Genomic DNA, 50,766 nt, shown 5'->3' on the forward strand with positions numbered 1-50,766 from the left:
CCAGCAGGAGATCCTGAAAGCGTTTTAGTTTCATCCTCAGTGATAGAAGCCGTAGACGTTGTATTGTCAGCAACTACGTCACAAACAGGGGTTACAGTAAATGTAACATCATCAGTTGTTGCAGCACAATCACCATCAGCAGCAATCGTATAACGAATTACGACAGTAGTTTCAGTATTGATATCATCAGGTGTATAAGTTGAACCAGAGATTGACCCACCACCAGAAATGATTGACCAAGTACCACCAGCAGGCGAACCTGAAAGCGTTTTAGTTTCATCTTCAGTTATAGAAGCAGTTGAAGTTGTATTGTCAGCAACTACATCACACACAGGAGTTACTGTAAAAGTAACATCGTCTGAAGTGGCAGCACAGGTATCATCCTCAGCAATTGTATAACGAATTACGACAGTAGTATCTGTATTGATATCATCAGGTGTATATGTTGAACCAGAGATTGAACCACTACCAGAAACGATCGACCAAGTTCCTCCAGCAGGAGTACCTGAAAGCGTTTTTGTTTCATCTTCCGTGATTGAAACGGTTGAAGTTGTATTGTCAGCAACTTCACAATTTTGATTTATAGTGATATTATAATTGTTTGTAATTATTGTGCCACAACTATTTTCAGAATCAATAGTTAAAACATCTGTACCGTAAAATCCTGAATTAGGTGTATAGGTTAACGTTCTTAAGTAATTATTGATTGTTCTTTCATTACCTGTAATTAATAAATCACCAGGACCATTTACTGTTACGTCATTTCTTGTTCCACTTACTCTGATAATTACATTTAATGTACCATTACTTACTCTTAGTCTTACAGAAATTAAATCATCTCCAGAAACACTAGTAGTATTAAGATTTAGTTGTGTGTCTTCTGTTGTAGTTAAATTTGATGTTACAGAATTAATTGGATCATCACAAACTGGAGTTACAGTAAACGTAACATCCTCAGAAGTAGCAGCACAATCACCATCCGCAGCAATTGTATAACGAATTACGACAGTAGTATCTGTATTGATATCATCAGGCGTATAAGTTGAACGAGAGATTGAACCACCACCAGAGATGATTGACCAAGTTCCCCCAGCAGGAGACCCTGATAAAGTTTTAGTTTCATCCTCAGTGATTGAAGCCGTAGACGTTGTATTGTCAGCAACTACATCACAAACAGGAGTTACCGTAAAAGTAACATCATCAGAAGTCGCAGCACAGTCACCATCAGCAGCAATTGTATAACGAATTACGACAGTAGTATCTGTATTGATATCATTAGGTGTATAAGTTGATCCAGCGATTGAACCACCACCAGAAACAATAGACCAGGTTCCACCAGCAGGCGAAGCTGTTAATGTTTTGGTTTGATTTTCTGTAATGCTTGCTCCAGAAGTAGTATTGTTAATTGTTATTTCAGCTGGTTCAGATATTGTTAAATCTGCTCCTAAATCTATAGGGTAATCATTATCACCCCATTTAGCCCAAACATCATAGGTTCCTGGCGCTAAGTTAGAATAAGTCACACTTCCTTCATTATCACCTAATTTAGCTTGGTAAGTATTTCCACCATCTAAACTAAATACAATGTTAGTTCTAGAAGTATTATCCTCAAAAGTAATTGTTATTGTACCATCATCTAAACCATAACATGTAGCATCTGTTTTAGTTGCTGTTGCTGTAGGTAATGCTTCTACTGTAAATGTTACATCATCAGTAGTTGCAGCACAGTCTCCATCTGCAGCAATTGTGTATCTAATTTTAACTGTTTCATTAGAGATGATATCATCAGGAGTATATGTATTGCCAGAGATTGAACCACCACCAGAAACAATAGACCAAGTTCCTCCAGCAGGAGCACCCGTTAAAGTTTTGGTATCTAATTCGCTAATTGTTGCACTTGAAGTAGTGTTATCAGCAACCACATCACACACAGGAGTTACCGTAAACGTAACATCATCAGTTGTAGCAGCACAATCACCATCCGCAGCAATTGTATAACGAATTACGACAGTTGTATCAGTGTTGATATCATCAGGTGTATAAGTTGAACCAGAGATTGACCCACCACCAGAAACGATTGACCAAGTACCACCAGCAGGAGATCCTGAAAGCGTTTTAGTTTCATCCTCAGTGATTGAAGCTGTTGAAGTTGTATTATCAGCAACTACATCACAAACTGGAGTTACAGAAAAAGTAACAATGTCTGAAGTTTCTGCACAAGATCCATCAGCAGGAATAGTATATTTAATTTTAACAGTAGTATTGGTATTGATATCTGCAGGTGTATAAGTGTTTCCTGAGATAGATCCACCACCAGAAAAGATAGACCAAGTACCACCAACAGGAGATCCTGTTAATGTTTTTGTTTCATTTTCTGTGATAGAAGCAGTTGCTGTTGTATTATCTGCTACATCACAAGAGGCTTCAGTACAATTAATTAAAGCTGGAGAAAAATTAGCAGAATGTACTTCACCACCTGCATGGTTAAATGATAAACCAATTACTTGACCTTCTAAATTAGATTGGTTTACTGTTTTGTTAATGTTAGCGAAAGGTGCTAAAACTGAACCTACAATTGTTGAACTACCAACAATGTTAAGAGTTGTAGTGTTGTAAAAATTGTAGATAACGTAAGGTGCGTTTTGTTGACCAACACCAGATTGGTTCCAAACATCCCAATTGAAAGTACCAGGAGCATTTACATTTACTACTAAAATTTTAGTTGCACTTGGTGCAGTATTGTAAGTAAAAACATCTACATTGTTTAAATCTGTACCTGTAACATTTAAATAGTTAACACCACCTTGTAAATTAATTTTTACTTGATTAGGTAAAGAAGTATTAGAAATAGATTGTCCGTTTGGATTTGTTAATTGTGCGTTATTTGCATTTTGAGATAATGTAGTTGCGTTAGTTTCTAATGTTTGAAACGCAGTAACAAAGTCTATTAAGTTGCTTTCAAAAACAGGATTATTTGCTTCAGAAACATTTAAGTTATTTGCATTTGTTTGTAGTTGTATTCTAGGTGAAGAATTATAGTTAGAACTAGGTGTAATTCTTATGTTAGAATATGCATTGTTTTGATCTTTATACCAAACAGTAGATCCTTGATTGTTACCAATCTTAACATAACTGTTTTGGTTAACCTGTAAAGAATTACCAGATTGGTAATTAATTTTACCTCCAACTAATAAACCAATAGGTGTGTTGTTTACTTGAAAAGTACCAGCATCATTAGTTGCAACTTGGTAGTTACCTAATAAGGTTAAGTCTCCTCCAGTAGCTACACTTCCTTCAGTTTCGTTAGTTTGTAAACTTAAACTGTTTAATGTAAAGACATTAAAATCTAATGCAGGTGCAGTAGGACTTGTTCTATCACAATTTAAACTTGTAACAGTAAATGTTACATCATCAGTAGTTTCGGTACAAGAACCATCAGCAGCAATTGTATATCTTAAAGTTACATTTGTATTTGCATTTACATCGTCTGGAGTATAAGTTGTGCCATTAATAACACCACCTCCAGAAACGATAGACCAAGTACCACCAGCAGGTGAACCTGATAATGTTTTAGTTTCGCTTTCTGTAATTGAGGCAGTTGTAGTTGTATTATCAGCTACATCACAAGTAACACAAACAATTACTTCTACAGCATCTAAATCATAATCAGTATGGTTTATATTGCCTTTGTCAAAAGCTAAATATCTAAAATTAGAATTAGCTGTTACTCTTGTATTTATAAAGCTGTTAGAACTTGTTTGAGGTGAATTTGGATGATTTGTAAAACCTGAATTTGCAGATGTAGATTCCGATAAATCTATATAAGCAAGTCCACTTTGACTATTTCTTACACGCCATGTAATATTGTATACGGTTCCTGCAGAAAATACCTGCCCAAAGTCTAAGATTAATTGTTCATCACTACTGTAAATTTCAGCATAATTACCATCAGGTGCACCTTCAGCATTTCTTTCATTTGTAACGTTGTTAGTTTCACTTTGAAATTCGGCATAAAAACTTTGGCAACTTTGTCCTGAATCAGGTGTTGTAATTGTATAATCTGTAAAGCAACCATCAATATTTGTAAAAACTCTAACAATATAAGTTGCTCCATTTGATAATGCATTATTTAAGATTGTTGTAGGAAGCGAACTAGGAATTTCAATAGCAGTAGCAATTGTGGTAGGACCATTGTAGTTGACGGCATTTGCTGAACTTATTCCATAAAATTTTCCTCTATTATTAGCATCAATAATGATTTCACCATTATTACCATAAGTTGGTGTATTTACACTTGTAGTAATTGAAGGTGAAGATGCACAGCAATTTGAAGATGTATTTTGATTTAATAAGATTTCAGGCTGTAAACTGCCATCTTCTGGAATCAACCAAAAAACATTAGATTTCTGTAAACTTCCATTTAAGACCCAATTCTTTAAATTTGTTGCATAATAGGTATTCCCATTTTTACCTGTCCAGCTATAATTATAGTCTGAAACGTTTAGATTATTGGTCCAACCCCAAACTACAATTTGTATTGCTTTGTAAAAATTAGAGGTCAAAAGATTTGGTAAAGAATTTGGTGCGTAATTAGGGTGCTCTATAATAGACATTGTACGTTGCACTCTATCTCTGATTGTGGATGCAGACAAGTTTGGGTTATTAAAACTTATGTCATTTGCTGGGTTTAATGTTGTATTATACACATCACCTGCATCAGGAGCAGCATCACCAAGACTTAAACAAAACGATGGTACTCCACTATTGTTAATCGTAGATCTAGAAATACCATAACTAGAGCCTTCTGTTATTAAAACAGAGGTCTCAGGAGAGCAAATATTACTTTGGCTGGCTGAAGAGTATGAATTAATTACAGAAAAATCTTCAACACTTGTTTTAGTTTTAGATTTTGACATTATACCACTAGACTGACGTATGCTTTGTTTACTGTCGTAATTTAGAGTGGTTTGAGCATACAGCACAGAATAACCGAAAAAAGAAATTAAAATAAAAGGTAATATTCGGTTTTTGCTTAATTGTAATAAAAGCCCTTTTACGATATTTAAAAATGAAAAAGTTTTCAAATTTAAGCTTTTATTGTTGTTAGTTCCATTGATCATAGTGGAAAAGTGTTGTAATTAGAGGTTGTTTATGATTGTCTAAAATATTTACTTATCAATTCTTTTCAAAAAATAAGTACCTAATGATTATGATTTAATGACTCGTTTTTATTTAATTAACTTTTTAGTGATAGAATGCTTTGATAGCCGTATTTGTTCCTGTTTTAATTTGTTCAGAATGCATAAACTCTACTTATTAAAAAGTTTAACAATAACATTAATTACTAGTAAAATTATTTTTTTTGACGTTTCAAGGGGGGTATTTTCGACAAAAAACAATTTACATACGTTCAAATACTATTTTGTTTCTTTATGAAAAAAAGTAGTATAGTATTTACTATTATATAAGAATGGGGAGGGTATAAAATTTAGACAGATGTAAATTTTTATTATCTGTATAATGTTTTGTAATTAAAAAGTGTTGTAATACAGTGTTTTAATGAGTTGTTTTGTTTGTGTTACAGTCTTAATAATTAAATATTTTTTAGGATTTGTTGATTTTTAGGGATTTTGCGGGGCAAATATAGATATAATTGTACAAACTTTTATAAATTAAATACATATTTTTGATATGTTTATCAATGAGTTGTATTTTAATTAAAAATGATTTTTTTTGTTGGTGTAGTCAAAAAAAACAAATATTTAATAAGACGCTACATTTTTTTGAAGTTATCTGTCTTTAATTAAAGATAATCCAATAAAAGTGATCAAACCATTTAAAATTAACAAAGCAAAGCCAAAATCGAAATTAAAATATTTTAAGCATAAAAAGTTGATCAAAAAAGTAATAAAAGGTGATAAAATACAAATTATTGGAACAAATTTATCGATAACTTTTAGTTTTGTAAATAGGCCAAATGCGTATAATCCTAAAAGTGGGCCATATGTATAATTGGCAAACGTAAATATTTTAGCAATTACACTTTCATCAGCAATAAAATATTTAAATATCAAAATGGTAGCAATTAAAACAAAAGAAAAAATAATATGTATTTTTTTTCGTGATTTTTCTTGCTCTATTTCATTCTTTTTTTTGTCGATTTCTAAAATATCAATACTAAAAGAAGTGGTTAGTGAAGTTAATGCAGAATCTGCGCTAGAATAAGCAGCAGCAATTAATCCTAATAAAAAGAAAATAGCAGTTGCTAAGCCTAAAGAACCTTCAGTTGCAATTATTGGAAACAGTTGATCTTTATGAGCGTCAATTCCGTTTTTTTGCGCATAATCTGTTAAAAGTACGCCTAAAGCTAAAAAGAAAAAGTTTACAATTACCAAAACAATAGTAAACCAAAACATGTTTTTTTGAGCATCTTTTAAGCTTCTACAGGTTAAGTTTTTTTGCATCATATCTTGGTCTAAACCAGTCATAACAATGGCTACAAAAGCACCTGCTAAAAAGCGTTTCCAGAAATAATCGCCAGTTTTTACATCATCAAAAAAGAAAGTTTTAGAAAGTTCATTGTCAATAACATAAGAAAAAATATTACTGATTTGCATTTCATCAGAAATGGTGTAAATACAAACGCCAACCGAAATTAACATAAATAAAGTTTGTAACGTATCTGTCCAAACAATAGTTTTTATTCCGCCTTTAAAGGTGTATAACCAAATCAATAAAATAGTGATAGTTACAGTTACCCAAAAAGGAATTCCATAAGCATCGAACAATAAAAGTTGAAGTACGTTTGCTACTAAAAACAGACGAAAAGCAGCACCAATTGTTCTCGATAATAAGAAAAAAGAGGCGCCTGTTTTGTAAGAATATTTGCCAAATCTATCTTCTAAGTAAGTGTAAATTGATGTTAAATTAAGTCGATAATAAAGTGGTAATAATACTAGACCAATTACTGCATAACCAATCACATAACCCAACACCATTTGCATATAACTCATGCTTTGCGCTTCTACCCAACCAGGAACCGAAATAAATGTAACTCCAGAAAGCGAAGCACCAATCATACCAAAAGCTACCAAATACCAAGGAGATGAGTTGTTTGCTTTAAAAAATGTTTTGTTATTGGCAGATTTTCCTGTAAGATAAGATATGAGAATCAGTACAGTAAAATATCCAACGATTAATAAAATGATATGAAGTGGTTGCATTAGTAAATTACAAATTTCGAATTGTGAGATACGAATATAATCTATTTAAAAAATAATGCAATAATTTATATTTCGTAATTGTTAATTCCTAATTTTGCAATATGGATTTTTCATCAAAAATTTTAGAAAACGCAGTGAATGAAGTTTCACGATTACCAGGTATAGGTAAGCGTACAGCTTTGCGTTTGGTCTTGCATTTGTTAAAACAACCAGCAGAAAATACAAAATATTTATCTGAGGCTTTGTTGCATTTAAGAAATGATGTAAAAACCTGCGAAAAATGTCATAATATTTCTGATACTGTTTTGTGTGATATTTGTCAAAATCCGAAAAGAAATCCTGAAATTGTTTGTGTGGTAGAAGATATTAGAGATGTAATGGCTATTGAAAGTACTGCGCAATTTAAAGGTTTGTATCATGTTTTAGGAGGAAAGATATCACCAATAGAAGGTATTGGTCCTCAAAATTTACAAATTGAGTCTTTAGTAAAAAAAGTAGAACAAGGAGAAATTAAAGAGCTTATTTTTGCATTAAGCTCAACTATGGAAGGTGATACTACCAATTTTTACATCTACAAACAATTGCAAAAATTTGATATTACAACATCTACAATTGCAAGAGGTATTGCTGTTGGAGATGAGTTAGAATATGCAGATGAAGTTACTTTGGGTAGAAGTATCATCAACAGAATCCCTTTTGAGCAAAGTATCAGTAGTTAGTGCTTATTAACCTTAAACTTTTATGGTTAAAATAGGTTTCAATGCTTTTTTAGATAAAGATTTGGTAACACTAGGTGTAAATAAATGAGACAATCCACTTCTGCCATGTGTGCTCAAAGCAATTAAATCTACATTAAAATCTTTAGAAAAGTTTAAAATTCCTTTTTCTATAGAAACATCATTATATGTATGAATAGTGTATTTGGGTAAATTAAATTCTTTAATAAAATCATTCACTTTTTTAGTAGCTTCTTGTGAGCTTTCAAAACGTGAAGGTGTATTTACTTTTAATAAATGAATTTCACTTTTAAAGTGATTTGCAAAATCAAGAAACTTTTTAAATACTTCTTTTTTGTCTTCATTTTTAAAACTAGAGGCAAAAACCAAGTTCTGTAATCTAAATTTTTTATTGTCTTTTTTTACAACAATAACAGGTGTTTTAGAGGTTCTTACCACTTTTTCGGTGTTAGAGCCAATTAATATTTCTTCAAAATTAGAATGCCCTTTAGAACCCATTACAATTAGATCTGCGTTTATTTTATCAGCATAGTTTAAAATACCTTCATGCGGATGTTGAAAACGGATAGCATGATGAATTTCTGTTTTTTTATGAAAGTAAAGTTCTTTAAATTCTAACATTCGTTCTTTAACTTTTCTTAAATACAACATGCTTTCAGGAATGCTAAAATTTGTTCCAGCACCCATATCTACAATTCCAGTTGGCAATTCTATCATGTGTAAAAGGTATACTTCGCTTTTCGATTTTTTGGCAATTCTGTCAGCCATCTTACAAGCAAATTCAGATTTTTTAGAAAAATCTATAGGTACAAGTATTTTTTTCATAGTGATGTGGGTTAGGTTATAATTCACAATTTTAAATTTACAAAAATAATTGGATATGATTCACTTTGTTTAATGGTAAACAATTTGTATATTTGCACCGATTTTAACAATAAATGGTGAATGAAGGGGACTTAAAGTCCCCTCTTTTTATACTCAAAATCAATATTTTTTTGATAATTTTATAGACTCTAAAAATGAATCAAACCAAAGTAAAAGATTTAGTAGAAGAAGCTTTAGCGTTAAATGAATCATTATTTTTGATAGATTTATCCATATCAACAAATAATAAAATTCAAGTTACTGTTGATGGTGATCATGGTGTTCCTCTAAGTGAGTGCATTAGAATTAGTAGAAATGTAGAGCATAATTTAGATAGAGAAGAAGAAGATTTTTCTTTAGAAGTTACAACTCCAGATATTTCCCATCCTCTAAAAGAGAAAAGACAATACAAAAAAAACATCAACAGAATACTAAAAGTAAAAACTGCGGATGACGAGTTAGAAGGCACACTAGCAGAAGCCGATGACGAAAAAATAGTGCTTAATTGGAAAACAAGAGAGCCAAAACCCGTAGGTAAGGGAAAAGTTACTGTACAAAAAACAGTAACTTTAGCATATAAAGATATTAAAGAAGCAAAAGTGAAGATTGTATTTTAAGTAAAGATGTAATGGAAAATATAGCATTAATTGATTCGTTTTCAGAATTTAAAGATAATAAAAGCATAGACAGAGTAACATTAATGTCTATTTTAGAAGAAGTATTTAGAGCTGCTTTAAAACGTAAGTTTGGTTCTGATGATAATTTTGATATCATCATTAACCCAGACAAAGGAGATTTAGAAATTTGGAGAAATAGAGTTGTAGTTGCAGATGGTTTTTCTGAAGATGATAACGAAGAAATTGAATTGAGCGAGGCAAGAAAAATTGAGCCAGATTTTGAAATTGGTGAAGATGTTTCTGAAGAGGTAAAACTTATTGATTTAGGTAGAAGAGCAATTTTAGCATTACGTCAAAACTTAATTTCAAAAATTTACGAGCACGATAGTACAAACATCTTTAAGCAATTTAAAGATTTAGAAGGCGATTTGTATAGTGCAGAAGTGCACCACATTCGTCATAATGCAATTATTTTGTTAGATGATGATGGAAACGAAATTGTTTTACCAAAAAGCGAACAAATTCGTTCAGACTTTTTTAGAAAAGGAGATTCTGTACGAGGTGTTATAAAATCAGTAGAGTTAAGAGGTAACAAACCTGCAATTATACTGTCTAGAACAGCACCAGCCTTTTTAAATAAATTATTCGAACAAGAAATTCCTGAAGTTTTTGATGGTTTAATTACTGTAGAAGGAGTGGCAAGAATACCTGGAGAAAAAGCAAAAGTGGCTGTAGACTCTTATGATGACAGAATTGATCCTGTAGGAGCTTGTGTAGGTGTTAAAGGTTCTAGAATTCATGGAATTGTACGTGAGTTAGGTAACGAAAACATAGATGTTATCAACTATACCAAAAACGAACAATTATTTATTTCTAGAGCATTGAGTCCTGCAAAAGTAACCTCAATGGAAATAACCATGTACGAAGAAGAAAAAAATGGTAAAAAAGGAAGAGTAAGCGTTTTATTAAGACCAGAAGAAGTATCAAAAGCAATTGGTAGAGGTGGTGTTAATATTCGTTTGGCAAGTGAGTTAACAGGCTACGAAATTGATGTTAAACGCGAAGGTTTAGAAGAAGAAGACGTAGAGTTAACAGAATTTGCAGATGAAATTGAAGATTGGGTTATTAGTGAGTTTACTAAAATTGGTTTAGATACTGCCAGAAGCGTACTTGAAACAAGTGTTGCAGAATTGGTAAAAAGAACCGATTTAGAAGAAGAAACCATTATAGACGTTCAAAGAGTTCTAAAAGAAGAATTCGAAGAATAATATAGTAAAGAAGTAAAGTAAAAATTATATTTTTACAATTATAAAGTTAAAAAGAATATATGTCTGTAGGCAAAACAATAAGGCTTAACAAAGTTCTAAGAGAATTAAACATTTCTTTGGATAGAGCAGTAGAATATTTAGCAAAAAATGGTCATGAAATAGAAGCAAGGCCAACCACTAAAATTTCTGATGAAATCTATTCAGTACTTCAAGACGGCTTTGAAACTGACGCAAATAAAAAAGCGGCATCTAAAGAAGTTGGTGAAGAAAAACGAAAAGAAAAAGAGGCTATTCGTTTAGAATTAGAAGCTAAATTAGAAAAGAAAAGAGCAGAAGAAGCAAAGAAAGAAGAAGTCCTTAAGGCCAAAGCAGATAAATTAGCATTTAAAACTGTTGGTAAAATAGATATTGGCAAAGCAGGTAAAAAAACTGTAGAGCCAATAGAGCCTAAAGAAGAACCAAAAGTTGCAGAAGAACCTGTTGTTGATAAACCTAAAGTTGAAGAATCTAAGGTAACACCAACACCAGAGGTTGAAGCTAAAGAGGTGCCCGAACAAACAGAGCCAGAACTTAAACAAGAAGCCCAGCCTGTTGTTGAAACAACAAAAGCTGTAAAAGAAGAAAAGCCTCCTGTTAAAAAAACAGTATCAGCTATAGAAAAAGTAGCTTCTAAGGTAGATTCTAAAAAAGAAAATAAAAACGATAGCCCTAAAGCAGAAGCAAAAACTGAAGAGGTAACTCCAGAAAATGCTGAAGCTATCAAAACACAATACAAAAAGTTAGACGGTCCTAACTTTACAGGTAAAAAAATTGATCTTAAACAATTTGAAAGACCTAAAAAGAAAAAGCCAGAAGCTAAGAAACCTTCAACATCAGACGCAAAGAAAAAGCGTAAACGTATTAGTAAGCCAGCAAACCCAAGGTCTGGTAACAACAATAACAGAGGAGCAAGTAATAGAGGTGGTCAAGGTAATAATAGACCAGGGTTTAGAGGCAGAGGAAATCAAAGAACTCCTATTAAAAAAGAAGAGCCAACAGAGGCTGAAATCCAAAAACAGGTTAGAGAAACTCTTGAAAAATTACAAGGAAAATCTTCTAAAGGTAAGGGAGCAAAGTATCGTAGAAATAAAAGAGATGCTCATAAAGAGCAAACAGAAGCAGAATTAGAAGCACAAGCATTAGACAATAAAGTTCTAAAAGTAACTGAATTTGTTACAGTAAGTGAGGTTGCAACAATGATGGATGTGCCTGTAACTCAAATTATTTCTTCTTGTATGATGTTAGGAATGATGGTGACGATGAATCAGCGTTTAGACGCAGAAACATTAGTTATTGTTGCAGAAGAGTTCAATTATAAAGTAGAGTTTGTTGGTGCTGAAGTAGAAGAATCAATTGAAGAAGTAGAAGACAATCCCGAAGATTTAGAATTAAGAGCACCAATTATTACTGTAATGGGGCACGTAGATCATGGTAAAACTTCTTTACTAGATTATATTAGAAAAGCAAATATTGTTGATGGAGAAAGTGGAGGAATTACGCAACATATTGGAGCGTATTCTGTAAATGTTGGCGATCAAAAAATTGCATTTTTAGATACTCCAGGTCATGAGGCCTTTACAGCAATGCGTGCACGTGGAGCACAAGTTACAGATTTAGTAATTATTGTAGTTGCAGCAGACGATGATGTAATGCCACAAACTAAAGAGGCAATTTCTCACGCACAAGCAGCAGGTGTTCCAATTATTTTTGCAATTAATAAAATTGATAAGCCAAACGCGAATCCAGATAATGTTAAAACGCAACTTTCTTCAATGAATTTATTGATAGAAGAATGGGGTGGTAATATTCAATCTCAAGATATATCAGCAAAAACAGGTCAAGGAATTGATGAGCTTTTAGAAAAAGTTTTATTAGAAGCAGAAATTTTAGAATTAAAAGCAAACCCTGATAAAAATGCAGTAGGTACAGTTGTAGAAGCTCTTTTAGATAAAGGTAGAGGTTATGTAACTACAATTTTAGTACAAGCAGGTACACTTAAAATTGGAGATTATTTATTAGCGGGTAAACATAGTGGTAAAGTAAAAGCTATGTTCGATGATAAAGGAAAGAAATTAAAGAAAGCGGGGCCATCAACACCAGTATCAATCTTAGGTTTAGATGGTGCACCACAAGCAGGTGATAAATTTAATGTATTTGAAGACGAAAGAGAAGCAAAACAAATTGCCTCTAAACGATCGCAATTACAACGTGAGCAATCTGTAAGAACTCAGAAAACATTAACGTTAGATGAAATTGGACGTAGAATTGCTTTAGGAGACTTTAAAGAACTAAACATTATTCTTAAAGGAGATGTGGATGGTTCTGTAGAAGCCTTAACAGATTCTTTCCAGAAATTATCTACTGAAGAAATTCAAGTTAATATTTTACATAAAGGTGTTGGTGCCATTACAGAAAGTGATGTATTGTTAGCAACAGCATCAGACGCAATTATTGTTGGGTTTAATGTAAGACCACAAGGTAATGCAAGAGCAGTAGCAGATAGAGAAGAAGTAGATATTAGAACATACTCAATTATTTATGCAGCAATCAATGACTTAAAAGATGCCATGGAAGGAATGTTATCTCCTGAAATGAAAGAAGAAGTTACTGGTAATGTAGAAATTAGAGAAGTTTATAAAATATCTAAAGTTGGTAATATTGCAGGTTGTATGGTAATGTCTGGTAAAATTTACAGAGATTCTAAAATACGAATCATAAGAGATGGAATCGTTGTACACGATGGTGGTTTAACCTCTTTAAAACGATTTAAAGATGATGTAAAAGAAGTTGCTAAAGGATACGATTGTGGTATACAAATTAAAAACTATAATGATATTCAACAAGGCGATGTAATTGAAGCTTATAAAGAAGTAGCAGTTAAAAAGAAATTATAATAAGCCTTTATTATAAAGATAAAAACCTCCAAAACTTACTGAGTTTTGGAGTTTTTTTTTGATATTAAATTATTGAATGTTTTCTAAAAAAAAATACAATTCATTGTAGATATTGCCTGTAGAACTGCATTCATAAAATCTCTTATTCCTAGCATTACCACAGCTGTTCGAGCTTTATTTTTTTGGAGATCTTATCAATTAAGAAGATCAATCACCATATGAATTAATTGTTCTTGAAATTCAAGTTTATAGTCCTATAATTTATAAACGTAAGCAAGATATAATTTCTCTTGTATAAAAAGGGGATATTGGTTCGAAAATTCAATTGTTGTCATTTGGAACATTATTGAGATAAAAATAAATTTTATTGAAAATAGTTTGCAAAGCAAATACTCTAGCTGAGAAATCTCAAATTTAAATTAAGATTTTCTCATTTCAATTAAAATAACATTCGTTTCAAAGAGTAAAAATTGTAATATGTTAATAATTAGTGGTTTTTAAAGCTAAATTACGTTAAAATAGGAATTTTGTTTAGAAACAGTAGTGCTGGAGTTGAATTCAGCCTATAAGTAAATAAAGAATGTATAGTTAAAAATATAAACTTTCACTCATGATCAATAACAAAAAATTTATTTGAACTACAGTTGAGTAGGAGTAAGGTATTGTAAAATAAAAAAGACTTTATTTACGTTTGGCAAATTTTTTAAAGAAAAACTTAAAATAGTATCTTTGGTAAAAATACTTATTATGAGGATATTTATCTGCTTATTATTTCCTATTGTAATCTTGTTTTCTTGTCAAACAAAACAAAAACAGCCAGAAGTTGTTTTTACAAAGTATGATGAAACTGCTGAATTAGAAAAACAACAAAACCATCCTAAAAAAAGAATGCAGTTTAAACTTTTTCAGTCTAAAGTGTTAGATATGAACTCAGTTTTTGAACCGTTTCAGGAAGATTTGGCATATTTTTCAGAAGAAGAGTATCAATCTTTAAAACCACTAATTTTAGAACAAAATATTCCATCGCTCCAAAAAAGTATAAAAGAAGGCAAACTAACGTATGAAAAATTAACCTTGTTTTATTTATACAGAATACGAAAGTTTGAAAGTGATTCCACAAAATCTTTAAATTCAATAATCGCATTGAATCCAGAAGTGTTAAAAGAAGCAAGAGAAAGAGATAATAATAAAAATAATATATCAGAGTTTACAATATATGGTATGCCAATTTTATTGAAAGATAATATCAATACTACAGAAATGCCAACAACTGCAGGAGCATTGGCACTGCAAAGAAATTTTACTAAGAATGATGCTTTTGTTGTTCAGAAATTAAAAGAAAATGGTGCTTTAATTTTAGGAAAAGTTAATTTAAGCGAATGGGCTTATTTTTTCTGTTCGGGTTGTCCTTTAGGATATTCCGCTATTGGTGGGCAAACTTTAAATCCTTATGGAAGAGGAGAATTCGAAACAGGAGGAAGCTCAGCAGGTAGTGGTGTTACAGTTGCAGCAAATTTTGCAGTAGCTGCTGTGGGTACAGAAACTGCAGGTTCAATTACTTCACCATCAAGCCAGAATTCAGTTGTAGGTTTAAAACCAACTATTGGCGTGTTAAGTAGAACAGGAATTGTACCTATTTCATCAACACTAGATACTCCTGGCCCCATGACAAAATCAGTAATAGATAATGCTATTTTTATGGATGCCATGTTGGGTTATGATGAAAATGATAGCGCATCAAAAAAAATAAAGGAAACGTATTATAATGAGTTTAATTCTGATGTAAAAGGATTAAAACTTGGTGCTTTAAAAGCTTTATTATCGGATTCAATTTATGCTAAAAATATAGAAGTACTTAAAGAAGCAGGAGCAGAAATTATAGAAATCTCGCCACCAAAAATTGCGTTCAATAATTTTGTTACCTTATTAAATGTTGATATGAAGCACGATTTACCAAAATATTTATCAGAGCAAGCTGATAAATCAATCTATATAAAAGGTGTAAAAAATGTTATAGATTTTAATAAAAAAGATTCTTTATTAAGAGCTCCTTATGGACAACAGTTGTTTGAAGGTATTGTAAAAGATTCCACGACTTTAGAAGAATTAGAAATAGTAAAAAACAATTTAAAAACCGAAGGTAAAAAGTTTTTAGCTGCATTAGAAACCGAAAATTTAGATGCTATTTTGTCCATCAATAATTATCATTCGGGTATTGCTGCTGTTGCCAAATATCCAACATTAACAGTGCCTATGGGGTGTAAAAAAACAGGAGAACCAATTAGTTTAACCTTTGTTGGAAAACCACTCTCAGAGCGCAAATTGTTAGAAATTGGCTATGCTTTTGAACAACGAACAAAGGCAAGAAAAATACCTGAAAATTATAATTAATTGTAAACCGAATTTAAATTTTATCACCTAAAAACTTTTGAAATTTAGATGGATTTCCATCAGCATCACCAGTAATTAAGTAATAAATCATTCCTGCGTCAGAGATATCTGCTCGCTTTTCTTTGTGTTTTTTCATGCACTTCCAAATCCAAGCATAATCTGGATTTTTATGATTTTTTAGCCAATCCCAAACGCTCCAATCGTATAAAGAACTCCAACCTTCATTGGGGTTCCATTTTTTATTTTGGTCTTTAATACGTTTAAAGGTAATTTTATTTTCGCTCAAATCCAGAACATCATCAATGGTATGATGATTAGGCCTTCTTAAATGATTGTCATTATAACCGCTGTGTGATAGAATATACAGATGAGATAAAGATTTTTTTTTACCATCTTCAACCACTAGTTTAATAGCTTGATATAAAAACTCAGATGGTCCCATATTAATAAAATACAAAGGATCTTCCTGAGTAGATTTTTCAATTTTTTCTTTTAAATGTTTTAAGGCTTCTTGTTGATGAGTGCCAACATCAAAGAAAATGTTTTTATTGTAGTTCCATCTTTCAACAGCTCCTTCTACACCTTCTTTCATATAATTACGAACAGTAGTGTGTGGTGGAGAGGGCATAAAATTATTATAAGAATAATGCACCAATTGAGGTTGCAGTTTCATTTTGGCCAACATTGCAAGAGCAGCCGGAGTTGCTCCCCAATCGTCAGGATCTGCATAATTGTACTTTCCTTGATATTTTAAATCTGGTTGTGCGTTTCCATCTGCACTGCAAGCAATTCTATTTTTTTTGTAGTTAAAAGCTTGAGCATTTAGTATGTTAGGTAATGTAAAAGCAATAAAAATAAAAAAAAATAGTATTTTCATAATAAATATTTTTTATTCACAGATATGAAATTCAGAAAGTGTTTGAGATTTTTCTTTAGCTTCATCGTTAGTTATGCCAGATGATAAAACAATTTTATCTAATTGAAAGTACTGTGATCTTGAACAAATTTTTAAAGTGTATTCGCCAGCTTCTGGAAATTTAGCAGTTAACCAAGAACTAGATTTCGGATTATGAAGGTCTAAAGCACCACCATAAGTAAATTCTCCTTTTCCTCTGCTTACAAATTTTTCATAATGCGTTAAATTTAAACTTGCATTATTCACCCAAGCATATCCAATATTATCCTCTAAATAAATCCAAGCATCGTTAGATTTGTCACCTTCAGCATCATCAGGTTGTCTCATATACCATTTTACACGGTAGTTTGCAGCCGCATCAACTTTAAATTTTACAACAATTTCGTTCGCTAAATTTTGTGTTTGGTAGGTGTTCGGACCATAATATTCGATATATTTTCCACCAGATGCTTTTTCATCTTCTACAATTCTCCATTGCCCTTTCAACTCAAAACTTTCGGCTTCAATAATAAGTAAACCATCATTGTTTGCAATACTGCAAATTTCTTCAGCTACTTCTTCCTCAAGTTCTTCATTTACTTCTGTAGCATCATCACTACAAGAAATAAAAAATCCAAAAAATACAATTGCTGTGTAAAAAAAACGTTTCATAATTCAATAATTTGATATAGTACATCTAACCTGCTACAAGATGCAGGAAATTGGCTTAGACAAAGTTAATTGTTAAACACGTTTAAAGGTTTTTAAAGATGATATCAAATATTCTAAAATTTATTGCAAATGGTCTTTTTAATGTAAAACAGCTGTTTTTTTTAGTATTTTGATAAAACTAAGTCTGTTTTTAAATGCTACATATTTCAATTTTGTAAAACCAATGTACGGATATAATCAAATTATGATTAAGAAATAAAACAACAATTAATAATTTTTTTAAGACGTATATTTGCAGTCGATAAAACAGAATAGAATGCGTACAAAATCTATCAAAAAAAATAAAATTAATGTAGTAACCTTAGGTTGCTCAAAAAACATTTACGATAGCGAGGTGTTAATGGGGCAACTAAAAGCCAATGGTAAAAATGTAGTTCATGAAGACGAAAATGATGATGGAAATATTGTGGTTATCAATACCTGCGGATTTATAGGCAAGGCTAAGGAAGAATCTGTAGATACTATTCTGCATTATGCTCAAAGAAAGGATGCTGGAGAAATAGATAAAGTTTTTGTTTCAGGATGTTTGAGTGAGCGTTACAAACCAGATTTAGAAAAAGAAATTCCGAATGTAGACCAATATTTTGGTACACACGATTTACCTAATTTATTAAAAGTTCTAGAAGCAGACTATAAACACGAATTAATTGGTGAGCGTTTAACAACAACGCCAAAACATTATGCCTATTTAAAAATCGCAGAAGGTTGCGATAGGCCTTGCTCTTTTTGTGCAATACCTTTAATGCGTGGTAAACATAGATCTACACCAATAGAAGATATTGTTACAGAGGCAGAAAAATTAGCAGCAAATGGTATCAAAGAAATTATGCTGATTGCTCAAGATTTAACCTATTACGGATTAGATATTTATAAGAAAAGAGCTTTAGCACAATTGCTAGAAGCACTTGCAAAAGTAGAAGGAATAGAGTGGATTAGAATGCATTATGCGTTTCCTACAGGTTTTCCTATGGATGTTTTAGAGGTAATGAAACGTGAGCCAAAAGTGTGTAATTATTTAGACATTCCTTTACAACATATTAATTCTGAGTTGTTAAAATCGATGAAAAGAGGAACAACTCACGAAAAAACAACAGCATTAATCCATAAATTTAGAGAAGTTGTGCCAGAAATGGCAATTAGAACTACTTTAATTGTCGGTTATCCAGGAGAAACAGAAGAGATGTTTCAAGAATTAAAAGATTGGGTAGAAGAAATGCGTTTTGAACGTTTAGGTGCTTTTGAATATTCTCACGAAGAAAATACGGGCGCCTATGTTTTAGAGGATGATGTGCCTGATGATGTTAAGTTTAAGAGAGTTAACGAAATCATGGAAGTGCAATCTCAAATTTCATGGGAACTCAATCAACAAAAAATAGGGAAAACGTTTCGTTGTTTATTTGATAGAAAAGATGGAGCGTATTTCTACGGACGTACAGAATATGATTCACCAGATGTAGATAACGATGTTTTAGTAGATGCTAAAGAACATTACATAAAAATTGGTGAATTTGTAGATATTACTATTCATGATGCTGGAGATTATGATTTATACGGTACACCAACCAAAAAAGTAGCAAAACCTTTAAGCTTAAATCAGAAAAGAAAAGGGTAAAACCTTTTTTAATTAATAACCAAATGAGAAGGAGAAATTTCATAAAAAAAGCATCTTTTACAGGTGTAGGCTTGGTATCTACTTATTCATCTATATTAAGCCATAATGAATCTTTAGTATCAAAAAAACAGATTATAACTTCTGTTGAAATAGAAACACCCATAGTTATTGCAACTTGGAAAACCGATTTAGCAGTAGAAACTGCTGCTAAAGTTTTAGAAAAAGGAGGCAAGGCTTTAGATGCTGTAGAACAAGGATGTAGAATAGAGGAAGCTAATGAGAAAGGAAAATCTGTTGGCATAGGTGGTTTGCCAGATAGAGAAGGAGAGGTAACTTTAGATGCCTGCATTATGAATGAAAAAGGAGATTATGGAGCAGTTTTAGGTGTTAAAAATATTAAACATGTAATTTCTGTAGCTAGAAAAGTTATGGAAGAAACCCCACATGTTATGCTTGTAGGTGAAGGGGCTGAACAATTCGCAGTTTCTAAAGGTTTTGAAAGAGAAAATCTACTAACTGAAGCGTCTAAAAAAGCTTGGCAAAAATGGAAAAAAAAATCGGAATATAAACCGATTATAAATATAGAAAATCACGATACCATTGGTATGTTGGCTATTGATAAAAAAGGTGATATTTCTGGTGCTTGTACCACAAGTGGATTGGCGTTTAAAATGGCAGGAAGAGTAGGAGATTCTCCAATAATAGGAGGTGGACTTTTTGTTGATAATGAGGTTGGAGGTGCAGCTGCAACTGGTTTAGGAGAAGAAGTTTTAAAAACTGTAGGTAGCTTTTTAATTGTAGAGTTAATGCGCCAAGGAAAATCGCCACAAGAAGCTTGCGAAGAAGCTATTGCTAGAATTGTTAGTAAACCTAATAGTAATTATAAAAATTTTCAAGTGGGTTACATCGCTGTAAATAAACAGGGGGAAATTGGTGCGTATTCTATTCACAAACATTTTAGCTATAATTTGTATAAGAACAAACAAAATAAAAACATTCCATCAGATTTTTATAAAAAAGCCTAATTTATTCGGTTAAATTTCTTCCATAAAACTCACATTGCTCTAAGGTTTGTTTTACATCATCAAAAGTAGTTCTTGGGTTTATCAAACACATTCGCAAAACAATTTGCTTTTGTAAAACAGTTGTAACCAACATGGCTTCTTTAGCATTTATAATTTCTTGAGATATTTTTTGATTGAGTTGATCTAAATCTTTTTCTGATAGCTTTTTTACAATCGGGTTATATCTAAAATTAATAATTCCTAAAGTAGCAGGAGATACAATTTCCCAGTTGGCACTTTTTCTTAGAAAAGCTTCTGTTTTTTCTGCAAGTTGAATTGAGTAATCAATGGCTTCTCTAAAAGATTGTAAACCAAATGTTTTAATAGACATGTAGAATTTTAAGGCTCTAAATCGTCTTGTTAGTTGTATCCCATGGTCATAAAAATTTATCTCAGAAGTATTACCTTCAATGTCTCTTAAATATTCTGGTTTTTCTGTAAATGTAGCACTCAACCATTTGTGATTTCTTACCAACAAACAGCCCATCTCATAGGGTTGAAAAAACCATTTATGCGGATCTACAGTAATAGAATCTGCTTTTTGTATTCCTTTTAATAGTTGATGCCCATTTTTTGCCAAAATAGCAGCACCTCCATAAGCAGCATCAACATGAAACCAAATATTTTCTTCTTTACAAATCTTACTCATGGCTACTAAAGGGTCTACAGTTCCTGTATTGGTGGCACCAGCAGTTCCAATCAAGCAAAAAGGTTGCAAACCTTCTAATTTGTCTTTAGCAATAGCATTTTTTAATTTGTTTATAGAAACTTTAAACTCAATGTCTGTGGGTATAATTCGTATTTGCTCTTTACGAAAACCAATAGTTCTAATGGCTTTTATGTTTGATGAATGCGTTTGGTCAGAAAGGTAAATCACAGCTTTAGAGAAATCATCTCCACATTTTTGTCTTCTAGCTGTTACTAAAGCAGTTAAGTTAGCCATAGAACCACCACTTGTAAAAATTCCTCCTCCTTTTTTAGTTGGAAATTTAAATAATTTTAAAAGCCAATTTATAGTAACAATTTCTAATTCTGCAGCTGCTGGCGCATTAACCCATCCACCAGAAAAAATATTAAATCCGGTAGCCAAAGTATCTGACATTGCACTGATATAGTTGCTTGGTCCAGGAACAAAAGAATACGATTTAGGATGCGATAAAATATCTGTAGCTTCTAACACATTGTCAATTACAAAATCTAAAACTTCTGCACTGTCTTTGCCTTCTTCTGGAGCTTGCTCTAAAAATAAAGAATCCATTTCTTGTCTGCTTGCATTAAAAACGGGGTCTTTTTTATGTTGATTTTTAAAGTGATTTACAATAGTATCAACTACTTTGTAACCATAAGCTCTCATTTCTTCTTCAGAAAGCGTTAATGTTCGATTTGATTGCATAAATGCTTAAATTTTGAGTTACAAAAATACGATTTACCGGCTATATTTTTGGTGATAAACATCATCAAAAAACCCAAAACAATTCTGTTTTGGGCTTTTAAATGATTTATAGGCATTGCCTTCTATTTTTTTTGTCTTGCTTGTTGCTCTTGTGCTTGTTTCATAGCATCATCTATACGTTGTCTGAATTTGCTTTTCTTCTTTTCAGGACGTTTTTTGTTTTCTTCTATTTGAGCGTGAATTTTATCTTCATCAATTACATAATTTTTTATGACTAACATAATTGTGATGGTTAATAAGTTAGAAATAAAGTAATACAAACTCAATGAACTTGCATAGTTGTTAAAGAAAAATAACATCATAATAGGAGAGAAGTAAATCATATACTTCATCATTTTACTCATATCTGGCATGCCTTCTTGTGTTGGCGCTTGCATATTGGCTTGCTGACTTTGGTTCATTTTCATATAAAAGAAAATGGCTACAGAAGCCAAAATTGGAAATAAACTCACATGATCTCCATAAAAAGGAATAGAGAAAGGAAGATTAAAAATAATATCGTAAGAAGATAAATCTGGCGCCCATAAAAAGCTTTCTTGTCTTAACGCTAAATTTGTAGGGAAAAATTTAAATAATGCAAAGAATACTGGCATTTGTAATAAGGCTGGTATACAACCAGAAAGCATGCTAACACCAGCTTTTCGTTGAATTGCCATGGTTTCTTGCTGACGCTTCATCGCATTTTCTTTTCCAGGATATTTTTCATTTAATGCCGTTAATTCTGGACGAATTACTTTCATTTTTGCACTTGAAACATACGATTTGTATACCAATGGAGACATTATAATTCGTACAACAATGGTCATCAAAATAATAATCAATCCGTAGTTTGATAAAAATCCTTTTAACAAATTAAATACTGGGTAAAAAATAGTTCTGTTTAAGAAACCAAAAATACCCCAACCTAAATCTGCAATTTCGTCTAAATCTGTAGCTGCGTAAGGGTCACTGCTTAATAGATTATAATCACTTGGTCCATAAAACCATTTCATGTTATAATTTAACTCACCACCTGTTAAAGTCAACGGAGTTTTTAATTCGTATTTTTTTGTAAAAACAGTGTCAATTTTTTCGTCTTGAACTAAATCAGTAGAGGCAATTGTTGCATTATTAAATGGAGTATCTGTTAATAAGTTTGATGTAAAGAAATGTTGTTTGTACGCAACCCAATTTACATTATCAATTACTTCTGTATTTCCAGCACTTAAATCATCCACTTCACCATCAGTTTTATAGTAGAAGTCAGAATACATCGTGTTTTCTGTTTTGATGCTTTTTTCATTTCTGTACCCTTTTAAAGTCCAATCTAGATTAATTGGATTAGAGGAATTGATAACGCTACTTAAACCTTGAGAACGTATAGAAAAATCAACCAAATAATTGTCTGGTTTTATTTCGTATCGATATTCTAAAAACTGAGTATCAGATACTTTTAGCTTCATAGACAAAACCTGATTTTCTCCATTTTTAGTAAAAGTTGGCTCAAAAAATAAATCTTTGGTATTTAAAATTCTGTTGTCTGTAGTACCAAAATTGATGTTAAAAGAAGCATTATTATCCTTAATTAAATATAAAGGAAGGGAATCATAAGTTCTATAATTTTTTACCAGCGCTTTAACAATTTGTCCACCTTTATTGTCAATCGTTAACTTTACAAGACCATTTTCTATAGCAGTTGTTCCTTCAGAACCATTAATTGCACTTTGTGCAAAAGCACCTAATTTGTTGGTTAAAGCAACCTGTTTTAGAGAATCGTTTTTAAAAGTTGGTTTTACTTCGGCAGCTGAAGTTGTTTGGTTAGTATTAGCTTCAACTACTTGTTCTGTAGTCGTTTGTTCAGGTTCAATTTCGGGTTTGTTGGTGTTAAAATACCACAACATGATTCCTCCTAAAAGAATCATTCCAATAAAAGAATTGTAATCGAATTTTTTTTGTTCCATGTGTAAATTAAATGTCAATTTGTCATTAGCTCAAGAAAGCTTCTTGATAAAAACGCGACAAATGTAGTTAAAAACCCTTTTTTAATATGTTTTTAGAGTCTTAAATTTTATCCTTTTATGTAGTTCAAATCCTATTCCGTTTTCTGCTGAGCTTCTATCAGTCTTAAATAGATTAGTTGGTTTAAATATTTTAATACAGATAGGGTAGCTTTACAACATCAACCTTTTTATTTTTCAGAATATTTTAAAGCCGCTTTAATAAAACTCACAAATAAAGGATGTGGTTTTAAAACGGTACTTTTATATTCTGGGTGATATTGTACACCAACAAACCAAGGGTGTTTAGGAATTTCTACCACTTCTACCAATCCAGTTCTTGGGTTAACACCTGTAGCTTTCATTCCTTTTAGTTCAATTTGATCTTTATAATCGCTATTAAACTCGTATCTATGTCTGTGACGTTCGCTAATCATTTCTTGCTGATATGCATCATAGATTTTAGAATCTTTAGATAATTTACAGTTCCAAGCTCCTAAACGCATGGTACCTCCTTTGTCAGTAACATCTTCTTGACTTTCCATTAAGTTGATGACTGGGTTTTTACAATTCTTTTTCATTTCTGTAGAAAAAGCATCTACCAAACCAAGTACATTTTTAGCATATTCTATAACTGCCATTTGCATTCCTAAACAAATTCCGAAAAAAGGAATATTGTTTTCACGCGCATATTGTACCGCTTTTATTTTTCCATCAATTCCTCGATCTCCAAAACCTGGAGCAACTAAAATGCCGTCTACACCTTTCAATTTTTTCTCATAATTAGCAGGCGATAAATTTTCTGAATGTACCCAACGTACATTTACTTTAGTTTCGTTGGATGAACCAGCGTGGATAAAAGCTTCTGTAATCGATTTATAAGAATCTGGTAACTCTATATATTTACCAATTAAAGCAATTTCTATTTCTGATGTTGGGTTTTTGTGTTTTTGTAAAAAGTTGTTCCAAACTTTTAGTTCAGGTTTTTTATCCGAAGTTAATTTCAATTTCTTTAAAACTACTTCATCCAAACCTTCTTCTAGCATTAAATTAGGCACATCGTATATGGTTTCTGCATCTATAGATTGTATAACGTCTTCTTTTTTAACATTACAAAATAAAGCTAATTTACGTTTGATGTCATCAGAAATTTGATGTTCTGTTCTACACACCAATATATCAGGACTCACACCACTTTGCATTAAGCTTTTTACAGAATGTTGTGTAGGTTTTGTTTTCAATTCTCCAGCAGCAGCTAAAAATGGGATTAAGGTTAAGTGAATTACAATGGCATTATCTTCACCTTTTTCCCAAAGCATTTGTCTTACAGACTCTACATAAGGTAAAGATTCTATATCACCAACAGTTCCTCCAATTTCGGTAATAACAATATCATAATCGCCAGTTTCTCCTAAAATTTGAATTCGGTGTTTAATTTCATCAGTAATGTGCGGAATTACCTGTACCGTTTTTCCTAAGAATTCTCCTTTACGCTCTTTGTCTATTACAGATTGATAAATTCTACCTGTAGTAACATTATTGGCTTGGCTAGTTGGTATGTTTAAATAACGTTCATAATGCCCCAAATCTAAATCGGTTTCAGCACCATCATCAGTAACATAGCATTCGCCATGTTCATAAGGGTTTAACGTTCCAGGATCTATATTTATGTAAGGGTCTAGTTTTTGAATGGTTACAGAAAAACCTCTTTCTTGTAATAATTTAGCTAACGAAGCAGCTATAATTCCTTTTCCAAGTGAAGATGTTACGCCTCCTGTTACAAAAACGTATTTAGTATTGTGCATGGTTCTTTTAGGTTTGGGCAAAAGTAGTAACTCTTAAATTTATCACAAATAAAAAAGAGAAAAACATTCACAAAATTAGTATATTTACAAGAATAAAAAATATTTACATTTTTTTTTATTTTGTATTTGCTATATACAAAAACAGTTGTATATTTGCCCACGCTTTTAACGAGGTAATATCGTTAATAAAAAAATAATTAAGAAGATTTTTAAAAATACATATAATGCCAAAAAGAACGTACCAACCATCAAAAAGAAAGAGAAGAAACAAACACGGTTTCATGGAAAGAATGGCTTCTGCTAATGGTAGAAAAGTGTTGGCTCGTAGAAGAGCAAAAGGAAGAAAGAAAATTTCTGTTTCATCTGAAACTAGACATAAAAAATAAATGATTAACAATTTGTTAATATATTAGGTGTTACTTTTTAAGTAACACCTTTTTTTATACCTAAGCACTACTTATTTTTGTAACACTAATAAATACAATAACTTACAATGCCAAAAAGAAAAGACCTTAAATCCATTTTAATTATTGGTTCAGGACCTATTGTTATTGGTCAAGCCTGCGAATTTGATTATTCTGGATCACAATCTTTACGTTCTTTAAGAGAAGATGGAATCGAAACTATTCTAATCAACTCAAATCCTGCAACTATTATGACTGATCCATCAATGGCAGATCATGTGTACTTGTTGCCATTAACCACAAAATCAATTATTCAGATATTAAAAGAGCATCCACAAATTGATGCTGTTTTGCCAACAATGGGTGGGCAAACCGCTTTAAACCTTTGTATTGAAGCTGATGATAAAGGCATTTGGAAAGATTTTGGTGTAAAAATGATAGGTGTAGATATCAATGCCATTAATGTTACAGAAGATAGAGAGCAGTTTAGAGAATTGATGGGGAAAATTGGTGTACCAATGGCACCTCAAGAAACTGCAACATCATTTTTAAAAGGTAAAGAAATTGCACAAGAGTTTGGTTTTCCTTTGGTAATTCGTTCTTCTTATACTTTAGGAGGTGCTGGAGCCTCTATTGTTTATGACCCTAAAGATTTTGATGATTTATTAAGTAGAGGTTTAGAAGCATCACCAATTCATGAGGTGATGATTGATAAAGCCATGATGGGTTGGAAAGAATATGAATTGGAATTGCTACGCGATAAGAACGATAATGTTGTCATTATCTGTTCTATCGAAAATATGGATCCAATGGGAATCCATACAGGAGATTCTATTACAGTAGCTCCTGCAATGACACTTTCTGATAAAACATACCAAAAAATGCGTGATATGGCCATTCATATGATGCGTTCTATTGGAGATTTTGAAGGTGGATGTAATGTGCAATTTGCAGTTTCTCCAGACGAAAAAGAAGAAATTATTGCTATTGAAATTAATCCACGTGTATCGCGTTCATCAGCATTAGCGAGTAAAGCAACTGGTTATCCTATTGCAAAAGTGGCAACGAAATTAGCTATTGGGTATTCTTTAGATGAATTAGAAAACGGAATAACAAAATCTACTTCAGCTTTATTTGAGCCTACATTAGATTATGTAATTGTAAAAATACCACGTTGGAATTTCGATAAATTTGAAGGTTCAGACAGAACTTTAGGCTTGCAAATGAAAGCTGTTGGAGAGGTAATGGGTATTGGACGTTCTTTTCAAGAAGCATTGCACAAAGCAACACAATCTCTTGAAATTAAAAGAAATGGATTGGGTGCAGATGGTAAAGGGTATACGAATTACAATGAAATCATAGAAAAATTAACCAATGCAAGTTGGGATCGTGTTTTTGCTATTTATGATGCCATTGCTATGGGAATTCCTTTAAGTAAAATCTATGCGATTACTAAAATAGACATGTGGTATTTAAAGCAATATGAAGAGTTATTTCAATTGCAAAAAGAAATATCTACATACACTATAGATACGATTCAAAGAGATTTACTTTTAGAAGCCAAGCAAAAAGGTTATGGAGATAGACAAATAGCACACATGCTAGATTGTTTAGAAAGTGAAGTTTATGCTAAAAGAGACGAACTAAAAGTACAACGTGTTTTTAAATTAGTAGATACTTGTGCTGCCGAATTTAAAGCAAAAACACCTTACTATTATTCAACTTTCGAAAATGAGATTGAAACTGCTGATGGAGATATTGTAATTGCTAACGAAAGTATAGTTACAGATAAAAAGAAAATAATTGTTTTAGGTTCTGGACCAAATAGAATTGGACAAGGAATTGAGTTCGATTATTGTTGTGTGCATGGAGTCTTAGCAGCTGCAGAATGTGGTTACGAAACTATTATGATCAACTGTAATCCTGAAACTGTTTCTACAGATTTTGATACAGCTGATAAATTATACTTTGAACCTGTGTTTTGGGAGCATATTTATGATATCATCAGACACGAAAAACCAGAAGGTGTAATTGTACAATTAGGTGGACAAACTGCTTTAAAATTAGCAGAAAAGTTAACCAAATACGGAATTAAAATTATAGGAACTTCTTATGAAGCGTTAGACATTGCAGAAGATAGAGGACGTTTTTCTACTTTGTTAAAAGAAAACAATATTCCATATCCAGAGTTTGGTGTTGCTGAAACTGCTGATGAAGCTTTGGCATTAGCAGACGAATTGGATTTCCCAATTTTGGTAAGACCTTCTTATGTTTTAGGAGGCCAAGGAATGAAAATTGTAATCAACAAAGAAGAATTGGTAGAACATGTAGTAGATTTATTGCGTAAAATACCAAATAATAAATTATTATTAGACCATTATTTAGATGGTGCAATAGAAGCAGAAGCAGATGCAATTTGTGATGCTGATGGAAATGTGTACATCATCGGAATTATGGAACACATAGAACCTTGTGGAATTCACTCAGGAGATTCTAACGCTACTTTACCAGCCTTTAATTTAGGTGATTTGGTGATGCAACAAATTATAGATCATACACATACCATTGCAAGAGAATTAAAAACGGTTGGTTTAATTAACATACAATTTGCCATTAAAGACGATACGGTTTATATTATTGAAGCCAACCCAAGAGCTTCTAGAACAGTGCCTTTTATTGCAAAAGCTTACAAAGAACCGTATGTAAATTATGCCACCAAAGTAATGTTAGGAGAAAAGAAGGTAACAGACTTTAACTTTAATCCGCAATTAGAGGGTTATGCTATTAAGCAACCTGTGTTTTCTTTTAATAAGTTTCCAAATGTAGATAAGAAATTAGGACCAGAAATGAAATCTACAGGAGAAAGTATTTTATTTATTGATAGCTTAAAGGATGATGAATTTTACGATTTATATTCAAGACGAAAAATGTACTTGAATAAGTAGAATTTCTATTTAGAGATTAAAAAAACGAGGCTGTCTGAAAAATAGGTTTAGATGTCATTTTGAGCGAAGTCGAAAAATCTATGTATTTAATTATCAATAAATAAGATTTCTCCATTGCAGTCGAAATGACAAATTTTAATACTTTCAGACAGCCTCGTTTTTATTTTTTAAAAACTATCGACAAAGTTGTAATTAAGAACCTCAGCTTGATTGTTATATCCTAAGAAAATTATTTTAAGTCAAGGTATTGTCATTTCGACCTTGTGGAGAAATCTAAACTATTCCAATGAAAAATTTATAAATTTAGCTGTTTCTCTATTGTTTTAATCGGCATGACGTATAATTCAAATTAACAGTTTATTTTAATCGAACGCATCCTTAGAGAATCATATTAAAAACATAACCTGAAATTATAATACATAAGGTTACAACTGCAAAGAATATTGCAATTAATTTAAAAGTCATCACTTTCTTTAAAAGCATAGCTTCTGGTAACGACAACCCAATAACTCCCATCATAAATGCAATAGCAGTGCCTAAAGGAATTCCTTTAGTAACCAATACTTGTACAACAGGCAGTATACCAATTGCATTAGAATACATAGGTACAGCTAGAATTGTTGCAATTGGTACAGCAAAAAGATTGTCTTTTGCCATATATTTTTCAAAAAAAGCTTCAGGTATGTAACCGTGCATAAACCCTCCAATTACTATCCCAATCAAAACATAAGGGAGTACACCTTTTAGAATTTTTAAAATTTCTGTAAAAAGAATAGAAAATCTCTGTTTAATCGTTGGTTTTTCTAATTGAAATAATTCTTGTTCTCTTTGAGCATTTGCTAATATTTCTTTAACCCAAGGAGTGAGATAGGCTTCTAATTTTAAATTTTGAAGAATTATACCTGATATAGTTCCTAATAAAATGCCACTAATAACATAAATTATTGTGGTTTTTACACCAAAAAGACCAATAAAAAGTCCGATTGCAATTTCATTTACCAAAGGAGAAGTTATTAAAAACGAAAAAGTAACTCCCAAGGGGATGCCTCCTCTAACAAAACCGATAAAAAGAGGAACAGAAGAACAAGAACAAAAAGGTGTTACAACACCAAAACAACTAGCAATTACATATTCTAAACCATATAATTTATTTCTTGATAAATAATTCTTGACTTTTTCTACAGGAAAAAAACTATTTAAAATTCCCATAAAAAACATTACTATTAAAAGTAGTATTAGAATTTTTATGGTATCAAAAATGATAAAGTGCAATGCCTCAGTAAAATGTTCAGTTTCTTTTAGGTGTAAGATATCATAAACCAACCAATCTGCAATATTTTGTATCCAATCAAACATAGTTAATGTATTGTAAATCTTTTATGATGTTTTAATCGAAAAGATTTCCTCGACGATTTGCGTCGGAGTTTTCGATAAAATTGTCATCCCGAACTTGTTTCAGGATCTAGATACTATAATTTCGGTTTTTTTATCTAAAACTAAAAAATGAAACCAACAAAGTACCTCTTAGGTTTTGCCTCAAGGATAGTTAGTTTCGAGAAATTATTATATTTTATTCATTTAAAAGTGTAAAAACCTCACTTTTTAGAGGTACTCTACCTTTAATTACAATGGCATCGTTAATAACTAATGCTGGAGTAGACATTACGTTAAATTTCATAATTTCTACAATATCTTCTATTTTTTCAACTGTAGCTTCTATATTATTTTCAAAAATAACCTCATTTAGAATGTTTGTCATTTGTTTACATTTTGCACATCCAGTGCCTAATATTTTAATTGCTGTCATCGTATACATTTTTATAGAAACAAAGGTAAGATTGAGAATTGGTTAGTAATGTGACTTTTGTCACACACAGATTTTTAAAAGGATATACTGTTTTTTTTACAATGGGTATACATTAAAAATTAATGGAATTATTTTAATGGTACACTAATGATATAGATTTCTTATTTGATATTAAAACTAGGACCAGAAATGAAATCTACAGGAGAATGCATTTTATTTATAGATTCTTTAAAAGACGATGAATTTTACGATTTATATTCAAGGCGAAAAATGTACTTGAATAAGTAGAATTTCTATTTTGATATTTAAAAAGCCTCCAATTCTTTGTTTTGAATTGGGGGCTTTTTTTATGGATTTTTCTAACTTTTTTTGTTATGGTTTGTTACTGAATTTAGCAATTAAGTCAGTAGATGTTTTGGTTTCATTTCAAATTATTTTTTCAAAAACTTTTTGGTAAAAATATTTTTTTCATTGTCAACAATTTTTAATATGTAAATACCACTTTTTAAGTTAGCAATGTTAATTTTGAATGCATTGTTAACTTTCTGTATGTTTGATTTAAAAGTAACTTGGTTAACAGAATTAATTATTTTAATACTTATAGGGTAACTAATACTTTTTAAATCAATTTTTAGATAATCTAAAACTGGATTTGGGTATAATGAAATTTTTTCTTTTTTAAGTGTATTTGCTGATAATGTGGTTTGAATAAACCTTGTTAAAGTATAATTAGAGTAAACCCCTGATTGAGGAATTTGAGATTGTCCTGCTACTAATATTTTATCATCATAAAATATAATACTCATAGGGATATCATCTGTTTCAAAATTGTTAATATCACTTAAATTAAATTCGTAAATACCTGTAGTATTAAAATTTTTGTCTAAATTTCCATTTGAATGATACTTTTTAATGAATAGGTTTCTTTTTGGATATACATTTATTTGATCTCTATTCATACTTAATGTTGAAATACTAGAATCTGAGTGGACAAAATAGTCGTAAGTATCTCTATCGATTACCGTAATTTGTGAACTTAAGTCAGACAGATCTATTCTAAATAATGACGCATCATAATTAGAATTATATATATCGTTGTTTATATTAATTACATAAAATTTATTATCTATAAACTTTGCATAAAAATAAAAAGGATCATAAGTAGGCATAATATAGGATCCAGTATTGTTGAATGATTTATCAAAATTACCATTGGTATCTAATTTTAATAATGCAAGCTCTGAGTTTTCATTATTTATGTAATTTCTTCCAGTACAGGCAATAAAAAAACGATTATTCTCAATTTTCGAAATATTTAGGATACGTTCTGTTGCCATTGGAAATACATAAAGTTCTTTATTACCATTATTTTGAAAAGAAGTATCAATTGTTCCATCTGAATTAAACCTTGTTAAAAATAATTTTTGCCAAGGGTAAGTTTTTTTTATTCCTACTGCAATAATTTTATCATTTGAATCAATAACCATGTTATAAAAACTCTCATTTTCATTTATATGATGTGTCAAATAACCCTCATTACCAAAAGTTGTATCTAATACTCCATCATAAGTTGCTCTAAAAATTAATCCATCTTTAAAACTTGTAGTATTTTGGACTGCGCCCAAAAAATAGTAGAAATTATTTATTAATTTAACATTATTAAAAAATAAGTTTGGTATTTGAAACTCTCCATTTATTCCAAATGATTTATCAATAGTCCCATTTTTATTAAAACGAACTATTTTATTATTACCAATTCCAACAAATTTATGGTCGTTAAGTAAAATTGTTCTAGTTAGACTATTATTGTTAGTACTATTATAAGGATAATTTGTATTAACTATTCCTGAGTTTCCAAATGATTTATCCCGAATTATATTTTGGCTATATGTAAATACACTAGTACTTAAAAGAAACATTAAAAATAATATCTTTTTCATATGTAAAACTTCTGATTTATTTCATAAAGTAATTGAATATTTGAGAACTTATAAACAATTAAAGTTAATCAAAAAAGTTGAACAATGACAGTATTGTACAACTTTTTTGATTAATAAGTTTTGATTTGTATTTTATTTTTAGGCTTGTATTATGTTTTTCAATAATAAATTCTTGTTTTAAAATTCAATTTATTCTTTCAGTCATATCAATAAGCATTTAAAAAATGATACCTTTTAAAGAAATTATGCTCATTAATAAATAAACTACTACAATTTCCTCTTCTTAGTATGTAAAACAAAAGTAGCATTAAAACCAAAATGGAAATTACCATCCTTTGCATTAAAGTTGTTTGTAGTTTGTGTGATAAACGTATCTTCTACAAAGTTTCTGGCATTGGTCATTTGAAATTGGAGTAATAAATCGCCCATTTCCCAATTTACACCTACCATAAATGCATTATACGTGTCAACAGATTTTAAAGGATTGGCAACATAATAATATTCAGAAACAATAGCAGCGTGATTGCTTATTTTATGACGTCCGCCAAAAGCAACAGCAAACTGATTATTTGGATCTGTTGTAAGCAAATCATCTGCTCTATGTATAAAAGTAGGTGCTATTTGTAAAGAAATATCTGGATTAATTTTTCTAGCAATTAACACCTGACTTGTAAACGCATATTTAGTATCAGAATCTGTAATTTGATTGTAAATACCTCCGTTTGTATTTTCAACTTTTCTTTGAGAAATAGTTTGCAACAAAGTGATGCTTACAAAACTTTTTTTACTGTTTTGCGATTGTTTAAAAAGTTTGTATTTTAAAAATCCGTCTGTAATTTTATCATGATTGGTATAGCCTAACCCTAAAGTAAAATTATCTGAAAACGCATAATCTAAACCATAACGTGTACTTACAACATCCGCTAAAAAACGTTGCCCTTCAAAATTCGGAATGTTCCAGTATCTGTTATACAAAGAAAATTCTAAAGCGCCTTTTTTGCGAGTTTCTATAGAATGCCCTAAGCCAATTCTAGTAGTTTTAAAAGTGGCAATTTCATAAATGGTGTTGTCTGGAAATTCGTTATTTAATTTGTCTAATAAACTTTGCGCATTCAATTTTATACTCAATATAATAAATAGAAAAACAAGAAATTGAAAGTTGTTATTATTCTTCATAAGTCTGGTATTGAAATAAAAATTGAATAGAAATGGTTTTGGCAATATTACTGGCTAAAATTGGTGGAATTTTAATTTTAAAATCATTAACAAACACATCAAAATTACCAGATATGGTATAATTACCATCTTTATTTTCTATAGTTGCTTGAATATCTATTGCCTTGGTAATTCCATGAATATTTAATGTACCACGAACAATTTTAGTTTGTTCACCTTGCAAATTGGCATTAAAATCAACAATTTTACCTTCAAAACTGGCTTTTGGATAAAGGTCAGATTCGATATAACTTTCATTAAAGTGTTCGTACATTAAATCTTTTTTAAAAACAAAAGCGCGCATTAACATACTAATGGCTATTTCATTATTTTTAATATCTAAAATACTTAATACTTGATTGTTTTTAGCCTCAATATTTTCAACAGAAGTATAACTGAAAAAAGAAATTTGTCCTTGCCTAGCAATAAATAGATTTTGCGTAATATTAAAATTTGCAAAACAAAAAATCAATAAAATAAGTGGTAATAATTTATTCATTTTGTGGTAAGTCAATGGTACAGTTTAATAAAACAACATCTTTTAAAAAACCTTTACAAATACCTTTTATTGTAATGGGTTGATTTTTATGCAGTTGTTTTAGTTTGTTTTCTTGATTTTTGTTGATGTCACAAATTACACCAAAATTTTTAAATTCTGTATTTAAAATTATCGTAGTTCTATCATTTAAAAAAGTGATGTCTTTAATAGTGCCAGAAACTTGTATAATTTTTTCGGAGTACAAGTGGTTAGCTTCTTTTTCATTAGTAGTGTATTTATTTATCAAGCTATTTGCACCGATAATTAATGCAGCTTTTTCATTCTCTAAATTTCGATTAGACATAGGAGATGAGCTATTCCAAACAAAATATCCAAAGAAAATTAGGGATAAGAAAATTATAATTATAAAAAACTTGTTTTGAGTTTTCATGCAATCAAAGAAAGTAAAAAGAGTTATGTTAAGAAAAAAATAGTTAATGAAAAAGAAAAAAATAAGCTTAAGAGGAAATTTTTGTAGTTAAAAAGAAAAGAATAGTAGTATATTTCCGAATCGTAATTTTTGTATGAAAAAAGACAAACTCTATTTTTTAACCTTTTTTTCTATAGCTGCTATTTTTACATTGGCAGCTTTGTTTGCGTCACCATATTTTATAAGTATGAGTGCAAATCAATTGATAGAAGTACAAGTAGAATCTAGCAAAAGAGAGGCAGATGAAATTGCAAAATTAATTGATTTTCAATTGTCTTCTAAGATCGACAAAGACGCTGTTGTAACTAATATTCAGGAAATTATCGAAAATACAAGTTCAGATAATTGGTTTATAAGTGTTATAAATTGGGGTGGGAGAGAGGTTGCTAATCCAGATAAAACTCAAGTTGGTCAATTGGTAAATTCTAATCAAACCTTATTAGCCTCTTTAAAAGAGAATAATAATTCTGATAATTTGTATGAAATATTGTTAAATCATGGTAAGGTATCACCTTCAGAGATTATGTATATCTCTCCTGTAAAAAATTCGGATTTAATTGTTGCTGCCAATGTAAACATTAACAGTATTAAAAATCGGATGAGTGCTTTAAAAAGTAATTTTTACTTTATTTTTTTAGTGATGGGTGTTTTGGTGATTATACTGTCATTTATAGCGGTTAGAATTATTGGTAGCGCTTACGAAAAACAGTTAGAGTTGAAGAATTCTACCTTAACATCCGAAGTTGTAAACCTATCTAAACTAAATATAGATTTGGTTTCTTATAAAGAAAAATTGGCCGAAATTACCGATAATAAACAACCAAAAAAATCAACCGAAAAAGAGATAGAAAAAGAGCGAATACTAACTTATGTAAGAAATGAACTTGTGCCTGTTGCTATTAAAGATATTGCTTATGTGTATACAGAAAATACAATTACTTATGTAGTTTGTTTTGATGGTAAGCGTTCTACAACAAATATGAGTTTAGATGATATGTACACCAACTTAAATTCAACTTTGTTTTTTAGAGCCAATAGACAATTCATTATTAGTATAACAGCCATAGATAAGATTATAAAATATGGAAAAAGCCAACTAAAAATCTTATTACAATCTAAAGCATCCGAAGAAATTATTATCAGCAAAAATAAAGCAGCAGAGTTTAAGCAATGGTTAAATATGTAGTTTTGTTCATTTAAGTTTAAATAAATCTAACGCTCCTTTCAACTGATTTTTTTCCTTTTCATCTAATTTTATTTCCTTTTCGTAAAACTAGATAGTTTGTAAACTCCTTAATTTTAGTTACTTTACAACATGATTTATAAACCAACTAAAATGATGAACGTCTTAAAGTTTAAAATATCGTTTTTATTAATTATGATAATAACATTGTTTTCTTCGTGCTTAACAAATGTTGATGAAGAAATAGTAATCGATTCAGACACTCCAGACCCTTGTGCAGATATTACCTTTACTACTCATGTACAACCTATTATCGATGCCAATTGTGTAAGTTGTCATAATGGAGGTCAGTTTCCAAATTTATCAACTTACAATGGTATAAGTGCAAATGCAGCAATTGTAAAATCTGAAGTTGTAACAGGTTCCATGCCTCAAGGAGGTAGTTTAACCAACCAAGAAATACAAGCTATAAGTTGTTGGGTAGATGCAGGAGCTTTAAATAATTAAAATATATAATGATGAAACAAAAAAAAATATGGTTTAGTGCAATTTGCTTTTTATGTTTAACCACGTTTATTAATGCTCAAGAAAAGTATTTAACTACAACTGGTAAAATTAATTTTTTTTCTAAAGCAACTTTAGAGGATATTACTGCTGATAATAGTAAAGTGTCAAGTATTATAGATACCACTACAGGTGATATGGCTATAAAAATGAGCATAAAGAATTTTGAGTTTAAAAAGAAATTAATGCAAGAGCATTTTAACGAAAACTATTTAGAGTCAGATATTTATCCTACAGCTATGTTTAAAGGTAAAATTTTAAATTTTAATACCATGGATGAAAATGCTAAAGAATTTACGGTTAAAGGAAAAATTACAATTCATGGGGTTACTAAAGACTTAGAAATTAAAGCAGACTGTATAAAAACTGCAGATTTTATTAAAGTTTCTGGTAATTTTATGGTGGCCTTAGAAGATTTTAAAATTAAAATACCAAAAATTGTTTTTATGAAAATTGCAGAAAATATAAAAGTAACTTTTAATTTTAATCACAAACCATACAAGAAATAATAACTACTAAAGATGAAAAAAATACTATTAGCCGTTTTTCTATTTTCAATAAACATTTCATTGTATAGTCAAGACGATTTGTTTACTATTTTAGATAAAGAAACTCCCGAAAATAAAAAAGAAGATATTGTAACAGCTACCTTTAAAGGAACGCGAATTTTAAATGGGCACTCTATAGAAAACAGAAAAGCCAAGGAGTTAGAGTTTATCATTTCTCATAGATTTGGTGCTATTAATTTAGGTTTTGACGAGTTGTTTGGTTTAGACCAATCTAATATTCGTTTTGCTTTAGAATACGGTTTAACAGATAATGTAACTGTTGGTTTTGGTAGAAGTAGTTTTGAGAAAACATTCGATTCTTTTTTAAAATATAGTTTGATAAAACAGCGTAAAGGTAACAACGCATTTCCTTTTGCCATTTCACTTTTTGGAAGTATTGCTGCTAAAACGCAAGATGAAGAATTTCCTATTGTAGAACGTTCATTTTCAGAAAACCTTTCGTATGTTGGTCAGGTATTAATTGCTAGAAAATTTAGCCAAGCTTTATCTTTACAAATAACCCCTACTTACATCCATAGAAATACTGTAAGAGATGCTTCAGATCCTCATAGTATTTTTGCACTGGGTTTTGGAGGAAGAGTAAAATTGAGCAAACGCGTATCATTAAATAGTGAATATTATTGGGCTTTTGATGAATCTGTTTCTATTGATGCCAGAAATTCGCTTGCTTTTGGTGTAGATATTGAAACAGGTGGGCACGTGTTTCAATTAATTTTATCGAATGCAATTACCATGATTGAAAAAAGTTTTATTGCTGAAAATACAGGTGATTTTTTTGGAGGTGATATTCACTTTGGATTCAATATTTCTAGAACTTTTTAAAACTAAAATTGTTAGCTGTTGTACGTTTTAATTTATGTTAATTATGGTTTTAACTTCCTGCAAATGGAGTTCCAAAAATTCCAACAGCAAGTTCTGCCCAAATAATACATAATGCTACAAATACAATAATTACTAGTAGAGCTCTATGGCTTACTTTTTTTATTTTTCTTAAAATAACTTCAAGTATTGCCCCAGTGCTTATCAATAAAAATCCAGCAACCACAAAATCAAAAATTTTCCATTTTACTTCATTTGTAAAAATCATAGCTATAAGCGGAATGAACAATAGAGTCATGGCAACAGTCAAAATAATAATAAGTCTTTTGTTTGGGCGGCTGCTTTCTTTCATGTTAGTATTTTTAAGCGTATAATTTAATTTTAGGTAAGTTAAGAATATCGATTTAAATTTCTAATCTAAAGTTTTAATTTCAACTTTGTATAAATTCTCGAAAATATCGAAAATGGTTTGAGCTTCTTTTTTTCTGATAGAGATGGTGTATTCACAAGTTAACTCTAATTTTTGAGCAGTTATGGTAATGTCTTTCTCTTTTATGATGCGCATTACCTTGTTCATCATATCATAATTAAAACATACTTTATAAAAAACATCAATGGTTTTTTCTACAATTTCAGAAGCTTCTAAAGCTAATTTAGCTGAAGTTTTATAGGCATTAATTAAACCACCAACCCCTAACTTTGTACCACCAAAATAACGTACAGAAACGATTAAAATATTAGTAACATCAAAAGATTGAATTTGCCCGTAAATTGGCAAACCAGCAGAGTTGCTAGGCTCACCATCATCATTAGCTCTGTATTTGAGATCTTCAATCCCTATTTGATAAGCGTAACAAAAATGACGCGCTGTGTGGTGTTTTTTGCGTAAATTTTCTAAAAAATTCTTGACATCATCTTCATTTAATACCGGAAATGCGTAGCCAAAAAACTTACTGTTTCTGTCTTTAAAAAGTGTTTCTTTTGATGGTTTAAGTATGGTTTTGTAGCTATCTTCCATATCCAATTTTTTTTAAAAAATATATTTTAGTATGAGCCAACAATTCACGAATTGTTTAATTGATATAAAACAACTGCTGCATAATTTATGATTTCCGCTTAAAATAAGCTTGGTATTGTAATTGTTATAAAAATGAGAATCTCTAATGCTGTCATTTTAAGCCAAAGCTACAATTACAATTCCTAAAATAGCTAAAGCCACACCAATTTTATTTTTTACACTAAATTGTTCTTTAAATATAAGGATACCAATAATGGTAGAAACTACAACAATACCCACATTATTAATGGTAAATATATCAGAACTTTCAAAACCTTCGGTTTGTAAGGCTTTTATTAAAAATATGATCGAAAAATAATTTGGGATTCCTAAAATAATCCCTGCAATAATATTTTTAACACCAAATGCTTCTCTTTTTTTAAAGGCTTTTACTATTAAAATAATAGCGGCAATACAGGCAGCAATACCAAACAAACTTCCAGAAAATATAGAAACATCATCTTTGGGCACGTAAGTAACTTCAACATATTTTAATGTAGTATCAATTATACCAGAACCTAAAAATAATAAAACAGGTAGTACTAAACCAGCTTCGTTAGGTAATGTTTTGTCCTCTTTTACAGAAGCCAAATATACTGCAATCAAAGCTATAACAATACCAAATATTTTTAAAGCAGTTACAGATTCACTATATAAAAACACACCAAAAAAAACAGGAATAACTACAGACATTTTACCGGCTACAGAAGTTACAGAAACCCCGTTTTTCTGAGCTGTCATTGCCATCACAAAAAATACGGATACAAATAAAACTCCTAAACAAAGTGCACCTAAAAACCAAGGCTGTAATGGAATTTCTAGTATAGAAAATTTTCGTTCAGCAAAAACAAATCCCATAATAAAAGCCACAATATAATTGATAAAAATAGCTTTTAAAACATCTACTTTATAAATGCCAAAGTATTTAAAAATAACAAATAGGCCTGTAGAAATTAAGATACTTAGCAGTAAAAATATCAATCGAGTTTATTTTTGGTGAACAATTCTGTAACGTCATCTATTCTCGGAGTTAAATTCCAAGTATGTATGCCTAATGTAGCTGCAGCATCTGTGTTTTCTTTTAGATCATCAACAAAAAGTGTTTCATTTGCTATCAAATTATTTTGGTTTAAAACAAACTTGTAAATGTCTGCATCTGGTTTTCTAAAATTGATTTCATGCGATAGATAAAATTGCTCAAAACAGTTTTTAAAATCACCGAAAAAATTATCACCTAAAGAATTTTGAACCCATTGTATATGCAAATCATTTGTATTGCTCAGTAAAAATAATCTGTATTTTTTACTGGCAGCTAATTTTTTTAAAAAGTCTAAACGTTCTCTCGGAAAATCTAACAAAACTGCATTCCAAGCAGTAATTAATTTGTCAGTAGGAATTCTAAATTTCTCATGAAAAAATTGGATAAAAGCATTTGTTGTCATCAACCCTTTTTCATAGTTTTGATAAACTGTTATCATTTCTTCAGTAATTTTTGAAACTCCTAAATCAGCCATTGCCTTGTAAGTTCCTTGTTTATCTAAATTGATGAAAATATCTCCAAAATCGAAGATGATGTTTTTAATCATTGGTATAGGTTTTTAAAATATCGTTTTTTATTTTTTCTTCGGATGTTAATTTACCGTTTAAAAGAGGTGCTTTTACACCATTTGCAAAAGTGGTTTCTCCAATAAAAACAAAAGCTTCATCCCATAAATTAGCGTCAATAAACGTTTGTAAAGTTTGTGTGCCACCTTCAATAATTACAGATTGAATGTTGTGTTTAAACAATACGTTACAAATTTGTTCGGCAATATTTTTAGTGAAATCTATGGTTTCAAAAACTACATTTTGTTTTATGTTTGTTGTTTTTTGTAATTTATCTATGATGCAAATTGTTTTTACAGTTCCGTCAAAAACATTTAATTTTTTTGAAGTTCTAAGCTTTGCATCTAAAACAACACGTATAGGATTATTACCAAACCAACTTCTAACATTTAATTTAGGATTATCAGCAATAGCTGTATTTGTACCCACCAAAATGGCGTGTTCTTTGGCTCTTAATTGATGCACTCGTTGTTGTGAATATTTGTTAGAAATCCAAACAGGAGATTGAGTTTGCCTGTTTAAAGGTGCAATATAACCATTTTTAGTGGCTGCCCATTTTAAAATGATGTGCGGTCTTTTTTTGTTTTGTGACGTAAAAAATCGTTTGTGATGTGTTTTACATTCCTCTTCTAAAACACCCACAATTACATTAATACCAGCATTTTGTAAACGTTCAATTCCTTTACCTGCCACCAAACTATTGGTATCTGCACAACCAATAACTACATTTTTCAATTGGTATTTTACCAACAAATCTGCGCAAGGTGGTGTTTTTCCATAATGAGAGCAAGGCTCTAAGGTTACATAAATAGTTGCTTCTTTTAAAAGCGCTTTATTTTTAACGGCATTTACAGCATTCACTTCTGCATGATTGCCACCATAACTAGAAGTAAAACCCTCGCCAATAATTTTATGTTGATGCACAATAACAGCACCAACAGAAGGATTTGGTCTGGTAGTTCCAATTCCGTTTTTTGCCAATTGCAAGCATCTTTTTATGTAAAATTCGTGAGTAATAATAGTAGGTTTTTAGGGTAAATAGATTTTTAAAGTTTAATTTTTATATTTTGGGTAATATCTAAAGGATAGTCAATAGAATACCCAAAAACTTTATATTGTAAATTTCCTTTAAATTGTATTTTAACAGATTTATTAAATACCGAATTTAATAAACCACCTAAGATTCCGTTTTTGTGATTTTCAAAAATTTTTTTAGTCGGAATTACCACTTTTAAAGGAACTGTAAATTCTTTTCTAGCAGGAATTGTAAATTCATCTGAAGAAACTAAAGCAACTTGAGTATCATTTACTAGAACTTTAACTTCATCTGTAGCTATTTTACCACCTACATCATTTGGGTTTTGAAAAAAAGCATTTGCCTTTAAACGTATAGTATCTGAGGTAACACTAATTAATTTTAGGTTGTCAACTTTTATAAAAACCGGCTTTTTATTTACAGTACAACTAAAAATTACCAAACAAAAAACAAAAAAATAGTATGCTTTTTTCATTAAAAATCATTTAAAAAATAGGTAACTTGCTCTTGCAAAAATACAGTAATAAATGACAAGTGAAGATTTTATCATAAGAGAAATAGAATCAAAAGATAATTTGCAATTGGCAAAGATGGTACGAAGTGTTATTCTTGAAATGGGAGCCCCAAAAGTTGGCACTGCTTATGAAGATAAAGCTACAGACCAAATGTTTGAAACCTATCAAAAAGAAAAAGCAACGTACTTTGTGGTAGAACATAACAATAAAGTTGTAGGTGGTGCAGGAATTGCTCAGTTAGATGATTTTGTAGGTAATATTTGTGAGCTTCAAAAAATGTATTTTTTGCCAATAGCAAGAGGAAAGGGTTTAGGTACAAAACTGATTTCTGTTTGTTTAGAGAAGGCCAAAGAATTTAATTTTGAACATTGCTATTTAGAAACATTACCCTACATGAAAGCTGCTGTAAAATTGTATAAAAAATATGGTTTTGAAAGTTTAGAAGCTCCTATGGGTAACACCTGTCATTACTCTTGTAATGTTTGGATGATTAAGAAAATTTAAACCTATGCTATACTACTTTTTAGGGATTTTACATCTTATTTTATTTTGTTGGGCATTCTATAATATTTTATATTTTGGAGTAAAGCCTTCTAAATCTTTGAGTTGGATTTTAATTGCCTTTTTCTTTCCGTTTTTAGGGGTATTTTGCTTTGTAATTTTCGGTATTAATAGAAGAAAAATTAAGTTTTTTGAACTAAAAGAAACTAAGAAAAGAAAGAATTTTATAAAAAAATCTTTAGAGGTAAATGAGAGTTTAAATACAGAATCTTTAACTGGCATCAAGCAAAAAAAAATAGCACAATTAATTCATAGCAATACGAATGCTGTTGTAGAAAATAATAATGAGGTAATCCTCTTAAAAAACGGAAAAGAAACTTTTGAAGCTTTGTACGCTGACATAAAAAATGCAAAACAATTTATTCATTTACAGTATTTTATTTTAGAAGAAGGAGAAATACTGAATAAAATCATCAAACTTTTAGAAGAAAAAAGAAAACAAAATGTAGAAATTAGAATTTTATACGACTCTATAGGAAGCTTTGATTTAACAAAAAAAACAAAGCAAAAACTAAAAGATATTGGTGTAGAAATATATCCAGAAACGCCTTTTAAATATGGTTCTTTTATTTTTTCGTTAAACTTTAGAAATCACCGTAAAATAGCAATTATCGATAATAAAATAGGGTTTACTGGGGGGGTAAATATTTCTGATGAGTACATTACAGAAGATACAGATTTGGGCATTTGGCAAGATGCTCATTTGCAAATAAAAGGCAGTGGAGTTAATGCTATTCACAAATCTTTTTTAAATGATTTTTATTATGCAACTCAGAAAGATTTAACAAATGCCGAAAAATATACATCAGTCTCTAACAGTAAAGGTAGTACAAAACTTCAAGTAGTTTCTAGTGGGCCAGATTACGAACAGTCTGTTGTAATGCAACAATATTTAAGTTTTATACATTTAGCAGAAAAAAGTATTTGTGTATTTAACCCGTATTTTGTTCCTACATTTTCCATTTTAGAAGCCTTTAAAATTGCTGCTTTAAGTGGTGTAGAAGTAACATTATTATTACCAAAAAAAACAGATTCTAAAATTGCAACTTACAGCATGTACTCTTACTTTGAAAGTTTATTACAAGCTGGTGTGCAAATTTATTTAAGAGACGATTTTTCTCATAGTAAAGTTATTTTTATTGATGATGAAATTGCTTCTGTAGGTTCAACCAATTTTGATTGTAGAAGTTTTGAGCATAATTATGAACTAAATGTAATTTTGTTTGATGACCATATTACCGCTGAAATTAAAGAAGAATTTGATGAGCGAAAAAATAAAGCCAATCATATTAATTTAGAAAAGTTTAAAAAAAGATCTGTAAAACAAAAAACCTTAGAGCGTTTGTGTCGTTTTTTAAGTCCTTTATTATAGTATTATGCAGTTAAAACAATTCAAAATATATTTTTCTGATGAACTTTCAGAAATTTATCCAAAAGAAGAAATAGCTACTTTTTTCTTTATCTTAATCGAGGAGTATTTGCACCTTAAAAGAATAGACACTGTTTTAAAGCCTGATTTTGTAATACAAGAAGAACGTTTAACTTTACTAATACAAGCTCTAGAAAAATTAAAAAAAGAACAACCACTACAATATATCATAGGAAAAACAGAATTTTTTGGATATCCATTTTTTGTAGACAAAAATACGTTAATTCCAAGGCCAGAAACAGAAGAGCTCGTAGAGTGGGTTCTTAAAGATGTACAAGATAAAAGACAAAAAAATAGAGAAGAGCAAGATAAATTCTTACAAATATTAGACATTGGTACAGGTTCTGGCTGTATACCAATTTCGTTGGCAAAAAATTTATCAAATGTATCTATTTCGGCTATCGATGTTTCTTTGGATGCGTTAAAAGTGGCAACTAAAAATGCTACTTTAAATAAGGTAAATATCAATTTTATAGAACGTAATATTTTAAGTGCTACTCAACTAGATTGTAACTATGATATTATCATATCTAACCCACCTTACGTAAGAGAACTAGAAAAAGTAGAAATTCAAAATAATGTTTTAGAAAACGAACCACATTTGGCGCTATTTGTAGCGGATAATAACCCGTTAGTTTTTTATGATAAAATTGCTGATTTGGCAAAGCGTCATTTATTAAAAGACGGAATGCTATTTTTTGAAATCAATCAATATTTAGGTAAAGAAACAGCTAATCTTCTTCAACAAAAAGGATTTCAAAACATTAAACTACAAAAAGATTTGTTTAAAAATAACAGGATGATAAAAGCGACACTGTAAAAAGAATTAAAAACCTAAACTTGTTAGCAAATGCTTTGGGCATCTTGTTGGTTTGGATGTTTTACGATTCATAAAAGCCAAAACAGAACTCCCTGTACAAATCAATTCATCATTTTGATTGGTAATTTTATAATTAAATTCAATTTTAACCATTGGTTTTTTTACCAAAATAGTTTCAATGGTTAAAACATCATCATAAAATGCAGATTTTATAAAATTACAACTTAAAGAAATTACAGGTAGCATTATTCCGTTCAATTCCATATCTTTGTAAGTAACCCCTAGCTTACGAAGCCATTCAGTTCTTCCCAGTTCAAAAAACTGAGCATAATTACCATGATAAACCACACCCATTTGGTCGGTTTCTGAATAACGTACTCTGGTATTTGTATATGAGTTTTTTAACATTTATAAATAAAATTTTTGGTATTCTACGTAAAAAATAATTAATAATCAATAGTAATTTGATTTTTTTATACTGTTTTTTATTCACATTTTTGTAGTGCTTAAGAAAAAGGGTATAGAGGTCTTTATAGCCTAACAATTTAATCAAAAAATCACTTAAATAATTCAATGAATAACACTGCTGAATCCGTTTGGACTGAATGTTTGACCTTTATAAAGGACAATATTAAGCCACAAGCCTACAAGACTTGGTTTGAGCCAATAAAACCGGTAAAACTGTCTGGTGAAGCATTGACGATTCAAGTGCCGAGTAAATTTTTTTACGAGTGGTTAGAAGAGCATTATATTAAATTATTACGCGTTGCATTAGTAAGACAATTGGGTAACGAAGCCAAATTGATTTACGATGTAAAAATGGAAAATAATTATAGTAGCAACAGGCCGCAAATTGTTAAAATTCCTAGTTCTAACAGAGACCCTTTAAAACCTCAAAAGGTAACAGTTTCTTTAGAGTCTAATAAAAGAGAGTTACGAAATCCGTTTGTTATTCCTGGACTTCAGAAGGTTAAAATTGAATCTCAATTGAACCCTAATTACAGTTTTGATAATTTTATAGAAGGTGATTCTAATAGATTAGCACGTTCTGCAGGTATGGCAGTTGCCAATAAACCTGGTGGAACGTCATTTAATCCATTATTAGTATATGGTGGAGTAGGCTTAGGAAAAACACATTTGGCACATGCTATTGGAGTAAACATTAAAGACAAATATCCTGATAAAACTGTTTTATACATATCTTCAGAAAAGTTTACACAACAGTTTATAGATTCTGTAAAGTCAAATACTAGAAATGATTTTATTCATTTTTATCAAATGATTGATGTATTAATTATAGATGATGTTCAATTTCTTTCTGGTAAAGCTGGTACACAAGATGTTTTCTTTCATATTTTCAATCATTTACATCAAAATGGAAAACAGGTTATTTTAACTTCAGACAAGGCGCCTGTAGATATGCAAGATATAGAACAGCGCCTATTGTCTCGTTTTAAATGGGGGTTATCAGCAGAGTTACAAGCACCAGATTACGAAACTAGGATATCAATTTTGCAAAATAAATTATACAGAGATGGTGTAGAAATGCCTGATGATATAATTGCATATGTTGCAAAAAATATAAAATCTAATGTAAGAGAGTTAGAAGGTGTTTTGATTTCTATGATTGCGCAAGCTTCATTTAATAGAAAAGAATTTTCTATAGAGTTGGCAAAGCAAATTGTAGATAAATTTGTAAAAAACACCAAAAAAGAAGTTTCTATAGATTACATACAAAAAGAAGTCTCAAAGTATTTTGATATGGATGTAGCTACACTGCAATCTAAAACAAGAAAGCGTCATATTGTTCAAGCACGCCAACTGGCCATGTACTTTGCAAAAAGATTAACAAAAACATCGTTGGCAAGTATAGGCAGCCAAATAGGGCAAAGAGATCATGCAACTGTATTACATGCTTGTAAAACTGTTGATAATCTTACTGAAACAGATAAACAATTTAAAAAATACGTAGACGATTTAACAAAGAAATTAACCTTTTAACTTTTAGAAATCAATTAGTAACAAACGTATTCTGTATTTTACAACAAATTTAAATTACTTTTTATCATGAAAAAAATACTAATGGTTTGCTTGGGTAATATTTGCCGTTCGCCATTAGCGCAGGGTATTTTAGAATCAAAAGTTAATCCAGAAGTGGTTTTTGTTGATTCAGCAGGTACAGCTGCCTATCATGTGGGTAATTTACCAGACAAACGCTCAATTGAAGTTGCTAGAAATCATGGAATAAATATCACCAATCAAACGGCTAGAAAGTTTGAAGTTTTAGATTTTGATAATTTTGATTGTATTTATGCTATGGATGAAAGCAATTATCAAAACATCTTAAAAACAGCAAGAAATACCGAAGATAAAAACAAGGTAAAGCTTATTTTAAATGAGTTATATCCTAATAAAAACCATTCTGTTCCAGATCCATATTATGGAGGAAAGCAAGGTTTTGAAAATGTTTACAATATGTTAGACAAAGCTTGTACAGTTATTGCAGCTAAATTGTCTTAATTTATTTGTAATTTAGTATTCTAAAATTATACAATGACTGGTAAATTATACTTAATTCCCACCACTTTAGGTGATGAAACAGAGCCTTTAGAGGTAATGCCCTTATCAGTAAAAAAAGTAATTGAACAAATTGATTACTATATTGTTGAAAATGAAAAGTCAGCAAGAAGATTTATCAAAAAAATTTCACCCAAAAAACAACAGCCAAGTTTAACCATAAAGTTGTTAGATAAATATGCTGTTGAAGAAGAAACTCAAAAGTATTTAGATGTCTGTGCACAAGGTTTTAATGTAGGTTTATTATCTGAAGCAGGTGTGCCAGCAATTGCAGATCCAGGAGCCAGCATTGTAAAATTAGCACATCAAAAAAATATTAAAGTAGTACCTTTAGTGGGGCCAAGTTCAATATTAATGGCAATGATGAGTTCTGGTTTTAATGGACAAAATTTTGCTTTTAATGGATATTTACCAATTGATAGAGCTGATAGAAAAAGAAAAATTAAAGAGTTAGAGCGTATAGCAAGAGATAAAAATCAGTCTCAAATATTTATAGAAACCCCTTACAGGAATGAAAAAATGTTTGTTGATTTAAAAGCAACTCTATCACTACAAACCAATTTATGTATTGCTGTAGATATTACATTACCATCCGAATTTATAAAAACAATGTCTGTGAAAGATTGGAAAAACCAACAGCCTAATCTGCATAAAAAACCAGCTATTTTTATTATTGATAAATAATTATATGGTCGCTTTTCTATCTGCTATCACTTTAGAAACATTGTAGTTAGCAAAACGTTTTAGATAATGTTGAATTGTTGACCCATAAGCGTCAGAAAAACGTATAGCTCCATTACTTCTTAGAAATTTTTTTACATTTCCTGCACCACTTAAATGGGCTGCAGCTAAAATTCCAGATTCTGTAATTTCAATTCCGTTTATTGTTTTACCAACAGATCTTTGAATGTCTTTTCTCAAAATCCATTTATTAACACTGCACAAAGCCACAAAAGCTTTTTCTTGTAACTCATAATTTTTTAAAAAAGCATTGGTATCATAAATTTTAAAACGTTTTAATGTGTTTCTACTAAATTGATATTTACCCAAGTAACCAAGTGTGTTGACAACTTTATACCTCCCCTGAGATTCCTTAAAAGCCAAAGCTTCTTTAAAAGCAACAAAATTTCTTTTTAAGTAAGGAATGTTGTAATCTACATTTTTTGGTAATGAAACTTCTTTACTAACAACCTCTATTTTGGTAATTGGTTTTTTACCTATTTTAGTTGCGTTAACTAAAAGTAAAGCTAAACTTACCAAAAATAAAAACTTTCTGATCATAATAACCGTTTTGTTTTGCGAGCGCAAATCTAAAACAAATTTTAAATTTACTGACAATCAGTGCTTTAATTTCGTCGAAATTATAAATTAGCTCGATAAAGTGTGAAATTTTTAAGAGAAATGAATCACTACAACGTTTCTTTTTATAGAATAATTAAAAAAACAACGCAGTTATAAACCTAAAAAGATGATATATTAACGGTTTACACCTTGTTTATTTAACCAATTATGGTATTTAGCGGCATTTCTGTTATGTTGAGACAAGCTTTTGGCAAATTTATGATAGCCAAGTTTGTCGGTATTTACGCACATATAAAAGTAATCATGTTTTTCAGCATTTAATACAGCATCAATTGTATTAATATCTGGCATCCCAATAAGGCTAGGAGGTAAGCCTCTATTTGTGTATGTGTTGTAAGGAGAATTAATTTTTAAATCTACAGATAACACTCTTTTTACTACATAATCTTGTCCCTTTACTTCTTTAATAGCATAAATTATAGTGGGGTCTGCTTGTAAAGGCCATCCATTCTGCAGTCTATTTAAATATAATCCAGCCACAGTTGGTCGCTCTTCTTTCTTCGCTGTTTCTTTTTGTACTATAGATGCTAAAGTAATTACTTCACTTTTAGATAATTTTAAGGCTTTTGCTTTTTGCAATCTACTTTTATTCCAAAAACGATTGTATTCTCTTAAAAGTTTATCGCGAAATTTATCGGCAGAAACGGTCCAGTAAAATTCATAGCTATTAGGAATACATATTTGCAAAACCGATTTTTTGGTGAGTTTGTTTTTTTGTAAAAAATCAGAATTTGTAAAAGATGTTATAATTGCAGTAGAATCTAGTGCTAATTGATCAGCTATTCTACCAGCAAATTTTTCTAGAGTGTCTTGATTGTTAAAAGAAATTTTTAACGGAGTTTGATTTCCACTACGCAACATATTTACCAAATCATTATTAGACATTCCTTTTTTTAATACATAACGACCTGTTTTAGGTTCAGAAAAATTCTTTTTTGCAGAAACCCATAAAAAAGTATTTGGGTTTTTAGAATAATCTGCAATTTTTTCTTTGATGTCTACCAAACTGTCAGAAGACTTTATGTAAAGTACATAATCTTCGGTAATTGCTTCTCCAAATATTTTCTGATAATAGTTGTAACCTAAAATTCCTCCTAATAATAATAGGAAACCTAAAATGTAAATAATTTTTTTAGTCAATGTGTTTAAATTTCTTGTTGATACGCAAAATTACTCTTTTATCAATTGAAATAAAATTTCATCTTTATATTTTCCTTGAGCAAATATCCAATCTTTTTTTATCCCCACTTGTGTAAAGTTATGTTTTTGAAATAAAGAAATACTTTTTGAGTTGTCAGATGTTATATTAGCATATAGTTGATGTAAATTCAAATAAGAGAATACATACTCAATTAATATAGACAATGTTTCAGAGGCAAAACCTTTATTTTGATAGTAAGGATCTATCAAAATACCAACTCCAGCCCTGTTGTGCTGCGGATTAAAATCAAACAAATCAACCATCCCAATTTGCTTTTTTTTAGAAATTTCTTCAATAATAAACCGAAATTGTTTGGTTTCATAGATGTCTAAATGAGCATTTTCCAAATATTGTTTTAATATATATCTAGAAAATGGCGTTTGTGTATGACTCACCTCCCAAAAAGATTCATTGTTTTCAATAAGATATAAAAAATTCAAATCTTCTGGTTCTATAGGTCTTAAACACAATTTAGATCTACACAAAGACATATATTTATAGTATTAAAATTTACAATTCAAATATAAGTTGATTTTTTAAACTAATTAAAGTCGGGATTAACCTGGTTAGTTTAGATAATAGTTTTTAGATTTTTTTTGATGATATATAATTTTGTTGT

43 protein-coding genes are annotated in these 50,766 nt (G+C 30.4%); 19 read left to right on the forward strand and 24 right to left on the reverse strand.

What is annotated here, in order from left to right:
* The coding region (locus tag ACW9UN_RS15305; RefSeq protein ID WP_459487229.1) for a collagen-binding domain-containing protein at window positions 1-5,084 on the reverse strand (5,084 nt) is incomplete at its 3' end.
* A 705-nt stretch (window positions 5,085-5,789) separates the two neighbouring features.
* Window positions 5,790-7,223 carry a sodium:solute symporter gene (locus ACW9UN_RS15310; protein ID WP_459487230.1) on the reverse strand — a complete coding sequence of 478 codons (1,434 nt, stop codon included), beginning with the start codon at window positions 7,221-7,223 and terminating at the stop codon, window positions 5,790-5,792.
* Between the two features lie 101 nt (window positions 7,224-7,324).
* Here ACW9UN_RS15310 and recR point away from each other — a divergent pair, with 101 nt between their 5' ends.
* The gene (gene recR / locus ACW9UN_RS15315; protein WP_459487232.1) at window positions 7,325-7,942 is read left to right on the forward strand and encodes a recombination mediator RecR; all 618 of its coding nucleotides are present in this window, start codon (window positions 7,325-7,327) and stop codon (window positions 7,940-7,942) included.
* A 12-nt stretch (window positions 7,943-7,954) separates the two neighbouring features.
* Here the strand turns inward: recR and ACW9UN_RS15320 are convergent, their stop codons facing one another.
* Window positions 7,955-8,785 carry a universal stress protein gene (locus ACW9UN_RS15320; protein ID WP_459487233.1) on the reverse strand — a complete coding sequence of 277 codons (831 nt, stop codon included), beginning with the start codon at window positions 8,783-8,785 and terminating at the stop codon, window positions 7,955-7,957.
* 194 nt (window positions 8,786-8,979) lie between these two features.
* Between ACW9UN_RS15320 and rimP the strand changes: the two genes are divergently transcribed.
* From rimP to ACW9UN_RS15340, 4 genes are all read left to right on the forward strand, one after another.
* Window positions 8,980-9,441, forward strand: coding sequence for a ribosome assembly cofactor RimP (rimP, locus tag ACW9UN_RS15325; RefSeq protein ID WP_459487234.1), 462 nt, complete (start codon window positions 8,980-8,982; stop codon window positions 9,439-9,441).
* 11 nt (window positions 9,442-9,452) lie between these two features.
* Complete coding sequence (gene nusA, locus ACW9UN_RS15330) at window positions 9,453-10,709, forward strand: transcription termination factor NusA (RefSeq protein ID WP_459487235.1); 1,257 nt, start codon at window positions 9,453-9,455, stop codon at window positions 10,707-10,709.
* Window positions 10,710-10,768: 59 nt separating this feature from the next.
* Window positions 10,769-13,642 (forward strand): translation initiation factor IF-2, encoded by a 2,874-nt coding sequence (gene infB / locus ACW9UN_RS15335; protein ID WP_459487236.1) that lies wholly within the window; start codon window positions 10,769-10,771, stop codon window positions 13,640-13,642.
* A 747-nt stretch (window positions 13,643-14,389) separates the two neighbouring features.
* Entirely contained in the window at window positions 14,390-16,033 is a 1,644-nt protein-coding gene (locus ACW9UN_RS15340; protein WP_459487237.1) for an amidase family protein, read from the forward strand.
* A 13-nt stretch (window positions 16,034-16,046) separates the two neighbouring features.
* On the opposite strand, the gene ACW9UN_RS15345 is transcribed toward ACW9UN_RS15340, so the two are convergent.
* Both ACW9UN_RS15345 and ACW9UN_RS15350 read right to left on the reverse strand, forming a co-directional pair.
* Window positions 16,047-16,910, reverse strand: a complete 864-nt coding sequence (locus ACW9UN_RS15345; protein ID WP_459487238.1) for a hypothetical protein — start codon at window positions 16,908-16,910, stop codon at window positions 16,047-16,049.
* A gap of 12 nt (window positions 16,911-16,922) precedes the next feature.
* Window positions 16,923-17,600: a hypothetical protein gene (locus ACW9UN_RS15350; RefSeq protein ID WP_459487239.1), complete on the reverse strand. Its 678-nt coding sequence runs from the start codon at window positions 17,598-17,600 to the stop codon at window positions 16,923-16,925.
* Window positions 17,601-17,916: 316 nt separating this feature from the next.
* Here ACW9UN_RS15350 and rimO point away from each other — a divergent pair, with 316 nt between their 5' ends.
* Together rimO and ACW9UN_RS15360 are read left to right on the forward strand one after the other, a co-directional pair.
* Window positions 17,917-19,272, forward strand: coding sequence for a 30S ribosomal protein S12 methylthiotransferase RimO (gene rimO, locus ACW9UN_RS15355; RefSeq protein ID WP_459487240.1), 1,356 nt, complete (start codon window positions 17,917-17,919; stop codon window positions 19,270-19,272).
* A gap of 23 nt (window positions 19,273-19,295) precedes the next feature.
* Complete coding sequence (locus ACW9UN_RS15360; RefSeq protein WP_459487241.1) at window positions 19,296-20,297, forward strand: glycosylasparaginase; 1,002 nt, start codon at window positions 19,296-19,298, stop codon at window positions 20,295-20,297.
* Between the two features lies 1 nt (window position 20,298).
* Here the strand turns inward: ACW9UN_RS15360 and ACW9UN_RS15365 are convergent, their stop codons facing one another.
* From ACW9UN_RS15365 to pyrG, 3 genes are all read right to left on the reverse strand, one after another.
* Complete coding sequence (locus ACW9UN_RS15365; RefSeq protein ID WP_459487242.1) at window positions 20,299-21,729, reverse strand: pyridoxal phosphate-dependent decarboxylase family protein; 1,431 nt, start codon at window positions 21,727-21,729, stop codon at window positions 20,299-20,301.
* A gap of 122 nt (window positions 21,730-21,851) precedes the next feature.
* The gene (yidC, locus tag ACW9UN_RS15370) at window positions 21,852-23,729 is read right to left on the reverse strand and encodes a membrane protein insertase YidC (protein ID WP_459487243.1); all 1,878 of its coding nucleotides are present in this window, start codon (window positions 23,727-23,729) and stop codon (window positions 21,852-21,854) included.
* Window positions 23,730-23,956: 227 nt separating this feature from the next.
* On the reverse strand, window positions 23,957-25,570 hold the full coding sequence (pyrG, locus tag ACW9UN_RS15375) for a CTP synthase (protein ID WP_459487272.1): 1,614 nt from the start codon (window positions 25,568-25,570) through the stop codon (window positions 23,957-23,959).
* Window positions 25,571-25,794: 224 nt separating this feature from the next.
* On the opposite strand from pyrG, the gene rpmH reads away from it, so the two are divergent.
* Window positions 25,795-25,956, forward strand: a complete 162-nt coding sequence (gene rpmH, locus ACW9UN_RS15380) for a 50S ribosomal protein L34 (RefSeq protein ID WP_026775082.1) — start codon at window positions 25,795-25,797, stop codon at window positions 25,954-25,956.
* A 107-nt stretch (window positions 25,957-26,063) separates the two neighbouring features.
* Window positions 26,064-28,919, forward strand: a complete 2,856-nt coding sequence (gene carB / locus ACW9UN_RS15385) for a carbamoyl-phosphate synthase large subunit (RefSeq protein ID WP_459487244.1) — start codon at window positions 26,064-26,066, stop codon at window positions 28,917-28,919.
* Window positions 28,920-29,297: 378 nt separating this feature from the next.
* On the opposite strand, the gene ACW9UN_RS15390 is transcribed toward carB, so the two are convergent.
* The 6 genes from ACW9UN_RS15390 to ACW9UN_RS15415 all read right to left on the reverse strand — a co-directional run bounded on the left by ACW9UN_RS15390 (window position 29,298) and on the right by ACW9UN_RS15415 (window position 34,810).
* The gene (locus ACW9UN_RS15390) at window positions 29,298-30,275 is read right to left on the reverse strand and encodes a permease (RefSeq protein ID WP_459487245.1); all 978 of its coding nucleotides are present in this window, start codon (window positions 30,273-30,275) and stop codon (window positions 29,298-29,300) included.
* A gap of 214 nt (window positions 30,276-30,489) precedes the next feature.
* On the reverse strand, window positions 30,490-30,726 hold the full coding sequence (locus tag ACW9UN_RS15395; protein WP_459487246.1) for a thioredoxin family protein: 237 nt from the start codon (window positions 30,724-30,726) through the stop codon (window positions 30,490-30,492).
* A 431-nt stretch (window positions 30,727-31,157) separates the two neighbouring features.
* Window positions 31,158-32,666: a T9SS type A sorting domain-containing protein gene (locus tag ACW9UN_RS15400; RefSeq protein WP_459487247.1), complete on the reverse strand. Its 1,509-nt coding sequence runs from the start codon at window positions 32,664-32,666 to the stop codon at window positions 31,158-31,160.
* Window positions 32,667-32,933: 267 nt separating this feature from the next.
* Complete coding sequence (locus tag ACW9UN_RS15405; RefSeq protein ID WP_459487248.1) at window positions 32,934-33,842, reverse strand: DUF5777 family beta-barrel protein; 909 nt, start codon at window positions 33,840-33,842, stop codon at window positions 32,934-32,936.
* Complete coding sequence (locus ACW9UN_RS15410; RefSeq protein ID WP_459487249.1) at window positions 33,832-34,380, reverse strand: YceI family protein; 549 nt, start codon at window positions 34,378-34,380, stop codon at window positions 33,832-33,834. The genes ACW9UN_RS15405 and ACW9UN_RS15410 overlap by 11 nt, the downstream gene beginning before the upstream one ends.
* Window positions 34,373-34,810: an OB-fold protein gene (locus ACW9UN_RS15415; protein ID WP_459487250.1), complete on the reverse strand. Its 438-nt coding sequence runs from the start codon at window positions 34,808-34,810 to the stop codon at window positions 34,373-34,375. The genes ACW9UN_RS15410 and ACW9UN_RS15415 overlap by 8 nt, the downstream gene beginning before the upstream one ends.
* A 133-nt stretch (window positions 34,811-34,943) precedes the next feature.
* Between ACW9UN_RS15415 and ACW9UN_RS15420 the strand changes: the two genes are divergently transcribed.
* The 4 genes from ACW9UN_RS15420 (at window position 34,944) to ACW9UN_RS15435 (ending at window position 37,987) form a co-directional block, all read left to right on the forward strand.
* Window positions 34,944-36,035, forward strand: a complete 1,092-nt coding sequence (locus ACW9UN_RS15420) for a LytR/AlgR family response regulator transcription factor (RefSeq protein WP_459487251.1) — start codon at window positions 34,944-34,946, stop codon at window positions 36,033-36,035.
* Between the two features lie 150 nt (window positions 36,036-36,185).
* Window positions 36,186-36,539, forward strand: coding sequence for a c-type cytochrome (locus ACW9UN_RS15425; RefSeq protein WP_459487252.1), 354 nt, complete (start codon window positions 36,186-36,188; stop codon window positions 36,537-36,539).
* Between the two features lie 11 nt (window positions 36,540-36,550).
* On the forward strand, window positions 36,551-37,105 hold the full coding sequence (locus ACW9UN_RS15430) for a YceI family protein (RefSeq protein ID WP_459487253.1): 555 nt from the start codon (window positions 36,551-36,553) through the stop codon (window positions 37,103-37,105).
* A gap of 12 nt (window positions 37,106-37,117) precedes the next feature.
* Window positions 37,118-37,987 (forward strand): DUF5777 family beta-barrel protein, encoded by an 870-nt coding sequence (locus tag ACW9UN_RS15435; RefSeq protein WP_459487254.1) that lies wholly within the window; start codon window positions 37,118-37,120, stop codon window positions 37,985-37,987.
* Window positions 37,988-38,036: 49 nt separating this feature from the next.
* On the opposite strand, the gene ACW9UN_RS15440 is transcribed toward ACW9UN_RS15435, so the two are convergent.
* The 6 genes from ACW9UN_RS15440 to ACW9UN_RS15465 all read right to left on the reverse strand — a co-directional run bounded on the left by ACW9UN_RS15440 (window position 38,037) and on the right by ACW9UN_RS15465 (window position 42,157).
* Entirely contained in the window at window positions 38,037-38,336 is a 300-nt protein-coding gene (locus ACW9UN_RS15440) for a hypothetical protein (protein WP_459487255.1), read from the reverse strand.
* Window positions 38,337-38,396: 60 nt separating this feature from the next.
* Window positions 38,397-39,002 carry an IMPACT family protein gene (locus ACW9UN_RS15445; protein ID WP_459487257.1) on the reverse strand — a complete coding sequence of 202 codons (606 nt, stop codon included), beginning with the start codon at window positions 39,000-39,002 and terminating at the stop codon, window positions 38,397-38,399.
* Window positions 39,003-39,158: 156 nt separating this feature from the next.
* On the reverse strand, window positions 39,159-40,022 hold the full coding sequence (locus ACW9UN_RS15450; protein WP_459487258.1) for an EamA family transporter: 864 nt from the start codon (window positions 40,020-40,022) through the stop codon (window positions 39,159-39,161).
* Complete coding sequence (locus ACW9UN_RS15455; protein ID WP_459487259.1) at window positions 40,019-40,627, reverse strand: HAD family hydrolase; 609 nt, start codon at window positions 40,625-40,627, stop codon at window positions 40,019-40,021. Before ACW9UN_RS15455 ends, ACW9UN_RS15450 begins: the two co-directional genes overlap by 4 nt.
* Entirely contained in the window at window positions 40,620-41,633 is a 1,014-nt protein-coding gene (gene ribD, locus ACW9UN_RS15460; RefSeq protein ID WP_459487260.1) for a bifunctional diaminohydroxyphosphoribosylaminopyrimidine deaminase/5-amino-6-(5-phosphoribosylamino)uracil reductase RibD, read from the reverse strand. The genes ACW9UN_RS15455 and ribD overlap by 8 nt, the downstream gene beginning before the upstream one ends.
* A gap of 59 nt (window positions 41,634-41,692) precedes the next feature.
* Complete coding sequence (locus ACW9UN_RS15465; RefSeq protein WP_459487261.1) at window positions 41,693-42,157, reverse strand: LEA type 2 family protein; 465 nt, start codon at window positions 42,155-42,157, stop codon at window positions 41,693-41,695.
* A gap of 52 nt (window positions 42,158-42,209) precedes the next feature.
* On the opposite strand from ACW9UN_RS15465, the gene ACW9UN_RS15470 reads away from it, so the two are divergent.
* Genes ACW9UN_RS15470 through prmC form a run of 3 tightly spaced genes read left to right on the forward strand, consistent with a single transcriptional unit; the run spans window position 42,210 to window position 45,007 of the window.
* Window positions 42,210-42,701 (forward strand): GNAT family N-acetyltransferase, encoded by a 492-nt coding sequence (locus tag ACW9UN_RS15470; protein WP_459487262.1) that lies wholly within the window; start codon window positions 42,210-42,212, stop codon window positions 42,699-42,701.
* A 4-nt stretch (window positions 42,702-42,705) separates the two neighbouring features.
* Entirely contained in the window at window positions 42,706-44,130 is a 1,425-nt protein-coding gene (gene cls, locus ACW9UN_RS15475; RefSeq protein ID WP_459487263.1) for a cardiolipin synthase, read from the forward strand.
* Between the two features lie 4 nt (window positions 44,131-44,134).
* Window positions 44,135-45,007: a peptide chain release factor N(5)-glutamine methyltransferase gene (gene prmC / locus ACW9UN_RS15480; protein ID WP_459487264.1), complete on the forward strand. Its 873-nt coding sequence runs from the start codon at window positions 44,135-44,137 to the stop codon at window positions 45,005-45,007.
* A 6-nt stretch (window positions 45,008-45,013) separates the two neighbouring features.
* Here the strand turns inward: prmC and ACW9UN_RS15485 are convergent, their stop codons facing one another.
* Window positions 45,014-45,415: an acyl-CoA thioesterase gene (locus tag ACW9UN_RS15485; RefSeq protein WP_459487265.1), complete on the reverse strand. Its 402-nt coding sequence runs from the start codon at window positions 45,413-45,415 to the stop codon at window positions 45,014-45,016.
* 165 nt (window positions 45,416-45,580) lie between these two features.
* On the opposite strand from ACW9UN_RS15485, the gene dnaA reads away from it, so the two are divergent.
* From dnaA to ACW9UN_RS15500, 3 genes are all read left to right on the forward strand, one after another.
* Window positions 45,581-47,008: a chromosomal replication initiator protein DnaA gene (dnaA, locus tag ACW9UN_RS15490; protein WP_459487266.1), complete on the forward strand. Its 1,428-nt coding sequence runs from the start codon at window positions 45,581-45,583 to the stop codon at window positions 47,006-47,008.
* A 66-nt stretch (window positions 47,009-47,074) separates the two neighbouring features.
* Entirely contained in the window at window positions 47,075-47,527 is a 453-nt protein-coding gene (locus tag ACW9UN_RS15495) for a low molecular weight protein-tyrosine-phosphatase (RefSeq protein ID WP_459487267.1), read from the forward strand.
* A gap of 33 nt (window positions 47,528-47,560) precedes the next feature.
* Window positions 47,561-48,268, forward strand: a complete 708-nt coding sequence (locus ACW9UN_RS15500) for an SAM-dependent methyltransferase (protein WP_459487268.1) — start codon at window positions 47,561-47,563, stop codon at window positions 48,266-48,268.
* Here ACW9UN_RS15500 and ACW9UN_RS15505 read toward each other — a convergent pair whose 3' ends face one another.
* From ACW9UN_RS15505 to ACW9UN_RS15515, 3 genes are all read right to left on the reverse strand, one after another.
* The gene (locus ACW9UN_RS15505) at window positions 48,269-48,865 is read right to left on the reverse strand and encodes a peptidoglycan-binding protein LysM (protein ID WP_459487269.1); all 597 of its coding nucleotides are present in this window, start codon (window positions 48,863-48,865) and stop codon (window positions 48,269-48,271) included.
* A 195-nt stretch (window positions 48,866-49,060) separates the two neighbouring features.
* A complete protein-coding gene (gene mltG / locus ACW9UN_RS15510; RefSeq protein WP_459487270.1) occupies window positions 49,061-50,086 on the reverse strand; it encodes an endolytic transglycosylase MltG in 1,026 nt (341 codons plus the stop codon).
* Between the two features lie 30 nt (window positions 50,087-50,116).
* Window positions 50,117-50,638: a GNAT family N-acetyltransferase gene (locus ACW9UN_RS15515; RefSeq protein WP_459487271.1), complete on the reverse strand. Its 522-nt coding sequence runs from the start codon at window positions 50,636-50,638 to the stop codon at window positions 50,117-50,119.
* Window positions 50,639-50,766: the final 128 nt, after the last annotated feature.

This window comes from Polaribacter litoreus (assembly GCF_054584775.1).

Coding starts and splice junctions, on each gene's coding strand:
- infB (WP_459487236.1), top strand. CDS start 10,769: ATGTCTGTAGGCAAAACAATAAGGCTTAACAAAGTTCTAAGAGAATTA.
- ACW9UN_RS15425 (WP_459487252.1), top strand. CDS start 36,186: ATGATGAACGTCTTAAAGTTTAAAATATCGTTTTTATTAATTATGATA.
- carB (WP_459487244.1), top strand. CDS start 26,064: ATGCCAAAAAGAAAAGACCTTAAATCCATTTTAATTATTGGTTCAGGA.
- ACW9UN_RS15440 (WP_459487255.1), bottom strand. CDS start 38,336: ATGAAAGAAAGCAGCCGCCCAAACAAAAGACTTATTATTATTTTGACT.
- ACW9UN_RS15395 (WP_459487246.1), bottom strand. CDS start 30,726: ATGACAGCAATTAAAATATTAGGCACTGGATGTGCAAAATGTAAACAA.
- prmC (WP_459487264.1), top strand. CDS start 44,135: ATGCAGTTAAAACAATTCAAAATATATTTTTCTGATGAACTTTCAGAA.
- nusA (WP_459487235.1), top strand. CDS start 9,453: ATGGAAAATATAGCATTAATTGATTCGTTTTCAGAATTTAAAGATAAT.
- ACW9UN_RS15495 (WP_459487267.1), top strand. CDS start 47,075: ATGAAAAAAATACTAATGGTTTGCTTGGGTAATATTTGCCGTTCGCCA.
- ACW9UN_RS15515 (WP_459487271.1), bottom strand. CDS start 50,638: ATGTCTTTGTGTAGATCTAAATTGTGTTTAAGACCTATAGAACCAGAA.
- ACW9UN_RS15420 (WP_459487251.1), top strand. CDS start 34,944: ATGAAAAAAGACAAACTCTATTTTTTAACCTTTTTTTCTATAGCTGCT.
- ACW9UN_RS15445 (WP_459487257.1), bottom strand. CDS start 39,002: ATGGAAGATAGCTACAAAACCATACTTAAACCATCAAAAGAAACACTT.
- recR (WP_459487232.1), top strand. CDS start 7,325: ATGGATTTTTCATCAAAAATTTTAGAAAACGCAGTGAATGAAGTTTCA.
- ACW9UN_RS15505 (WP_459487269.1), bottom strand. CDS start 48,865: ATGATCAGAAAGTTTTTATTTTTGGTAAGTTTAGCTTTACTTTTAGTT.
- ACW9UN_RS15345 (WP_459487238.1), bottom strand. CDS start 16,910: ATGAAAATACTATTTTTTTTTATTTTTATTGCTTTTACATTACCTAAC.
- pyrG (WP_459487272.1), bottom strand. CDS start 25,570: ATGCACAATACTAAATACGTTTTTGTAACAGGAGGCGTAACATCTTCA.
- ACW9UN_RS15390 (WP_459487245.1), bottom strand. CDS start 30,275: ATGTTTGATTGGATACAAAATATTGCAGATTGGTTGGTTTATGATATC.
- ACW9UN_RS15470 (WP_459487262.1), top strand. CDS start 42,210: ATGACAAGTGAAGATTTTATCATAAGAGAAATAGAATCAAAAGATAAT.
- ACW9UN_RS15435 (WP_459487254.1), top strand. CDS start 37,118: ATGAAAAAAATACTATTAGCCGTTTTTCTATTTTCAATAAACATTTCA.
- ACW9UN_RS15400 (WP_459487247.1), bottom strand. CDS start 32,666: ATGAAAAAGATATTATTTTTAATGTTTCTTTTAAGTACTAGTGTATTT.
- ACW9UN_RS15360 (WP_459487241.1), top strand. CDS start 19,296: ATGAGAAGGAGAAATTTCATAAAAAAAGCATCTTTTACAGGTGTAGGC.
- ACW9UN_RS15500 (WP_459487268.1), top strand. CDS start 47,561: ATGACTGGTAAATTATACTTAATTCCCACCACTTTAGGTGATGAAACA.
- ACW9UN_RS15430 (WP_459487253.1), top strand. CDS start 36,551: ATGAAACAAAAAAAAATATGGTTTAGTGCAATTTGCTTTTTATGTTTA.
- ACW9UN_RS15365 (WP_459487242.1), bottom strand. CDS start 21,729: ATGCAATCAAATCGAACATTAACGCTTTCTGAAGAAGAAATGAGAGCT.
- ACW9UN_RS15465 (WP_459487261.1), bottom strand. CDS start 42,157: ATGAAAAAAGCATACTATTTTTTTGTTTTTTGTTTGGTAATTTTTAGT.
- ACW9UN_RS15485 (WP_459487265.1), bottom strand. CDS start 45,415: ATGTTAAAAAACTCATATACAAATACCAGAGTACGTTATTCAGAAACC.
- rimP (WP_459487234.1), top strand. CDS start 8,980: ATGAATCAAACCAAAGTAAAAGATTTAGTAGAAGAAGCTTTAGCGTTA.
- cls (WP_459487263.1), top strand. CDS start 42,706: ATGCTATACTACTTTTTAGGGATTTTACATCTTATTTTATTTTGTTGG.
- ACW9UN_RS15410 (WP_459487249.1), bottom strand. CDS start 34,380: ATGAATAAATTATTACCACTTATTTTATTGATTTTTTGTTTTGCAAAT.
- ACW9UN_RS15310 (WP_459487230.1), bottom strand. CDS start 7,223: ATGCAACCACTTCATATCATTTTATTAATCGTTGGATATTTTACTGTA.
- ACW9UN_RS15320 (WP_459487233.1), bottom strand. CDS start 8,785: ATGAAAAAAATACTTGTACCTATAGATTTTTCTAAAAAATCTGAATTT.
- rimO (WP_459487240.1), top strand. CDS start 17,917: ATGCGTACAAAATCTATCAAAAAAAATAAAATTAATGTAGTAACCTTA.
- ACW9UN_RS15415 (WP_459487250.1), bottom strand. CDS start 34,810: ATGAAAACTCAAAACAAGTTTTTTATAATTATAATTTTCTTATCCCTA.
- rpmH (WP_026775082.1), top strand. CDS start 25,795: ATGCCAAAAAGAACGTACCAACCATCAAAAAGAAAGAGAAGAAACAAA.
- ACW9UN_RS15455 (WP_459487259.1), bottom strand. CDS start 40,627: ATGATTAAAAACATCATCTTCGATTTTGGAGATATTTTCATCAATTTA.
- yidC (WP_459487243.1), bottom strand. CDS start 23,729: ATGGAACAAAAAAAATTCGATTACAATTCTTTTATTGGAATGATTCTT.
- dnaA (WP_459487266.1), top strand. CDS start 45,581: ATGAATAACACTGCTGAATCCGTTTGGACTGAATGTTTGACCTTTATA.
- ACW9UN_RS15340 (WP_459487237.1), top strand. CDS start 14,390: ATGAGGATATTTATCTGCTTATTATTTCCTATTGTAATCTTGTTTTCT.
- ACW9UN_RS15405 (WP_459487248.1), bottom strand. CDS start 33,842: ATGAAGAATAATAACAACTTTCAATTTCTTGTTTTTCTATTTATTATA.
- ACW9UN_RS15350 (WP_459487239.1), bottom strand. CDS start 17,600: ATGAAACGTTTTTTTTACACAGCAATTGTATTTTTTGGATTTTTTATT.